General features: G+C 41.3%; 40 protein-coding genes. 11 read left to right on the plus strand and 29 right to left on the minus strand.

The features are described 5' to 3' along the window. Positions 1 to 408 precede the first annotated feature (408 nt). The 3 genes from Q0R88_RS11180 to Q0R88_RS11190 are packed head-to-tail and all read right to left on the minus strand — an operon-like array spanning position 409 to position 1,791. Positions 409 to 972 (minus strand): dihydrofolate reductase family protein, encoded by a 564-nt coding sequence (locus Q0R88_RS11180; RefSeq protein ID WP_295716083.1) that lies wholly within the window; start codon positions 970 to 972, stop codon positions 409 to 411. An 11-nt stretch (positions 973 to 983) separates the two neighbouring features. Continuing rightward, on the minus strand, positions 984 to 1,472 hold the full coding sequence (locus Q0R88_RS11185; RefSeq protein WP_295716085.1) for an SRPBCC domain-containing protein: 489 nt from the start codon (positions 1,470 to 1,472) through the stop codon (positions 984 to 986). A 13-nt stretch (positions 1,473 to 1,485) separates the two neighbouring features. Beyond that, positions 1,486 to 1,791, minus strand: coding sequence for a metalloregulator ArsR/SmtB family transcription factor (locus Q0R88_RS11190; protein ID WP_295716086.1), 306 nt, complete (start codon positions 1,789 to 1,791; stop codon positions 1,486 to 1,488). 346 nt (positions 1,792 to 2,137) lie between these two features. Here Q0R88_RS11190 and Q0R88_RS11195 point away from each other — a divergent pair, with 346 nt between their 5' ends. Further along, on the plus strand, positions 2,138 to 2,704 hold the full coding sequence (locus Q0R88_RS11195) for a sugar O-acetyltransferase (protein ID WP_295716088.1): 567 nt from the start codon (positions 2,138 to 2,140) through the stop codon (positions 2,702 to 2,704). Positions 2,705 to 2,734: 30 nt separating this feature from the next. Here Q0R88_RS11195 and Q0R88_RS11200 read toward each other — a convergent pair whose 3' ends face one another. Both Q0R88_RS11200 and Q0R88_RS11205 read right to left on the minus strand, forming a co-directional pair. Then, a complete protein-coding gene (locus Q0R88_RS11200; protein WP_295716090.1) occupies positions 2,735 to 2,938 on the minus strand; it encodes a hypothetical protein in 204 nt (67 codons plus the stop codon). Further along, positions 2,935 to 6,348, minus strand: coding sequence for an ABC transporter permease (locus tag Q0R88_RS11205; protein ID WP_295716092.1), 3,414 nt, complete (start codon positions 6,346 to 6,348; stop codon positions 2,935 to 2,937). The genes Q0R88_RS11200 and Q0R88_RS11205 overlap by 4 nt, the downstream gene beginning before the upstream one ends. Before the next feature lie 303 nt (positions 6,349 to 6,651). Here Q0R88_RS11205 and Q0R88_RS11210 point away from each other — a divergent pair, with 303 nt between their 5' ends. The 3 genes from Q0R88_RS11210 (at position 6,652) to Q0R88_RS11220 (ending at position 8,354) form a co-directional block, all read left to right on the plus strand. Then, positions 6,652 to 7,242: a TetR/AcrR family transcriptional regulator gene (locus Q0R88_RS11210; RefSeq protein WP_295716094.1), complete on the plus strand. Its 591-nt coding sequence runs from the start codon at positions 6,652 to 6,654 to the stop codon at positions 7,240 to 7,242. Between the two features lie 79 nt (positions 7,243 to 7,321). Continuing rightward, entirely contained in the window at positions 7,322 to 7,786 is a 465-nt protein-coding gene (locus Q0R88_RS11215) for a hypothetical protein (RefSeq protein ID WP_295716096.1), read from the plus strand. 13 nt (positions 7,787 to 7,799) lie between these two features. After that, a complete protein-coding gene (locus Q0R88_RS11220) occupies positions 7,800 to 8,354 on the plus strand; it encodes a DUF420 domain-containing protein (RefSeq protein ID WP_295716098.1) in 555 nt (184 codons plus the stop codon). A gap of 61 nt (positions 8,355 to 8,415) precedes the next feature. Here Q0R88_RS11220 and Q0R88_RS11225 read toward each other — a convergent pair whose 3' ends face one another. From Q0R88_RS11225 to Q0R88_RS11235, 3 genes are all read right to left on the minus strand, one after another. Further along, positions 8,416 to 9,306: a helix-turn-helix domain-containing protein gene (locus Q0R88_RS11225; RefSeq protein ID WP_295716100.1), complete on the minus strand. Its 891-nt coding sequence runs from the start codon at positions 9,304 to 9,306 to the stop codon at positions 8,416 to 8,418. A 75-nt stretch (positions 9,307 to 9,381) separates the two neighbouring features. Further along, complete coding sequence (locus Q0R88_RS11230) at positions 9,382 to 10,200, minus strand: SDR family NAD(P)-dependent oxidoreductase (protein WP_295716101.1); 819 nt, start codon at positions 10,198 to 10,200, stop codon at positions 9,382 to 9,384. A 268-nt stretch (positions 10,201 to 10,468) separates the two neighbouring features. Beyond that, positions 10,469 to 11,059: a hypothetical protein gene (locus Q0R88_RS11235; protein ID WP_295716102.1), complete on the minus strand. Its 591-nt coding sequence runs from the start codon at positions 11,057 to 11,059 to the stop codon at positions 10,469 to 10,471. 207 nt (positions 11,060 to 11,266) lie between these two features. Between Q0R88_RS11235 and Q0R88_RS11240 the strand changes: the two genes are divergently transcribed. Together Q0R88_RS11240 and Q0R88_RS11245 are read left to right on the plus strand one after the other, a co-directional pair. Then, entirely contained in the window at positions 11,267 to 11,452 is a 186-nt protein-coding gene (locus Q0R88_RS11240; RefSeq protein ID WP_295716104.1) for a hypothetical protein, read from the plus strand. A 117-nt stretch (positions 11,453 to 11,569) separates the two neighbouring features. After that, positions 11,570 to 11,866 carry a hypothetical protein gene (locus Q0R88_RS11245; protein WP_295716106.1) on the plus strand — a complete coding sequence of 99 codons (297 nt, stop codon included), beginning with the start codon at positions 11,570 to 11,572 and terminating at the stop codon, positions 11,864 to 11,866. Positions 11,867 to 11,909: 43 nt separating this feature from the next. On the opposite strand, the gene Q0R88_RS11250 is transcribed toward Q0R88_RS11245, so the two are convergent. Beyond that, the gene (locus Q0R88_RS11250; RefSeq protein WP_295716108.1) at positions 11,910 to 13,178 is read right to left on the minus strand and encodes an Hsp70 family protein; all 1,269 of its coding nucleotides are present in this window, start codon (positions 13,176 to 13,178) and stop codon (positions 11,910 to 11,912) included. A gap of 216 nt (positions 13,179 to 13,394) precedes the next feature. Here Q0R88_RS11250 and Q0R88_RS11255 point away from each other — a divergent pair, with 216 nt between their 5' ends. Then, positions 13,395 to 13,976 (plus strand): Crp/Fnr family transcriptional regulator, encoded by a 582-nt coding sequence (locus Q0R88_RS11255; protein ID WP_295716110.1) that lies wholly within the window; start codon positions 13,395 to 13,397, stop codon positions 13,974 to 13,976. Between the two features lie 55 nt (positions 13,977 to 14,031). Here the strand turns inward: Q0R88_RS11255 and Q0R88_RS11260 are convergent, their stop codons facing one another. The 15 genes from Q0R88_RS11260 to Q0R88_RS11330 all read right to left on the minus strand — a co-directional run bounded on the left by Q0R88_RS11260 (position 14,032) and on the right by Q0R88_RS11330 (position 36,671). Beyond that, the gene (locus Q0R88_RS11260; RefSeq protein WP_295716111.1) at positions 14,032 to 15,462 is read right to left on the minus strand and encodes an amidase; all 1,431 of its coding nucleotides are present in this window, start codon (positions 15,460 to 15,462) and stop codon (positions 14,032 to 14,034) included. 173 nt (positions 15,463 to 15,635) lie between these two features. Further along, positions 15,636 to 17,207: a Na+/H+ antiporter gene (locus Q0R88_RS11265; protein WP_295716113.1), complete on the minus strand. Its 1,572-nt coding sequence runs from the start codon at positions 17,205 to 17,207 to the stop codon at positions 15,636 to 15,638. 192 nt (positions 17,208 to 17,399) lie between these two features. Then, positions 17,400 to 20,255: a M16 family metallopeptidase gene (locus tag Q0R88_RS11270; RefSeq protein WP_295716115.1), complete on the minus strand. Its 2,856-nt coding sequence runs from the start codon at positions 20,253 to 20,255 to the stop codon at positions 17,400 to 17,402. A 194-nt stretch (positions 20,256 to 20,449) separates the two neighbouring features. Continuing rightward, positions 20,450 to 21,022, minus strand: coding sequence for a TlpA disulfide reductase family protein (locus Q0R88_RS11275; protein WP_295716117.1), 573 nt, complete (start codon positions 21,020 to 21,022; stop codon positions 20,450 to 20,452). Then, a complete protein-coding gene (locus tag Q0R88_RS11280; RefSeq protein WP_295716119.1) occupies positions 21,019 to 22,902 on the minus strand; it encodes a protein-disulfide reductase DsbD domain-containing protein in 1,884 nt (627 codons plus the stop codon). Before Q0R88_RS11280 ends, Q0R88_RS11275 begins: the two co-directional genes overlap by 4 nt. A gap of 11 nt (positions 22,903 to 22,913) precedes the next feature. Further along, positions 22,914 to 24,053, minus strand: coding sequence for a TlpA disulfide reductase family protein (locus tag Q0R88_RS11285; protein ID WP_295716122.1), 1,140 nt, complete (start codon positions 24,051 to 24,053; stop codon positions 22,914 to 22,916). 148 nt (positions 24,054 to 24,201) lie between these two features. Continuing rightward, a complete protein-coding gene (locus tag Q0R88_RS11290) occupies positions 24,202 to 25,143 on the minus strand; it encodes a hypothetical protein (RefSeq protein WP_295716125.1) in 942 nt (313 codons plus the stop codon). Between the two features lie 65 nt (positions 25,144 to 25,208). Further along, entirely contained in the window at positions 25,209 to 26,135 is a 927-nt protein-coding gene (locus Q0R88_RS11295) for a hypothetical protein (protein ID WP_295716127.1), read from the minus strand. Between the two features lie 20 nt (positions 26,136 to 26,155). Beyond that, a complete protein-coding gene (locus Q0R88_RS11300; protein WP_295716129.1) occupies positions 26,156 to 27,574 on the minus strand; it encodes a PKD-like family lipoprotein in 1,419 nt (472 codons plus the stop codon). 22 nt (positions 27,575 to 27,596) lie between these two features. After that, complete coding sequence (locus Q0R88_RS11305) at positions 27,597 to 28,445, minus strand: DUF4843 domain-containing protein (RefSeq protein ID WP_295716131.1); 849 nt, start codon at positions 28,443 to 28,445, stop codon at positions 27,597 to 27,599. 11 nt (positions 28,446 to 28,456) lie between these two features. Then, on the minus strand, positions 28,457 to 29,932 hold the full coding sequence (locus Q0R88_RS11310) for a RagB/SusD family nutrient uptake outer membrane protein (RefSeq protein ID WP_295716133.1): 1,476 nt from the start codon (positions 29,930 to 29,932) through the stop codon (positions 28,457 to 28,459). Between the two features lie 11 nt (positions 29,933 to 29,943). Next, positions 29,944 to 33,375, minus strand: a complete 3,432-nt coding sequence (locus tag Q0R88_RS11315) for a SusC/RagA family TonB-linked outer membrane protein (RefSeq protein WP_295716135.1) — start codon at positions 33,373 to 33,375, stop codon at positions 29,944 to 29,946. A gap of 213 nt (positions 33,376 to 33,588) precedes the next feature. Further along, positions 33,589 to 34,749, minus strand: a complete 1,161-nt coding sequence (locus Q0R88_RS11320; RefSeq protein WP_295716137.1) for a FecR family protein — start codon at positions 34,747 to 34,749, stop codon at positions 33,589 to 33,591. A 184-nt stretch (positions 34,750 to 34,933) separates the two neighbouring features. Then, entirely contained in the window at positions 34,934 to 35,515 is a 582-nt protein-coding gene (locus Q0R88_RS11325) for a sigma-70 family RNA polymerase sigma factor (protein WP_295716139.1), read from the minus strand. 298 nt (positions 35,516 to 35,813) lie between these two features. Then, positions 35,814 to 36,671, minus strand: coding sequence for a universal stress protein (locus tag Q0R88_RS11330; RefSeq protein WP_295716141.1), 858 nt, complete (start codon positions 36,669 to 36,671; stop codon positions 35,814 to 35,816). A 227-nt stretch (positions 36,672 to 36,898) separates the two neighbouring features. On the opposite strand from Q0R88_RS11330, the gene Q0R88_RS11335 reads away from it, so the two are divergent. Then, positions 36,899 to 37,357, plus strand: coding sequence for a hypothetical protein (locus tag Q0R88_RS11335; RefSeq protein WP_295716143.1), 459 nt, complete (start codon positions 36,899 to 36,901; stop codon positions 37,355 to 37,357). Positions 37,358 to 37,512: 155 nt separating this feature from the next. On the opposite strand, the gene Q0R88_RS11340 is transcribed toward Q0R88_RS11335, so the two are convergent. From Q0R88_RS11340 to Q0R88_RS11350, 3 genes are all read right to left on the minus strand, one after another. After that, positions 37,513 to 39,378 carry an alkaline phosphatase family protein gene (locus Q0R88_RS11340; protein WP_295716145.1) on the minus strand — a complete coding sequence of 622 codons (1,866 nt, stop codon included), beginning with the start codon at positions 39,376 to 39,378 and terminating at the stop codon, positions 37,513 to 37,515. A gap of 65 nt (positions 39,379 to 39,443) precedes the next feature. Further along, positions 39,444 to 40,649 (minus strand): aminotransferase class V-fold PLP-dependent enzyme, encoded by a 1,206-nt coding sequence (locus Q0R88_RS11345; protein ID WP_295716147.1) that lies wholly within the window; start codon positions 40,647 to 40,649, stop codon positions 39,444 to 39,446. Positions 40,650 to 40,848: 199 nt separating this feature from the next. Beyond that, a complete protein-coding gene (locus Q0R88_RS11350) occupies positions 40,849 to 41,307 on the minus strand; it encodes a GNAT family N-acetyltransferase (RefSeq protein ID WP_295716149.1) in 459 nt (152 codons plus the stop codon). Between the two features lie 94 nt (positions 41,308 to 41,401). On the opposite strand from Q0R88_RS11350, the gene Q0R88_RS11355 reads away from it, so the two are divergent. Then, entirely contained in the window at positions 41,402 to 42,844 is a 1,443-nt protein-coding gene (locus Q0R88_RS11355; RefSeq protein WP_295716151.1) for a PLP-dependent aminotransferase family protein, read from the plus strand. Between the two features lie 257 nt (positions 42,845 to 43,101). After that, positions 43,102 to 44,328, plus strand: coding sequence for an MFS transporter (locus Q0R88_RS11360; RefSeq protein ID WP_295716153.1), 1,227 nt, complete (start codon positions 43,102 to 43,104; stop codon positions 44,326 to 44,328). 89 nt (positions 44,329 to 44,417) lie between these two features. Here Q0R88_RS11360 and Q0R88_RS11365 read toward each other — a convergent pair whose 3' ends face one another. Both Q0R88_RS11365 and hmpA read right to left on the minus strand, forming a co-directional pair. After that, on the minus strand, positions 44,418 to 45,218 hold the full coding sequence (locus tag Q0R88_RS11365) for a hypothetical protein (RefSeq protein WP_295716155.1): 801 nt from the start codon (positions 45,216 to 45,218) through the stop codon (positions 44,418 to 44,420). Between the two features lie 276 nt (positions 45,219 to 45,494). Then, positions 45,495 to 46,706 carry an NO-inducible flavohemoprotein gene (gene hmpA, locus Q0R88_RS11370; protein ID WP_295716157.1) on the minus strand — a complete coding sequence of 404 codons (1,212 nt, stop codon included), beginning with the start codon at positions 46,704 to 46,706 and terminating at the stop codon, positions 45,495 to 45,497. Between the two features lie 136 nt (positions 46,707 to 46,842). On the opposite strand from hmpA, the gene Q0R88_RS11375 reads away from it, so the two are divergent. Next, a complete protein-coding gene (locus Q0R88_RS11375; protein WP_295716159.1) occupies positions 46,843 to 47,280 on the plus strand; it encodes an Rrf2 family transcriptional regulator in 438 nt (145 codons plus the stop codon). The last annotated feature ends 289 nt before the right edge of the window (positions 47,281 to 47,569 follow it).

The following is a 47,569-nucleotide window of genomic DNA, read 5'->3' on the forward strand; positions in this document are numbered from 1 at the left end:
GGAAAATAAAGCCTATTAAATTAAAGAACACAAATTATTGTAAAAGTTTAAAAGTCAACAATATCAGAGCAATAAGAATGGAGTTTAAATTGCCTATATTTGAGTATACTGCAAAGGTATTAATTGTTGCTGTGTTAGATGTTTCAAATATGTTACAACGCAAAAATAGATTGACATAAGTAGCTCATCCTTAGTTCGATATAGAGGTCGGCCATTTTTCTGTTAATCAGAGGGTCCCTGGTTCGAGTCCAGGCTCAGGAGCACAAACTTCAGTAATGTCAAAAATTACTGAAGTTTTTTATGGAAATTTAATAAAGCCCTTTACAAAGTTGTAGAGGGCTTTTCCTTTTAGCGGCCGTTTTAATTATTTCCTAACGAAATTCTTAGAATATAGTCGGGCTTTTCGGCCTATGCCGGCACGTATTTATTCACTATTTTTCCATTTTTGTAAGTGGTTGAACTTTCTAATTTCAGTATTTTTCTCTCCTTAAAAATAGACAGGCCGGCACCAATAGCCACTGGACTAATGATGATATAATATTCATCAATAAGATTAAGGCTGATAAGTGAGCTTACAAAATTGGCGCCGCCATAAACCAGGATATCCTTGCCCGGTTGTTCTTTCAGTGCCTGTACTGCCGTGGCAAGGTCGCCGTTTTCCACCTCCACATTTTTACAGGCGAGGGCTGTTTCTGTTTTGCTGAAAACGATCTTGCGCATATTTACGATCAGCTTTGCCAAAGGATATGCCGGGTGGTCGGGCATGTTATCAGCCATATTTTCCCAGTAAGGGACAAATTCCGGGGCCAGTTTGCGCCCCAGCAGAAGGGTATCGCTACTGTCGGCCAGGTCAATTATTTTCTGGAAACCTGCTTCATCCGGGCCGGCCAGAAACACCCAGTCATTTTCGCCATTTGGTCCGCCTACAAAGCCATCAATTGACATGTGTACCTGTAATTTTAATTTTCTCATGGCGATAGTTTTTAAATAGCCAACAATTCTTCCAACTGGTTAAGACCCATGGTAAAGCCACCTTGAAAGCCCATTTCTACCATCATTTTTATGGCTGATTCATCATCGAAGTTAATATCAATTACCACTTTGGTTTTATCGCCTGCTGCCACAAATTTGTTGTCCCAGTGCCCAATCGGTGCGCCGGGCGCTATGGTACCATTCTCATCACAGAAGGTAGTATCCGCCGCGAAACGGCTGCCATTTTCAATAGCGGTAAACTGTACATGGCTCCAGTGCTTCTGTCCATCCGGACCTACCATGGAATACAGCCAAACGCCGCCTACCGTAAAATCCATTGATTTGGTTATGGCTACCCAGGGTTTCGGCCCCCACCATTTTTGAAGCAGGTCTGGGTCTGTCCAGGCTTTCCATACTTTTTCAATCGGCGCGTTAAATTCGCGTACTACGTGAATCTTTTTAGCGGCAATGTCTTTTTCGAACACAAAATTGTTTGTCATGATTGTTTAGTTTTTATAAGTCTTTTAAAAGGTTATCTAACTGATCAAAGCTGTCTTCCCACATCTTGCGGAGGCGTTCCAGCCAAATATCAATCTCTTTCATTTTTTCGGGGTTAAAGTGATAATATATTTCTCTGCCGGTTTTTTTCTGTATCAGCACTTCGCATTCGGTTAGGATCTGGATATGCTTTGATATTGTCTGCCTGGCACTGTCAAAGTGCTCTGCGACAGCATTGGGCGTCATAGCCCCCATTGCCAGCAAACCTAAAATAGCCCTGCGCGTAGGGTCGGCAATGGCTTGGAAAACATCTCGTCTCATATTAACTTGCAGTTGATTGACTGCAAATATAAATGCAGTTAATCAACTGCGCAAATTTTTTTTTATTTTTTTGCTGCTGGCGGCGGAAGGTTCAGATTATTATGCTGTAGCCTGTGACTACTTCAAAAAACGACTCCATGTGTCATTGAAGGGTAGTATTAAGTGAATTGAACCCCTAAGTTAAGCAGGCAGTACGTAGAGAGCCATTTGCTTTACACCTCTGCGAGAGTGCCAGTAAAACTGGTAAATAAAACAGTAACCTGTATAACGAGGTTATGGCCATCTGTCCCGAACTTTGTATCTTAGAATTTTGCCACCAATTTCTTATTTGCTAAATAAATTATCAATGGAACAACCAACAATTTTTACAAGACTAAGATCAGGTGAGCTGATTCGGTTAAGTGATCCTGAATTTCCGAAGATCGATGAAATTGTAAACCGTACTATACGCCTTTCTGCTCAACTTAATTCCGCAGCGGATACCCAGCAAATACGCCAGTTACTTACCGAGATTACGGGTAACTATATAGACGAGACTACAACTGTATTTGCACCTTTCTATACCAATTTCGGCAAGTTCATTAGCATAGGCAAAAATGTTTTTATCAACCACGCCTGCTCATTCCTCGATATGGGAGGGATAACTATCGAAGACCATGTGCTCATTGGGCCAAGGGTTAACCTGGTTACCGAAAATCATCCTACTGACCCAACTGACAGGCGGGCATTAATTACTAAGCCAATCCTTATTAAAAGAAATGCCTGGCTGGGAGCAAATTGTACTATACTGCCCGGAGTTACTGTAGGTGAAAATTCCATCGTAGCCGCAGGTGCAGTGGTATCTAAAGACGTTCCTGACAATACTGTTGTTGGCGGAATCCCGGCAAGAGTAATTAAATCGATTAATAGCTAGTTAACTATACGCTTAGTCAAATGAAATCGATCACTCGCTCCTTAAGCTCTTTACCGGGTTTGCCAGCGCCGCTTTTATTGCCTGGAAACTGATGGTAAACAGGGTAATGATAATAGCCGCTATACCCGACGCGATAAATACTCCCGGACCGAGGAGGATGTGATATTCATATTTATTGAGCCAGTATGTTAAAAAATAGAGCGCAAGCGGCGAAGCGATGGCGCAGCTGATCATAACCAGCAGCACAAATCACGCGATAACAACATCCAAACCTGTGCTATGGATGCGCCTAATACTTTGCGAATGCCTATCTCTTTAGTGCGCTGTTCTGCAACGTAAGCGGCAAGCCCAAACAGGCCGAGGCAGGATATAAATATAGCCAGGCCGGCAAATACGCCTGCCAATTTGCCTATCAATACTTCCAGGTTAAATTTGTGCTCATATTCATCATTTACAAACTTGTACATGTAAGGAAAAGTAGGGTTATATTTTTCAAACAGCTTCCCGATTTTTTCTATCACAGTATGGGTATCAGCTTTTTTCGGCAAGCGGTAGGTGATCACAAACCCGCTTGGATTATGGCCGAAAATGGCAGGCGCCACAGGGCTATAGGGCGATTCCATTAAAGCATCCTTTACCACACCGATGATCCGTACTGGTTTGTTGCTTCCGTTCCATGATATCATTTGATTAACCGGGTTTTTTAAACCGATGCGCCTGACCGTGGCTTCATTAACAATCACATTCAGCGAATCACTTTTTACATCACCTGAAAAATTGCGCCCGGCTGCCATGGTCATCCCCAGGGTTTGAAAATATTCTTTTGACACCCATATGGCGCCAATATTTACCTCTTCGTCCCCGGCATTTTTACCCGGCCATTTCTGCAATGAAAAATGACTGTAAACTTGCGTTGCAGGCGACGTAGACGACGCCACGCTCTCTACAAGGCCTGATGACAGCAGGTCATTTCTTAAGGCATCATAATGCTGGTAAAGGTCGCCGTTCATATCTGTCATCATCAGCCTGTCGGCGCTGTAGCCCGTCGGTCGGCTTTTAACATATTGTATCTGCTGGTAAACAATTACGGTACTTATGATCAATGCGATAGAACAGGTAAACTGTATCACTACCAATACTTTTCGGGGCAGCGAGGCCCACTTGCCTACCTGGATGGTACCTTTCAGTACTTTAACGGGGCTTAATGAGGATAGGTAAAACGCCGGCCTGCTTCCGGCTATTAAACCAGTGGCCAGTATAAAAGCGATCATGATGCACCAAAAGCCGATACGGTCATACGGGATACTGATAAAGGAACCGGTTAATGTGTTGAACGATGGCACAGCCAGCTGAACAAAAAGTAAACACAGCAGGAATGATAAAAATGTGACCAGAACAGACTCTGTTAAGAACTGGAAAATGAGGTGGATGCGCGCTGAGCCAATAGCTTTGCGAACACCAACTTCCCGTGCCCGTTTCTCAGACCTTGCTGTTGTAAGGTTCATGAAATTGATACAAGCTATTGCTAATACCAGCATGCCTATGATACTGAACAAACGCACGTATTCCACAAAGCCGCCAACGGGCTTCCCGTTTTTGAAATCGGTAATTAAATGCCAATCTTTCACCGGATGCATAAATACCTCGGGCTTTAAAGACCGCATCTCCGGACTACTTTTATAAACAATGTCCCTTATTTTCGGGGCAATTTGCGCATAGGTCACACCGGGCTCCAGCGCCACATAGGCAGAAAATGAATTGTAGGTCCATTTGGTACGTGCAACCCGTATCCAGTCCTGGGTAGCTTCTGTGTAAGCAAAAGGAGTAAGGTAATTAAATTGCAGTGTTGCGTTTTTTGGGATATCCTTAATAACCCCGGTAACCCTGAGGTTCTGTACATTGTCGAACCGCACATATTTTCCCATCGGATCGACATCACCAAACAAAGCTTTTGCGGTCGATTCTGTTAAAACAATAGAATAGATATCCTTTAAAGCTGAATTGGCATTGCCTTTTATAAAGGGATATCGAAATATTTTAAAGAATTCCTGGGCTGCTGCACCACCGCTCAGGTATAGCTTTTTATCGCCGATCAACAGGTTGTGGTTCATCCGGCCTATGTTGTCAGCTTCAGCAACGTACTGTATGCCGGGAATCTCTTTCTTTAAAACATCAGTGAGTGGCAGAGCTATGGAAGTTTGGGTACTGGTGCCGTTGTGCTGCGAGGTCAGGTTCATCTCAACCTGGTATAACTGCGTATAGCCGGGCAGAAAACGATCATAGGAATATTGGTTTGTCACCCATAAACCGATCAGGAGCGCCACCGCCATACCGGCTGCCAGACCGACAATATTCAGTGTGCTGTAAACCTTGTTGTGTAGCGTGTTGCGCCAGGCGATTTTCAAATAGTTACGAAACATATAATTGCGGTTTAATTTCTCACAAGACCATGTTGGAATGACATTGTGACCCGAAGTTATCGCTACGTGTGCAGAATAAGGTCTCAAATTATAACCTGGGAACTCTTTTTTCAGACTTGTTTTATATTCCGCAGGGCTTTTACCGGTCAACTCCTTAAAAATGCGGTGAAAAGTGCTTTTGGAGTTGAACCCGGATTCAAAGGCAATGCCCAACAGCGTTATCCTGTCATATGCAGAGTCCTGCATTTTTCGTGCTGCCTCCACCACACGATATTCATTGATGAAATCACTAAAGCTTTTTTTGAGTGCTATATTGATGATTTTGGATAATTCATTAGGATGAACTTGAAGCTTTTCGGCCAGCGAACGTAAATTGAGTTCGGGATCAAGGTAATACAAACCTGAAGCTATGGCTTTCTTTAGCCAAATCCCTTTTTGTCTCAGTTCTGCGGGTGGCGATGGTTTTGGATACGACGGTGTTTCGACCGGCATAAAAGCTTGCGGCCTTAAAAACGCCACGACCGCCATTCGGATGATCAACGCCGCTAAAAGCAGATATAAAGGATAATAAACATGTATGTTCAATTGATGATAGTAAAGAAGATCTGTTGCTGCAAAGGGGATCCATAATAGCCAAAACATCGCGAAAACTGTCAATAGGTTATCCAGCCATCGCAATTCCATTCGGTGCCGGTCGCCTCCGATGAAATTTAGTCGCCGGTAAAAACTTTCTATCAACCGGTGGGATGCATACAGGTAGATAATAACCGAGCTAAACGCCAGTACTTCTAACACGGGGCTCAATTGCTGAAAGGTTTGTGTATGATAAGTTGCAGCACCTGTTCTTAAACTTTCCTCAACTTCCAGTGCGTGGGCACCGAGTTGCAGTAGCAACGGAATAAAATGCAGCAGGTCCTTGTGGTGGAATTTATAATCCGCCTGGGTTATTTTAAGTACATAAAAGAAAATCAGAGGGCCGAGTGCCAGCGAAAATTGCAGGGGTAGCCGATTCCAATTCAGAATGTAGTTTTCCAGCCGGATATCAATGCATATTATCCAAAGCATCTGTAAGGCAACATTTACCAGGATAAGACTAAGAAAGCGGTTTGCATTTCGGGACGGTCCTTTTACAAACCATAGCAACATCGCAAAAGTCAGTCCGATGAATATAAACCCTCCAAAGAAGATGTCGTAAATGTTAATATGGAACAGATAATTCTTCAAACCGCCTGATCAGGCTCAATACCCATTCCAATTTCGCAATTGATTGAAAGATAAGTTATTATATATTGTTGAAAAAGGTGACTGTAATAAAAACGAACACGGGTTGTGCGGTTTTAACTTAACCGCTGGGATAGTGACATTTACTGAACTATTATATCTGTTGTATTCCGTGATCCCCGCTCTCCCTTTTTTCTTGGATCATTTAAAAAATGGTTAAGTGCCTCTTTTCGACCAATACGGTTGATGTTGCTTTGCATACCTAAAATTTTACGTCCTTTGTAAAAATACTAACCAGTATCTTTTATGAAAAAAGCAGCGGCAACCCGGTTAAATATTCTACAAAAGGCTTTTGAACTAATCTACATCAACGGTTATCAGACTACCAGTATTGATCACATTATTGCCACTACACAGGTAACCAAAGGTGCCTTCTTTTACCATTTCAAAAACAAGGAGGAGATGGGGCTGGCCATTATCAACGAAATTTTGAAGCCTACGCTCGCCACCAGTTTTCTTGAACCATTGCAAAAAGAGCAGGATCCGATAGTAGTTATTTACAATCTCATGTATGATCTGCTCCTGAAAAATGAGTTTTTGAAAGCGGAATACGGTTGCCCGGTGGCCAATTTTACGCAGGAAATGACGCCCTGGAATATTGACTTTAGCAAAGCGCTGGCTGAGCTCACCCAGGAATGGACGAAAGCGATGATAGCCGCTATTGAAAAAGGACAGCAAAATGGCATTGTACGCAAGGATGTGAACGCGATGCAAGTCACATTGTTTGTTGTATCCGGCTATTGGGGCATCCGCAATTTTGGGAAATTGGAGAATAACAAAACGGTTTATTTGTCTTATTTAAAAGAGTTGAAAAATTATCTGAATACCCTGAAATAATTTTTTATCTAAAAAACATACTAAATGGTATGTTTTATTTTACCTTCACTGCGTGGATGAATCATAATCAATAATAGAAATGTACCCAACTTTATTAGCACTGCATTCTTTGGTTCGCTGGCTGGTGTTAACCAGTTTACTATCGGCAATTTTTTTTGCTTACTACGGCTGGCTTTCGAAAAAGCGTTTTACCCGTGTGGATAATGCTATAAGGCATTGGACGGCCACCATTGCCCATATCCAGCTTGTTTTGGGCCTTTGGCTTTATTTCATCAGTCCTATAGTGGCTTATTTCTTAAGTCACTTTAGCACAGCCATGCATGAACGGGCAATCCGTTTTTTTGGCATGGAACATATCACCATGATGCTCATAGGAATAACCATCGTCACTATCGGCTCTGCCAAAGCCAAACGAAAAACAACTGACCATGAAAAGTTCAAAACAATGGCTATATGGTTTACGGTAGCCCTGCTGGTTATTTTGAGCTCGGTGCCCTGGTCGTTTTCACCACTGATCAGCCGGCCAAATTTCAGACCTTTTTAAATTTCGACGGAATATGGAATCTATTTTGAATAAACACACAACATCCAGAGCCAAAAATTATAAACCCCTGATATGGGCTTTAACTTTAGGCATAAACGGGTTGATCATATTCGCCTTTTTTCTGCCCAATAAAGAAAATTTTAAAGGGCATGATTTTTCATTTTTACCCTTATTGAACGCGGTAATGAACGGAGCTACGTTCATCTTTCTTTTGCTGGCGCTTTTTGCTATCAGGCAAAGGAATATTCAAAGGCACCGCAATTTTATCCTCGCGGCGTTTTTGTGTACTTCGATATTTTTATTGTCTTATCTGCTCTATCATTTTACCACGCCATCCACTAAATTCGGGGGAGCTGGTATTGTAAAATACGTTTACTATCTAATATTGATCACCCATATTATATTGGCTGTAATTACAGTTCCTTTGGCGCTGATATCAATAGGGCGGGGTTTAAATATGGAGGTAGCTTTGCATAAAAAAATCACCCGCTGGGCCATGCCCATCTGGTTGTATGTGAGCTTAACCGGCGTAATCGTATATTTACTGATATCGCCCTATTACAAGTAAAAGAAAATGGGAGACATCGCTCAGCTTCAGGATTCTGAGGCCAATGCAAGGCCTGGATCGCTTAATTAAGTAATTGCTTTTTAAACAGATTTGGGCTGATGCCTACTTCCTTTTTAAATAAGCGGGAAAAATAGGAAAGGTTTTCAAAACCTAAGCCATAGGCTATCTCTGAAACGGACTTATCTTCACCCTTAAGCTTATTTTTAGCTTCAGATATTAAGTAGATGTGGATATGCTCCAGCGCGGTTTTGCCGCTTTCCTGTTTTAAAACATCAGTTAAATAGCCGGCGGATATATTAAGCCTTTCGGCCATATCTTGTACAGATGGCAAGCCTTTGGTTTCTAATAGGCCACTTGCCACATACCTGTCTATCTCCTCGTTAAATTTAGTTACCGTTTTGCCCGAAATCTCCGCGCGGTTGATGAACTGTCTTTTGTAAAAGCGCTGGCTGTATTTCAGCATCGTATCTACATTAGCCAAGATCAATTCGCGACTGTATTCATCCTGATTGTTTTGATATTCTGTTTCAATTTTACGATAAAGATCCCAGGTTGTTATTTCTTCACTGGGAGATAAGTGCAAGGCTTCGTTAGTTTCGTAATCAAAATAGTGATACTTTTTAATATCGTTGTGTAACGTATGCCCATTTAAAAAATCCTCGTGAATAAACATCAGAAATCCGTCTTCATCCATTTCAAGGTTTTTCATTTCGATAACCTGCCGTGGTTTAAAAAACATCATTGATCCAAATTGGTGGTCGTATTTGGTGCGGCCATACAGGATAACGCCCGAGATGATCTTTTTAAAGCCAATCATATAAAAGTCGCTGGTAAATTCCCGGTCGCCAATGGAGCAAGCATGGTTACATTGGTATATACTAAATAGCGGATGTTCCGGTGGCGGAAAGCCGTTATCTTTATGCAATTCAATTAAACTTTTATAGTGCTTCATCTTCGGTAATACTAATAAACCACAATCTACGCAATAACGCTGGGCAGATTGTGGTTTAAGATTTTAAATGATTTATTAATGACCGTGAGCCTCAGCAGATACGTCTTTCCATTCTTCAAATTCTGCCAGTCGTGCTGCATAAACCTGCTTAACCGCAGGATAGGCAACTTTACCCAATAGAAAATGCAGTGGTGGGTTTGCACTGTCAATTAATGCCAGCACAGCCTTAGCGGTTGTTTCTGGTTTACCCCAGCTATCTGGAGTGGCGGCATCAAAAAACGCTTTTTTAACCGGTGCATACGCTTCGTTGGCCTCTGTTTGGAAAGCGGAAGCACCTGCCCAATCCGTTGAGAAACCATTTGGTTCAATTAAACTCACGTTTATGCCGAAACTTTTTACTTCGGTAGCAAGCGTTTCGCTTAAACCATTAACCGCATATTTCGATGCATTATATAAACCCAATACCGGTAAACTTACCAGTCCCAAAAAGCTGGATACCTGAATAATGTGCCCACCTTTTTGTTCCCGCATGATTGGAACAATAGCCTGGGTTACCCAAAGCAACCCAAAAAAGTTGGTTTCCATTTGGGCGCGGGCTTGTTCTTGACTTGTTTCCTCAATAGCACCAAATAAGCCAAAACCTGCATTATTTATCAATACATCAATGCGGCCGAAGTGTTGCTTTACTTTGTTTACCGCAGCAAAACAAGCGTCGCGGTTATTTACATCTAGTTGAATAGGAAGCACTGCGTCGCCATAAGCCTGCACCAGGTCATTTAAATCTTCAGTATTCCTGGCAGTTGCAGCAACCTTATCGCCGCGTTCTAAAAGGGCTTTAGCCCAAATTTTACCAAAGCCACGTGAGGCGCCGGTTATTAAAATTATTTTTGACATCTTTTCTTTGTTAATTGTTGATAACAAAGGTATTGGCATCATCCTACTATGATTTATACAAAACAAGGAAGGATTAGCACATTTCCAAGATGGCTTGAATCATTTCAACAGAACGAAGTTCTTCAACATATTATGTGACGACACAGAATATAATGCAATAAAAAGCAAAAACCTTTCGATGCGATATGATTTCCATTTTAATATGGAGATTTCACTTTTTTGACTAATACGGGGCTATATCAATAACTTTCAGTTTCTTGATATTTACTTAGGCTGTTGCGGTACTGCGATTAACTGTCTTAGACAAACGAAATGCAGCAAGCAAGTAATAAAAGGCGCCAAATGCGGCATACCCACCCAGACTGGTAATTCCCTTTGTAGGGTCGTGTGCCAGTAGGATAAAAGAAGTGCCGCCGATTATGGACTGGCCACCGCTGATGATCATTGGCCATTGCCCGCCTAAAAATTTTCTGCGGCGCAATCCTAAGATCAGTTGGATCAATCCTGTTCCAATTGCCCAGGCACCGAAAACTATCAACGCTTCAGGAACGCCTTTCTGCAAAGCGATACCTACAGTTACAGTAGTGATGCCACTGATTACAGCATTTACATATTGTGGTGTTTTAGACGGGCTGGTGTGATTAGCGCGGATATCGAGGAATGTGCCCACTACATCCCAGGCCGGATAAATAATGAGTAAAACGCTGGCAATCCCCATAGATGTTTTTGCAAAAAGGGCGATAAGCACCACCCAGACTACCGAAAAGGCAGCACGGGTGAAATAAAGCTTGCGTAAAGATCTGGCAGTTTCAACGGCCTGCTCGCCAACTACTGCATTAGATTGAGAATTTGATGTCATAATTAAAATTTTAAATGTTTTGTTATTTCAAAGTTCTCCAGTATTACCTGACACATTTTTCACTTAAGTTAAAATGCTGATAAACATTACCGTACAATTACAGTTTTACTGTGGTGGTAAATTTTCACTTAAGTGAAAATGCTTATGTTATATTCAGATTATATTTGAGGGATTGTTTAGCGCCGCTAACTATTTATGTATGATCAAATGACCGATAGAAACGATATCGTCTTTCAGCATCTGAGGGATTTTGCCTCGTTGAACGATAAAGACATTAGCGATAGCCAGCCATTTTGGAAAGCGCGGAAAATAAATAAAGGGGACTTTTTCAACATGCAGAGTATGGTTTGCAATGACCTTGGATTGATAGTTAAAGGCATATTCCGGATTTAATACCGTGACCCTAATACAAAAGAAGATAAGAACATATTTTTTTTCTCGGAAAATCAATTTGTCGTTTCTTTCAGAAGCTTCGTATCACGCAACCCCTGTTGGTATTTTATTGAAGCGATGGAAGATTCGGAAATTTTTTTCATTTCCTATAAGGACCTTAACAGCCTTTATGAAACGCACCCTAACTGGGGGAAATTCGGCAGGTTGCTGGCCGAATTATTCTTTAATATTGCGCAAACGCGCACAGAAGAATTTATTTTTTTCTCTCATGAACAACGCTATATCAGGTTGTTGGAAGAACATCCGGATATTGTTGAGCGTATCCCGGCTTATCACATCTCGTCTTACCTCGGCATCACAAACCCTTCACTGAGTAGGATCAGGAAGCGTATTGAAAATAAAAAGGCTGAATAAGATATATTACGAATAATGTTAGCGCTCGTATTTAACAAATAAATCAATCCTCAAACAGGTAACCACTGTATGCTAAACCTTTGGCCACACTTTTGAAGTTATCTCCCGAATTTAGGTTAACATGAGGAAATCTGTTTTTAAAGAGCTTTTGAATGCTGCCCACCATGGAAGTACCGCCAGTTAAAAAAAGGCTATCTATATTTTGGGGCTCGATACCATTTTGAAGCATAAACTCGTCCAGGTAGTTTGCAATTCTATCCACATCTTTAGCAATAATCTCTTCATAATCCGGCAAGGGTATTTCCTCATTAATTTCGATGTCCATTTTCTGATAGCTAAACATCGCCGTATTTGCATTGGTAAGCGTGATCTTTGTTTTTTCGATGGATTGAAATACCGAATAGCCCAAATTATTGTCGATAAGCGTGATTAGATTTTTAAACTGCGGGTCATTGCCAGAAAAATAATAGTAATCTTCCATGTCTTTTTTAATGCGCAGACCATTAAAAAAATTCATTTGTTCCCAGGAACAAATGTTGGCGAAAAGTGATTTTGGCACAGTTAATACCTTACCAGGAGTGGCTTCATATTGGGTGTTTTTGCCGAAGTATGGCGTACCTTTCTCCCACATAAAAGCAGAATCGAAGCTATCTCCACCTATATAAATCCCACCATTGGCCATCATGTCTTTCTTCCTGTCTTTGCTTCCAACTTTTTCAGGGTCAAGCACTAAATAAGTAAAATCTGTGGTGCCTCCGCCCAGATCGGCCACCAATACATTTTCCTTTTTTACCAAACTTTTTTCATAAGCGAAGGCGGCTCCGATAGGCTCAAATTGAAAACGGACTTCCTCAAAACCGGCTATTTCTGCTGCTTTATTTAGTCGCTTCTGCGCTAACGTATCTTTTTGCACGTCGTGGTCGTCAAAAAAAACAGGCCTGCCAATTACTGCTTTTCGGCAGTCTTGCCCGGTCAATTGATCTGCACGTTCTTTCAGCTCCTTTAAAATGATAGCCACAAGATCTGAAGCACTATACCTCTTATTGTGAATACGGGTTTCTGTGAAACTGCTCCTTGATAATATTTGTTTAATAGACTTGATAAAGCGCCCTTTCATGCCATCATTAAGATAGGCTGTGATGGCCTCTTCGCCTACAACATAGTTTTTAGCATTTGCTGCACTGAACTGATGATAGAAATAAATGAGCGAAGGAATAATAATGGTGCTATGTATTTCTTTCGTTTCTTCATCGTAAATAGCCAACGCCGAGTTGGTTGTTCCAAAATCAATTCCGTATAAAAACTTCTTCATACCAAGGGGATAAAACAATAGAAATTTGAAGGGCGGCAAAAATATTAAAAAATAGCTTACCTAAGGAAATAGATATTTAATTTTTGAGGAAACTCAACTATGCAATTATTTGTGAACATTAACCTATTAAAATTTAATAAGCACTTCAGGGGGCAAAATGAAGCATGTCCCTGACTGCAGGAATAAATTGGCGCAATTTGTTAGATTTGTTATAATATGTTCAAGGTTTTTGAAGAATACCTACGTCAGAAAATTCAAATTTCAGATGAGGATCTGGAATTGATCCGTGCCGCCAGTATCGAGAGAAAACTGCGCAAATGGCAGTCAATTTTGCACGAAGGAGAAATATGGCGTATCAACTGTTTTATAGCGAGCGGATGTTTCCGGCTTTATCGGTTTGGAGAAGATGGAACAGACCATACCTTGAGGTTCGGGGTAGATAACTGGTGGATCAGCGACCAGGAAAGCTATAATAACGAAAAGCCATCTGAGTATAATATTGAAGCATTAGCAGGCAGTACCGTTATTATATGGGATAAAGAAAAATGGGAAGCCTTAATGTCGGCTATTCCGGCGCTGAAGTTATTTACCGAACAGCTTTTGGCAAGAGGATATGAAGCAAGTCAACGCAGGATTTTTTCATTGATCAGCTATTCTGCCGAAGAAAAATATACCGAGTTTCAAAAAACCTATCCCAGTGTATTTAACCGCGTTCCTTTGCATATGGTAGCCTCGTACCTTGGTATTTCCAGAGAAACGTTAAGCAGGATAAGGAAAGAGTTTACCAAGCATAAATAAAAAGAACCTTTTGGAGGCATCCAAAAGGTTCTTTGATACAAATCAATTTTTTATATTAAGCAATAGGGTGTGTGCCATAAGCATCACTACCTGTCTGTATCTTTTCGCCAAGTTCAAGAATCGTTGCTTCATCAAACCACCGGGCAACAAGCTGAATGTTGATTGGCAATTTTTCTGAACTTAAGGTTACGGGCACTGAAAGTGCAGGCAGCCCGGTAGCGTTGAAAGGCGCTGTTGCGGCCATCACATGGTATGCTGAAACAGTTTTTCCATCTACAACATATTCCTGCAAGCCATGCGGGGTAGCAGTCATGGGGTTAACGGGGCATAGTAATATATCATACTGCACAAAGTAATTTGCAAAATGGCTTTTTAGCTCTTCTATCTTCGCTTCGGCTTTAACATAGTCGGTTGCTGAAAGCAGGGGGTAATCCATGGTAGCCTTACCAATAAAATGCAGCTCAGATTCACGGCCTTTGGTGAACTGTTCCATATACGGTACCAGCTCGCCATAAATTAAATTAAAGTAGGGGGTAAGCCAGTCAGTGTTTTCCATAAAAGGCAGGCGTACTTCCTCTACATCGCAACCGGCATCTTTAAGCAGTTTTGCAGTTGCTTTAATGGCCGCTGTAATCTCGGGATCAACCGGTCCGAAAGCGGTATCCGATACCCATCCCACACGGATCTTTTGACCCGGGATCCTGAAACTGGCGGGTGCGGCATCTTTTGCAAAAATACTATACCCGTCAATTCCATCCGCTCCGTTAATGATTGAATAACCCAGGGCAACATCTTTAACGGTACGGGCCATTGCGCCAATATGCCAAAATCTGCTTAACGCCGTTGGGAAGTGACCGGTATAAGGTACCCGGCCGTGGGTTGCTTTTAATGCGGCAATACCTGTAAAAGCAGCCGGGCCGCGAACAGATATAGCCACATCGCTGCCCAATCCAATAGGGGAAAGGCCTGCTGCGATCACGGCAGATTCACCACCGCTTGATCCACCCGGCGTACGATCAGGGTTCCATGGGTTAAGAGAGCGGCCGGTAACCAGGTTATCAGATTCCCAGTGAGCCGAAAATTCAGGGAGATTGGTTTTCATTAAAGGAATCGCCCCGGCGTTTTTCATGCGGGTAACCACGGTAGCATCTTTTTCGGGAATAAAACCTTCAAATATCTTTGAGCCACGGCTGGTTGGTATACCGGCGGTATCAATAGCGTCTTTGATTGAAAATGGCACACCGTGAAGCGGGCCTAATTCGTCGCCGTTGCTTACTGCTTTATCTGCAATAGCGGCTGCTTTGAGTGCTTGTTCGCCCATTAGGGTAACAACACCGTTTATCCTGGGGTTAATTTCTGCAACACGGTCAAGGTGGGCCTGCACAACTTCTACCGAAGATATTTGCTTTGTGCGGATCAATTTGGCCAATGTGCCGGCCTCCTGGTAATAGATGGGGTCTGTTTTACTGTTCAATGAAGTTTTCATATACTTTGTTTTTTTTGTTCAAAATCTCAGCACTTATCTATCAAAGTGCCTGAACAAAAGTGGGTACTAATGGGTACCTAAAACGAAGCTATATGACACAATTTGACGTTGACATTTATCACGGTTTTTTGATTGACGCATATCTCAAAGTTTTCATTAAAGCAGCAGTTGGGCTAAATGAATTGTAGCTTTTCTTCTTCCAGATCAAGGAATAGCAAGTGTTTTCTTATAATTTCCTCATCAATATCACCATCGGCTTTATTTTTACTGATAAGCCATTTCCTTTGCAGGTTCAGCAAGTCAAGATATATCGCCCTTGATTCTTCAGTCATCAGTACACCATCAGTAGAGTGATCACTTACCTGCCATTTGCTGGCGATTTGCTGAAGCACAGGTTGCCTGTTTAACTGCTGGCTATAGTTGGTTGTTAAATGTTGCAGCGCATGCCGGGCCAGTTGCTTTTTTAAATCGTTGTAGACTTCTTCCTGTGGTGCAACATGATCAGGGTCGGCTAAATTCAGTTTTCTGATGATATAGGGCAATGTTAATCCCTGCAGCAGTAATGTTGCCAGTATCACTATAAAAGTAATGAAGAGGATGAGGTTGCGCTGTGGGAAAGCTGATCCATCGGCCAGGTATACCGGTATGGATAAAGCGGCGGCCAGGGAAACCACCCCGCGCATTCCCGACCAGCCCATAAGAAACGGGAGTTTAAAGCCAGGGTTGGCATCAGCAACCGTAATAAAGTTTCGGGCAATCAGGGTGACAAGAACTGCCGCGATGGAAGATAAAATTCTCGCCACTATTAAAACTACAGTAACTAAAATGCCATAGCCAATGGCAGTAGTGATGCTCACCCCATCAAGCCCGGCCGTAATTTGGGGCAGATCTAGCCCGATAAACATAAACACCAAACCATTCAGTACAAAACAGATGCTTTCCCAAACGTTGAGCCCATGCAGCCGCGAAGTACTGCTGAGGAAAAGCAGCCGGCGGTTGGATAAAAACAGACCGCCGCTCACTACTGCCAACACTCCAGAACTGTGAGCCTCCTCGGCAGCTATATACATGATGTAAGGCGTTACAAGGGTTAGCACAATATCAATATTGGCATCGGTTGGCAAATATTTATGGCATTTCATAAAAATATAGCCAATGATAAGGCCTATCCCTATGCCACCAATTAGCATCCACACTAGGGTTATTGCAGCTTCATGCCACACAAAACTACCGGTGCCTACAGCTATGAGTGCAAAACGGAAAATGATAAGGGATGATGCATCATTTAACAGACTTTCTCCTTCTAAGATAGACGATACACGCCTGGGTACTTTTACAAATTTTAAAATAGCCCCCGCGCTCACCGCATCAGGCGGAGAAACGATACCCCCAAGCAAAAAACCTAATGGCAGGGAAAAACCGGGAATAAAATAGTTAACCGTTAATGCCACCGCGAGTGCTGTGAAAAATACCACGAGGAAAGCGAAGCTGCCGATAACCCGTCGCCAGCGCCACAATTCTTTCCATGAAATATGCCATGCTGCATCATACAATAAGGGCGGAAGAAATATAATAAATATAAGTTCAGACTCGATATGCAAAGTTGGCAAGCCTGGAATAAAGCTGATAACTAAGCCAGCCAAAACCAGCATAACAGGATAGGCAACCTTTATTTTGTTACCCAGCATGATAAGTAATAATATAATGATGATTAAAATGAGATAGAAGGGGAAGTTGTTTAGCATACGCAGCTGTTTATATTACACCAATTTATAAAAGATTGGTTAAGTAATAGTTATCTATAGTAACATTTTGTTGATAGCACCAGGGTTTGCTGATTAGTACAGGTCGTTTTTGGTTATCCTTTATAAAAAAAGCCCTTTAAATATTTGTAAATAAATATTTAAAGGGCTTTAAGGCTTTGGCAGCTGACTATTTTAAGGCGCTGGAGTTTCTTCTGGCAGTAACACCAGGCGGATATAATTTTTACCGTTCAGATATTTCAATGCAGCATCTTTAATATCCTGGATGCTGACCTTATTTACCTCTTTGTTAAAGTTATCGTGTTGGTGAACATCTTCCTTATCCAATGTTTGGCCGTTGATATAGTTAAGCCACCAGTTATTGGTTCTGACAGCTATTTCCTGCGTACGCAAGCTTTCGGCACGCCATTTATCAATATTAACCTGTGGTGGGCCCGATGATTTTAGTTTGCTGATCTCATCTAATGTAGAAGCGATTAGTTTGTCAACATTTTTAGGGGCACAACCAAAATTCACGATCATGGAAAAACGGGAAGTAGGATATTTACCCATATTCATATAAACGCCGGGGGCATAAACGCCACTTTCATCTTCTCTTAACCTTTCCAGTAATCTTATCTCCAAAGCTTCCTTTAAAGCATCCATCGTTACTTTTGATGATGGATTGTAATCAAAGGTGCCTGTCCAAACTAAATCAACAGTAGCTTTAGGCTCAGATCCTTTATAAACTGTTTTGGTGATCAGCCCTTCGGGAGCATGGATGCCCAGGTCTTTAGCTTCTTCACCAAGATGTTTGGCAGGCAGAGAGCCTATATATTTTTCAAGCAGTGGTTTTATCTTATCCGCATCAAAATTGCCTACAAAGGTAAGCGTTAGTGCCGATGCATCTGCAAAACGCTCCTTGTATATGGCATACATGCGATCAAGATTAATCTGGTTTATCTTGGCGATGGTTGGTCCGGTGCGGCGAATGCTGTGGTTGCCCAATACATCGCTAACCGTATCCTGGAAAACGGCATTCGGGTCATTTGCACGGTTAGCTAAGCCCGCTTTTGAACGGGTGATGATACTGCTAAACAGGTCGGCATCTTTTCTTGGCTCGGTATAATAAGCGTATAACAATTCCAGGGCTGTTTCAAAATCCTTTGGTGTGGCGCTGCCGCTAATACCCTGGGTGCGCTCGCCTATAAAAGGACTTACGTTGATCTGTTTACCTGTTAAGTATTTTTCAAGCTGGGTAGGGTTATAGTTCCCTACACCAAATGACGAAATAATACCAGAAGCATTTGCTGCAGACTGAAAATCGGCATCGGTATAAAGAGAAGAGCCCCCCGGTGTAAATCCGGTGAACAGGATCTCGTTATCTTTAAAGTCGGTTGGTTTAAGTATAACTTTAACGCCGTTGCTTAATGTAAGCGTGGTTGTATTTAATGCCGCGTCTTTTGTTTCGGCTACAATTTTGCCACCAGCGGGTGCTGTTGCTAAAAGTGCTTGCTTGCTTACTTCATCATTATAAGGCACCAGGTTTTCGGTTTCAACTGCTTTAATCCATTGGGTTACGGTTGCCTGGGCAGGTAAAGTGTTTTTATCCTTTTCTGGAGCTAAAAGCATAATATCTCTGTTGGTGCTTTTGATAGCTGTTTTGCCCAACAGGTTAACTTCGGTAATGCTGATGCCCGGCAGGTCATTTTTCACCAATTGATATTCGTAGCTTATTCCCGGTGAAGCCGAACCCTTTAAAAAATACTGCAGGTATTCACCTACATAACTATCAGAGTTTGTTTTGTTTTTTTCTTTCAATGCCGATTCCATATCGCTCATATAGCTTGTTTTGGCACGGTCAAGCTCGGTTTGTGTAAAACCAAAACGCTTTATCCTTTCGGTTTCGCGCCATACGGCTTTAAATCCATTTTCCAGTTCGCCCGGTTTGGCAGCTACAAACATGGTGTAAGTATCAAGTCCACCTAAAAATGCACTTATATCGCTACCGCCCTGTAAAAATGGCGGATTGGCCTTGCGCTGTAATTCGCCATAGCGTGCACCTATCATTCTGTTAAACAATCCGCGGATAATGTTCTGGCGATAATCACCGGCTGTTTTTAAAACTAAGCCGGGCTGTTTCATCATTACCTGTGCAACGGTCACGGTCATTTCCTTATCTGTGATAGACATGAACTGGTTTTGCCCGGTAAGCGGAACGGTGTACTGGGTGCGTGGTTTTTCGTGGGCAGGGTTTTTAAGATCGCCAAATGTTGCTTTGATAGTTTTTTCCATCTGGTCAACATTGATATCTCCTACAACGATTAAAGCCTGCAGGTTGGGGCGGTACCAGTCATGATAAAAGCTGTTAATTGCCTCCGGCTTGAAGTTGTTCAGCACATCATCAGTACCGATTGGAAGCCTGACAGAATAGCGCGAATGGTTAAGCATCATCGGCAGGTATTGGCGTTGCATACGTTCCTGCGAGCCTTTACCCAGGCGTTTCTCTTCTAAAATAACACCACGCTCTTTATTGATCTCTGTGGTATCAAGGGTAGCTTCATGTGCCCAGTCGCGCATGATCTGGATGCCGTTCTTTAAAATTTCGGGATTGTCTGATGGTAATGGCAACTGGTAAACAGTTTCATCAAAAGAAGTATAAGCGTTAAGATCGGCACCGAAACGAACGCCTGATTTTTGCAGATAATTTACCAGTTCGCTTTTTGGAAAATGCTTTGTACCATTAAAGCTCATATGCTCCATAAAGTGAGCAAGACCGCGCTGCTCTTCATTTTCCAGTACAGAACCTATTTTATTGGCCAGGTAAAATGTCACCCGGTTCCTGGGCTCCTGGTTGTGGCGGATGTAATAGGTAAAGCCATTTGGCAGTTTCCCGGTTCTTACCTCGGCATCAAGCGGAAGAGGTTTTTCCGAAGCACGTTTGGCTGGTTTGGCTTTTACAGCCTGCGCAAGGACCTGTTGACCGGGTATTGAACAGGCTATGGCAAAGCCTGCGCATGTTAATAAAACCCTAACTTTTATCGTTTTCATATTATAATTCATCTATAACTTAAAAATGCATGGTTGCCCCGCACTATTCTTTTTCTTAAACAAAAGCCGGCACACCGTGCCGGCCTTGCAATTAACTAAACTAAAACTGACTAAATGCTTATGAAAGCTTCTTTATAGCAAGCGGGAATGCCGCTTGCTTTTAACTGCCTAAAACGGCAGCAATATTATTTTTTTTATGGCTTAAATGCCTCCAAAAGCTGCTGATCTATTTCTGCCGCAATTGGGTTAACCTGCATCACCTTGCCCTCTTTATCTAACATAATAGCAAATGGAACCGATGTTATGCCGAAGGCTATCATTACTGCCGACGCATCTTTTCCGGCATCGTATTTATCAATTGCATGAGGCCATGGCATGGCTTCCTTTTGCATGGCGTTATTCCATGCTTTACTGTTTTGATCAATAGAAACACTCAAAATCTCGAATCCTTTTTCATGATACTTTTTGTAAAGTTCTTTAAGGTGGGGGATAGCTGCCCGGCATGGCATACACCATGAAGCCCAAAAATCAATCAATACCACATGCCCTTTCAATGATGATAATTTAATACTTGTACCATCGGGCGTTTGCAGGTTAAAATCTGGCAGTGGTTTACCTTTTACCAAATTGGAATTTTGCATGATCGTATCTTTTATTACGGTAAACCCTGCTGCTGGTTTTACGGTAATAGCAAAGAAGCCTAAAAGTAAAAACCAGGCCCGAAGCTTAGTTTTTACGCCGGTTGGATATTTAACGGGATTGATCATAACACAGGCAGTTCAACAATTTTTCTTTTGGGCGGAAAACATTTGTTGTTATCACAAACCTGGTAGTACAATCCGCATTTTATTACTTCGCCGGTTTTAAAGGCCGATGTATTTATTTCGGTTTTAAAGCTGGCTTTATCTTCCCATACAAACATGCCTTCGCCACCGGTAAAAGGGATACCTGCAGAACTTTGCCACTCCGCAGTGTTTTTTACATCACCCGGCAATTCCAATATAGGTTCTGTTAATATAAAAGGACTTCCTTCTGGTACATAAGCGTAGATGTGCCATCCTTTTAAAATGCTGGCGTCAATTTCAACCTTCATTTTACCGGCCTGGTTTTCATTAGTCAGTTTGGCTGTTACAATAACAGGATCGGCGGGTGTTGGTACTTCGGCATTGGCCACATTATTGGATTTGGCTACTGCTGGCTTAATGGCCGCTGTTTTATTTTGATAGGTATTTACCATAAACTTAAAGCCGCCTGCCTCTGTATAAAATAAGTTAGCCTTATTTTTGGTAAGCCAGTTGCGCCATTCGGCAGCGGTGGTAAATTTTTCGGTAGTGTAGCGTTCCAATAGCCTTTGCGCCACTTCAGTATTGTCATTTTTCTCCAACAGTTGGATGCATTTTTCCAGTATTGCTACTTTGCGGTTTGATACGCCCAGCTTTTGCGCATCGGTATCAACCTGCAGCGAGTACCCATCTACCGGGTAGTAGTACTCATAATTGTCCTTGTAATACTTGTGATGAGCTTTGGTATCGGTACCAAATTTGGCAAACATATCCTTGCCTCCCCAAAATTGCAGATAACTCTCAAAGCTTTCCACCTCATTGGTAACAGGCATTTTTAAAAACATTTCATTACCGCGGCCAATATCTTCGCCCTTGGCTTTGCGGTCTTTTAAATCCTGTTGCATTTTTAGCAGGCGGGCATTCCCTTCACGCCTGGAAACGATGGCTTTTTCATAAAGCGCTTTATCGGTGCGATATATGGTTTCGTCAATCCAATCGCGGGTGGATATCTGTACCTTTTTCATGATGGGCAGCATGTGGTCGTATTTTTTGATGTAGCAAACAGTGTTTACAAATACATCCTTCGCTTCATCCGTCATATGATCCGGCGAAGCCGAAAAGCCCCACATAAAGTAGTTGCCCTGCCTGCCTAAAGCCACAGCCTCGGCATTTTTAAGGCATACCCCACCAGAAATAGCTTCAGCGTCTGGTGAGTCATTAAAACCTTCGCCGTGCGCTACCATCCCTATAATATATTGTTCTTTTGATGACGGATCGGCCTTAATCACCTTCCACATGGGCATTTGCCCGGGTGTTTTAGCCCCCTGGAAACCATTAAAAAATGAACCCGGCGTTGGTCTGTTAACCAGGGTAAGATTTACTTTTTTTGGCGAGTTAAATATTTCATGCTTCAAATTGATATTCAAGGCGTCATCTTCCAGGCATTGGCAATACCAATCAAACTTTAATCCAATAGGCAGACCCACATTTGGCGCCATAGCATGCATCAAAATCATCGGGCGACTAAAATCTGCAGGCAACTTTACCGGTCCGGCATCCATGATGGTTACGTCCACCTTGTCAGACATGGCCGGGTTGTAATCCCTTACGTCAATCAGTTCAACCTGTGTAAACCGGGCTTCCAGAAAGGCTTTAAAATCGGCCATACGGGTTTTATAGGCCCTTTCAATCGCGGGCACAGTTGTGCTGTAGTATACCACATTGGCAGGCATTGGTTTTTCTGGGTTGTACCCAACATACAATACCTTCAGCGGGATTTTATCCGCAGCAACCACACGCGCCTTACTAAAGGCGAACGTGTGGGTGGCAACGAACAGTAATAAAAGTGCGGTTATTTTTTTCATTACAGACGATTTTAGTTTTTCATCAATTCTTCCAGCTTTTTGTTAAGGGTTTCATCCCTTAAGGTATTACCGATGATCTTTCCATCACGGCCAACCAAAAAGCTCTGAGGTACAGCTCTTACGCCATATAGCCTGCCTACAGCGTTATTCCAACCTTTTAAGTCAGATACGTGAAGCCATGGCAAACCATCTTTTTCTATAGCCGCTACCCATTTATCTTTAACATTATCAAGCGATACAGAAAGTATTTCAAAGCCTTTGTCTTTGTAAAGCTGGTATTGTTTTACCAGGTTAGGGTTACCGGCGCGGCAAGGCGCACACCAGCTTGCCCAAAACTCAACCAATACAATTTTGCCTTTTAAATCGGCCAGCGAAACGGGTTTTCCGTTTACATCGTTCTGGGTAAATGCCGGCGCCGCTGTTCCAATTGCTGTCAGGCTTCCTGATGCAATGCGTTCGGCCAGTTCTTTACCCATATCGCTATTGCGCAGGCTGGCATTAAGGGCATTAAATACAGGCTCAATTTTAGCGGCATCAACCCTTGTACCGGCGGCTTCTGATAAGGCTATCAGGCCGAAATAAGAGTTAGGATTGTTTTTTGCAAACAGGAATTGCTTTTCGCTCCTGGCTGCTATGTTTTTACGGTAGCGGGTATCAACTGCTTTTATATAAGCGGTATCTTTTTGCTGTTCTGGCGTTCCTTTTGCAAAATCGATATTCACGGCTTTCGTAAGGTCCATGATAGTACCACCAATTTGTTTGTTATACGCCTGGAACTCATCATATACTTTGGAGCCGGTAATTTTGGCGTTGTTTAACGAATCGTTGGAAGTGATCTGAACTTTTTCTTTACCAAAGTAAATATAGATGGCATCATTGTTAGGTGCATAAATAGCGTGCGGTTTACCTTCGCCGGTATGATCAAGCGCTATGCGGGTAGTAACGTTACCAGAAATGGTTCCTGAGAACTTAAACGTGCCGTTGACAACCACTGCCGAATCTTCATGACTTACGCCATTATCCATATAATCAAAATAAACCTTGGCCGGTTTATTAAGGGTGCCTATTTTGCCCGTAAGGCTAAAGTTTGGCGTTTGTGCCGAGGCAATTGCCGGAGCAAGTATAGCTAATGCTAACAATTTAAGTTTCATATCTGATAGTTCGGTTTAATATAATGAGTAGGGGACTGTTGATTTAGCCCGGTTTAATTGTATTTTAATTTTAGGAAATATTTTGGGGCCTGCTTAAACTATGCAGGCCATCCAAAGGCGAGGGTTTCCTGGTTGTTAAGGTTAAAATTTAGTAGTTGTATTTTACGTTCGGGAAGTCTTCCTGGGCATTTTTCAACTCTTGCTCACGCTCCATCGACCAGCCAAAGGCAATGGTAGCCTGGGCTTTTAGGTTAACCCCGGCAGCACCGCTCCAAAAGTGGATGAATTCACCAAATTTTAAATCCCTGGTGTATTGATGGCCGAGTGCGTTTTTTGTTTGGGGGAAGTTTTTTGATAATAAAGCAAAATACCTGCTTAACACTTCGGCCTGCCCGTATTTGCTGTAGATAGGATAAAACCAGTTTTCAAACCAACGTACATTTGGATATATTTTGCCCGGAAAAGGAAGGTTAGGGTCCTGATTTTTCATTTCCTGGTAAACATTGGCTGCCACATCTGTATGGCCGGTATGCATCAGTACATCGTAGATAAAGATCTCCATGAACTTGCTATCGCCCCAAATGGCATCAGACGGAGAACCTTGTACTCCATTGTTTGCACCACATACAATGTGGCCAATTTCATGGATGGGTACACCCAGGTTGTCGTTAATGTTTGTCCAGTCTGCGGCTCCTACATCAAGTGTGTTCCGGTAGTCGTGGCTCACGTCAAAATAAGATGCGGGGTGCCCTTCGCCCGGATATAGGCCCTGGTGCAAAACCACATATAATCTCGATGAATCGCCAAAGCCACCATAGGTTTTCTTTACATATTGCCAAACATTAGTGAACTCTTTATTTGGCCAGGTAACTTTTGTATCTACCTTATCATCATAGTAAAGGGCAAGGTCATCATTATAAAAAACTCTTGTTAGTAAGGAGTTATGCTCAAACCAATGCTCCTGCCATGTTTTAGGGGGAGCGCCGCCACCTTTAATTGTGGGGGTAGTATCGGTAATTTTATGGCATGCGCTCAACAAGGCAATGCAGAATAAACATGATACTATAATTATGCTTTTTATTGATTTCATTTTCATTTTAGTTTATAAGGTAGGTTTAGCAATTGTTTGAGTATGAATTGCTAAACCTGATTTAATTATTTGTATTTCACATTCGGAAAATCAATCTGTGCTTGCTTAAACTGTTTATCCCAGTCATCGGGCCAGCCAAACGCAAGGGTGGCCTGGTCTTTAAGATTAACGCCGGCTGCACCACTCCAGAAGTGTACAAACTCGCCATAGTTTAAATCCCTGGTGTATTGATAGCCATGGGCGTTTTTTACCTTAGGAAAGTTTTGAGCCAGTAATTCAAAATATTTATTCAATACCGCAGCATGGCCGTATTGGGAATAGATAGGATAAAACCAGTTTTTAAACCATTTTGATCCCGGACGAGGGAAAATGTCAGTTTGTGACTGCAGCTGATCATAAATCCTTGCTGCTTCGTCCTCCCTGCCAATGTGCATCATCACATCATAATTATAAATTTCCATGAACTTACTGTCGCCCCAAAGTACATCTGATGGCGAACCTTGAACACCATGACTTGCGCCACATACAATATGCCCGGTTTCATGTATCGGCACGCCAATTTGTTCTCCGGTTGGGTATGTCCAGTTATCTAATCCACAGTCGATGGTATTGCGGTAATCATGGCTTTCATCAAAATAAGATGCCGGATGCCCGCCCCCTAATTTGCCCTGGTGAAAAATTACATACAGCCGTGATGAGTCACCGAAGGCTCCATATGTTTTTTTAACATAGCTCCACACATCCGACATTGTTTTTTGAGGCCAGATAACTGACTTATCCACATCCTCATCGTAATAGAGAGACAGGTTATCATCGTAAAAAACACGGGATACTACAAGGTCATGAGTAAACCAATGCTCTTTCCATGTTTTGGGCGGTGCCCCGGCCGCTTCTGCTTTGGGCCCTTCAACGGTTTTGGTTTTGCTGCAGGATATAGAGAATAGGGTTCCAATTACCCCTAAGGATATTATTGCAATTTTACTTAATTTCATGATTTTCTGTTGGTTGTAATTTATTTCCTTATAACAACACCTATTGGTGCGCCCGGAATACCCGTGATTGTTTTAGTTACCACCCCATTTTTGCCAACGCTTACATCAAGCGTAATCAGGCTTCCATCAATACCTGCCGTTAATGTATTACCATCTGCGCTTAATTGAATCATACTCACCTTTTTACCACCAAAGTTGGCATCAAGCGTTCTCAAATCCTCATTAACCGGGTTATAGCGATATATTTTATCATTAGATGTGAAATAGATAATATCAACCGCCGATTGCTGCCATTGGGTATCTGTTTGCACTAACGATGCTCCTTTAAATACCCGCTTGTAGATAGGTTTTATTGACCTGGTGTTATAATTCATCATATCAACATTGAACGAAAGCTCGAATACATCTCCTCCTCCTTCGGGTTTAAAAAACGCGTAGGAAATTCCGGGTACGGTTTGCATAAATACCAGGTTGCTTGTGCCTATGTTTTTTGGATCAAACGCGTTTCCTGTAACCGTATAATCGGCACCCATATAGTTACCGCCCGAATCAAATGTTATAAATGCCTTTTTTTGCGGATCGAACCCAAAAAAGTAGCTATAAGTACGGGTTATAAACTTTGATAAGGTATAATTGCCGGATTGAGGATTTGAAAATTTTCCAAAATCGGGGGCGAAAGGAGCCGTAGAAGTAATGCTGAGGTATAATTTGTTATTAATTACACCTGTAGGGATTCCTTGAGAAGCTTCAAAATACTGGGGCACAATTTTAGCGGGAGCATTAAAGAACTGGTCTTTAAAATCTCTTTTCTTGAGCATGGTATTTCCGTCGATAATAACGCTGTTTTTAATGGGATCCTGTGAAACAACCCAGTAATCTTCTACCGAACCGGCCTGGTAAGCCAGTGGCTTGGCAAATAGTTGCACCGCATTAGCAGGCAAATTCTCGCCCATTAAATTAAAGTACAGGTTGCTAAGCACTGTTTTATCATCAGGTTTAACAAATGATAGTTTAGTTACCCCATTATCAACACTCAATACCGTTGTTCCTATAGAAAATTGCGTTCCGCCCTGTATTTTAAATGGGTAAAAGTATTTTATGCCGTTCCTGTTATCGGTGATGGTTAGTTTTGCCGTACGCAGTTTGGGGCTAAGGTTATAAATAAATTTAAGCGGATAGCCGGTGTATGTATCGGTGCGGGCGTCTTCTTCAACACTGATATCCCATTGATAAGAAAGATCTTTAAGCGGGCTAGCACCGGCGATCTGAATATATGGTCTCAGAATCAATGAATCACCAACCAGCGCGTTAAAGGTATTATCTTTAAAGTTTACAACTACAGGCTCAGATGGCGGGTTGTAGTTGTAGTTACCCAGGTCCTTCTTACATCCATAAGAAGCAAGGATAAAAAGTATAAAAATGAATATTTTAAATTTCATGATCTTATTTTTTTAAGAATGACTATATGTTGATCTGATTTTTGTTTTCATCAATAAAAACATACTTATCTGCCGCCGGGAAATATTTGAGCAGGAATTTTTTAGTAGGGGCATTTACATTGTAAAAACCATAGTCGCCGCTATTATCAGTCCTTTTTACCAAAACATATCCTTTTTCGGGGTGACTTTTAACCCAATCAAACGGATAGGTAACAAACTCATGCATATTAGATATGTAGTAAAGCGTTCTCGGTATCTCCATATACCAATTAGGTGATGAGTTGGGTATTACCAGCGATGTGGATCCTGATGAGATCAGAAAAAGCTGGTGCTTTGTTCTGTTGTATGGACCTAATTGCCCCCAATATTTCCACCAATCCGGTTCTTCGAGCCTGTTTGAATAGATGATGCTTTTTGTGCGGATATTTTCTGGCAGGCTGCTGCCAAAATCCACCCCACCAGAAACACGAACAGTTAAAACAACTGATTTGCTGGTTAAACCTGTATCAATGTTTTTAATGATAACCGGTACTTTGGTGGTGCCGGAATCTGCCGGCATAATATAAAAGGGTTTCAACGGTTCAAAATGCAGTGTACGTACGGCGGTTGTGCCTCCGTCTACCACATTCATGGCAAATTTTCTATCGTGATTTACTTTTTTGCCCGAAATTGCTACAGGCAACCAAATGGTGTCTTTTTCAACACCCTGCGTAAAAGCAAAAGAAAAAACGATGGCATCGCCGTTTGGTTTATCGGGCCTACTATAATTCAGATAAATGTTATCTGTGGAGTTGTAGGTAAGTATGGCGTCTTTTTTGCATCCTAATATTGCTGTACAAACAATAAAAACGGAAAATATAATTCTTTTCATTTTCGTTACAGTTAATTGGTTCTATAAGCTAATTCGTCAACCGGTAGCGGAAATACGAATATTTGATTTGATGCCGGTTCGGATAAGGTTGAGGAAATGGTAACATCATGGTTTAACCGTTTGTACATATAAAACATCTGGCTTTCTCCATAAAACTCCTTTCGGGCCTCTTTTACCAATAAATCAATAAACGTCTTTTTATCCGGTACGGTGGTCACCATGTATGAACCTATCCCGCGGTTAGCCCTGATGGTATTGAAGTAGTCAAGCGCTTTTGTTGGATTGGTATCAAAAATTGATTCGGCAGCTATATAATACATTTCGCTGAGGCGCAATGCGGGTGCAACCAGTGGATGCAGGTTTTTTAAAGGCAATGCATTGTTGATGTATTTTTGCAACACAGCACGATCTCCTCCTCCTGTTGTTGATGCCGTGGATACAAACCATTGTTTTAACCGCAGATCTTCTGAACCAGCTTGTGCTTTTTCATAAATATCATTGATTTGATCAATGGTGCCACTATATTGGGGAGGGGTATTTGAGAACTGCCTTTGTAATTGTAAATTGATATCTTTGGTATCAATATACCAGCAAAATATCAGCTCCTTATAAAATATACGGTCCTTTTTGGTATTGTCATTTTCAATAAAGTTATCCGGATTTGTAAAAGGGAATTTTTGCGACTCAATTACTTCCTGTGCGTTTGCCAGGCTGTTTATCACGTCGTTCTTATACAAATAGGCGCGGGCCAGTTCTCCACAAACTGCATAGTAATTCATTCTTTGGCGCCTGTTTTGAAAAAAAAGATCGGCATTGCTTGTTTCGTTACTAACAAGATCACTTGGGTAACCCACTATATATGCCCCGTTAACAATTGGGTCTTTTTTAAGTAATGTTTTAGCCAGGTTAAGATCTGTAATGATTTTATCCAATGCGACGCTCACTGTAGAAAAAGCAGTGCTTTTGGTGCTAACAGAGGTTACATAAGGTATGCCTTTTGCTCCTGCTCCAGTTTTAAAAGAGGGGGCAAACATACGCAGCATATCAAAATGCAGGTATGCCCTTAAAGTTAAAGCCTCACCTTTTATAATGGCGTAGTTATCATCGGTAAAAATACTTTTCTTAGCGTCAATAGCATCAAGTATATAATTACAATTGGCTATGGCGCGGTATCCCGAGGCCCATATTTCGTTGTTTTTGTTGGTTACCCAGATCTGCGAATAATCAAAATTGGCTATATCCTGGTTAATGACATCATTAAACTGGTAGTTTTGAGCAAGGATATCCAGGTTGCTGAATGTAAGGTTACCGCCATACAGCGATTGTGATGAGCAATAGGTATAAACTCCGTTCAGTGCTTCTTTAAATCCTTGTTCGGTAGTAAACAACTGGTCCCTATCTATCTGCGACTCCGGCTTTACATCCAGAAATTTTTTGCATGATGAAAATGCCATCAATGCTGCAATTATGTATATATATTTCTTCATGTCGGTATTAATTAAAATGTGGCTTGTAAAGAGCATGTTAAACTGCGGGCATAAGGATAATCAATACCTCTTTCAACCTGAACACTGGCTGATCTGAATATGTCATTAGCTGTCACTGCTGCTCTTAAAGATTGCAGGCCTAATTTTTTAGCAAAACTCTTTTTCAAATCATAGGATAGGTAAATTGATTTCAGTTCAATCAGGTTATCCTTTTCCACAAACCGCGAGGTGGCATATGAAGTACCCAGATCAGTTATATTCTTATATAAAGCAATATCGCCGGGTTTTTGCCAACGTTGAGTAAGAGCGCGGCTATCCACATTAAAGCGTGGGTCAGCATTTTCAACCCTGTCAATCAGGGTTTGGTTATACATATCGCCGCCAAACTTGTAATGAAAGCTAAAGCTTACCAAAAATTGCTTATAGGTAACATTGCCTCCAAAATAACCTTCGGCCTTAGGCGTGGCATCGCCAACCGGCTGGGTGTCATTTACATCGTATACATAAGTAAGTGAGCCATCTTTTTTTACATAGATCTCTTTGCCGCTTTGCGGATCGATACCTAATGATTTTACGGCATAGATTGCGTTTAGTGATTGCCCTTCTTTAAAACGAAGCAGTGGTGTGCCTTGCAGGTTGTTTTTTACATTTGACTGTACTGTATCAACATTGTAGTTGTATGATTTTAACGAGTTTGAAATTTTAACTATTGTGTTTTTATTGTGTGCAAAATTTCCTGTTAAATTAACATTCCAGTCTTTTGATTTATAGGCATTAACAGTTAAGTAAAGTTCATAGCCTTTGTTTGACATATCGCCAAGGTTTTCTTTATAGGTAGCAAAACCGGTAGATGGCGCTATATTAACATCGGTAACCAAACCCTTGGTTAACTTATAGTAATACCGCGGCGTAATCATAACCCGATCATGAAACAAGCCTAATTCAAGGCCCATATCATAATTGGTGGTTTTTTGCCATTTTAAATTTTCGTTGCCGTAGTTATTAACAATAGCGCCAACTCCTGTTGAATACCAATTGGATGTTTGATAATTATAAGTTGTTTTTGCCAACGAGGGTGGGAAATCTACCGAACCTGTAAGACCTGCTGTAGCGGTTAGCTTAAATCTTGAAATTGCAGAGAAGTTTTCCATAAAGCTCTCTTTGTGCATATTCCATCCTATACCGCCGGCCCAAAAAGGTGCGAAACGGCTGTTTGAACCGAATGCCGATGAGCCATCCAAACGGAAGGAAGCATCCATGAGGTATTTGTTTTTATAGGCGTAACTCGCATTAAATAATGAACCTACCAACCTGTTTCGTGTTACTTCGCCGCCGGGTGCAGCATCGGGTGTATAGGTACGCGCAAAGCCAATGTTGGTAAATTTATCATTTGAAAAGCCCCTTGCTTCAAATGCTTTAAAATCATTTTTTGATGACGTTATATTGGTACCCAATACGGCGTTGATGGAATGCTCGCCAAGTTGTTTGTTGTATACAAACCTTACGTTACCATCAAAGGTGAGCGAATTGTTAACACTGTAAGCATAACTTCCCCTGTTTTGTATTTGGTCTGCAGGGCCGTTAAAAAATGAATTGCTGAAGGGAGAAACAAATCTATCGGCAGTGCTTTTACTATCGTTTACACTTATTAAACCAATCAGGCGTAAACCCGATGTGATTTTCCAATCCATTGAAAAAGCATCAATGATTTCCAGGTAAGAGTTACGATCGAAATTGCCTAAACTGGCTTCATATAATGGATTGTAAACCGGTTCGTTTCTGTATTGCCCGTATATCGGATCATTGATATGGGTATCAATTCTCCAGTTTGCAATTTCCCTTATTAAATTACCCGATGCATCTTTTATCGGGTAATAGGGCTCCATTTTTACATAATCGGTAAAGCTGCCATATTTTGAATTTTCGCCATCAACCTGGGTAATGGTAACTTCATTTTTAAACAACAGATTACGGGTGGGGTTATAAACAAAGTTCATACCGCCACTGTACCGGTTACGACCGGACGCTTTCATTACGCCGGGATTTGTTTGGTAACGAAGATCAATTCCATAACGGAAAGATGAGTCACCACCCTCGGCGTAAAGCGAATGCTTTTGGCCATAGGTATTTCTTAATGGCTGCGATAACCAATAGGTATTTACACCACCTACTATGTTTTTTAGTTTGCCGCTATATTGCTGGTCAAGGGCATCCTGGCTTTCAGCAGTATTGTTTGCTGCCGAATATAAACCAGCCAAACTTTCATATTGCAGTTTCTGCGCTGCATTTAAAACATGGTAATCAGAAAGATCAGGCGCGGTAATATTCAACTCATAGTTGTATGATAGTTGTAGTTTGCCCGGGATTGGAGCTTTGGTAGTAATTACAATTACACCGTTTGCTGCTCTTGAACCGTAAACCGCTGTAGCTGCAGCATCCTTTAAAATAGTTATACTCGCTATCCGGTTTATATCAAGATCGGTAACTTTTTGAAGTGAAACCTCAAAGCCATCTAAAATAAACGCAGGCAGGTTATAGGTACTGGAAAGATTATTACGATCAATAAGATTTTTGCTTAATGAAGGAAGTGTGGTAGAACCCCTTACGTTTATTTTAGGCAGGGCATTAGGGTCTGAACCTAAAAGGTTATTTTGATCTATCCTGAAAGAAGGATCAAACGATGCCAAACTTTCCATAATATTATTAGGGTTTAGCCGCTTCAGATCCTCTCCTTTAACTACTATGGCGCTACCGGTATAATTGTCCTTTTTAATAATTTGATAGCCAGTAACCACCACATCATTGATAGAACTAACTTTTTGACCCAGTTTTATTACAATTGGTTTTCCTTCGGCCGCTTTAATTTCTTTTGTATTATAGCCAATATAGCTAAGTATTAAAATGTCGCCTTCATCAGCGGTTACCTTAAATTCGCCGTTGCCGTTTGTTTGACCCAGGAACGCCCTGCTTTTTTTGAGTGCGATACTTACACCCGGTAAAGGTGCTTTATTTGCCGAGTCGAGAACGACGCCGCTTACTTCTATTTTTTTTGCTACAGGCTTTACCGGCTCCTCCTCGGGTATCTTGTTCCTGATTACAATTGTTTTATTAACAATGGTATAGGTGAGGTTGTAGTTTGTTAAACAAGTGTTTAATGCATCAGCAAGTGAAACATCTTTAAGGTCAACGTCTTTAGTTTTACCGGTGATATTTACTTGCCCGTTATAAAAAAACAAATAACCGGTTTGTTGTTTAATATCCTTAAAAAGGGTTTCGAGGGTTGCATTTTTTCTGGATATAGTTACATTTTGCGAGTAACTTGCTGCAGATAAGTGCATAGCGCCAACCAATAATAAAATAGTAGTGAGTTTCATCACTAAAAAGAGTTTGTACTTTACCGGCCCTATAGTGCATAAGGGATCGTAAAGAAAAGTTAATTTCATACTTTTGAATAGGAATGGGTTAATAAAATGCAGCGCGGAGTAACATCGATGCTGCCTGACCTTTTTTTGGTCGGAAGCGGTGAGAGGCTTCCGGCCTTTTTTGTCTTTAATGATGGGGAGCTTATTGTAGTTATCTAATCATGTAAATCGTTTTATCAGTTTAAAAATCAGTTAGTTAATCGTTAAAATTGTGTAAGGTTTAGGGAAATGTTTTTATTTATCGTAGGATACTTTTACTGTTTTGCCTTCAACGTTGAATTTTAAGTTGTTGAGCTCAAGTATTCTGAAGACTTCGGTAAGGCTGCTATTCCTTGATATTTCTCCAAAGTATTTTTCGGGGGGTAAATTGCCTTCATAAACAACATCAATATTATACCAGCGGCAAATTTGGCGCATTACGCTTTTCAGGTCGTCGTTTTCAAAAGAGAATATGCCGTTTTTCCACGCGGTTTCCTTATCAAGGTTAACCTTGAGTCTGGCAATGGAGCCGTTGCCGGCCCAGCTCACGATGGCTTGTTCGCCGGGAACAATTAAACTGGAATTTGATGCCGAACTAACTTTAACAGAACCTTCTAATAAGGTTGTTTTAATGGCGCTTTCATCGGCATAAGCATTAATGTTGAAGTGTGTGCCCAATACTTCAATAGTTTGGATGGCCGACTTTACCCTAAAAGGCATCTGTTTGTTTTTAGTTACCTCAAAATAGGCTTCGCCGTTAAGGGTAACTAATCGCTCGGTTCCTTTAAATGTGGTTGGGTATGTTAATGATGAAGCGGCGTTGAGCCATACATTGGTGCCATCGGGTAAGGTTATTTTGTACTGGCCTCCCCTGGGAGTAGCTACAGTATTTTGACCGGCATCGTTTGTGCTGGCTTCGGCCTTGTAAACTATTTGCCCATCAGCTGTTTTGGTGATGCTTGCGCCGGCTTGTTTGGCTATTTCGCCTTTGGTGGCATCATCAAGCGTAATTTTTGTTCCGTTGGCAAGTGTAAGCATGGCTTTATTACTGCCGGGAACTATACCCTTATAGGCGTTATTTATAAGGTTGGGCTTATGGTTGTTAGAAACAAAGATATAAGTAGTAATAGAGAGAAAGAAAAGAATAGAAGCCGCTATAGCGTATTTTATATAAATAGGCTTTAACCCAATAGAAAAGGTTTTTTTTTCGTGTTGCTTAATCCGGTCATCGATTGTTTTTTTAATAGCTCTTTTTAAAAAAACATACTCCAACTCATTTTCATCTGTAATAAGGTCATCACTAACCTCAAACAGATCATAATATGATTCCAGGAACTTAATTTCTTCCCTGGTTGCTTCACCAAGGCGGTATTTTGTTAAAATTTCAAAAAAGTATTGCTTATTTGCTTCGTCCATCTACATTCTTTATATAAACATGAGTCGGGAAATTTAAAATAGCCCACGTCATTTAAAAATATTTTATCTTTTTTAATAAAAATACATTTAATGAAAGTAAATAGTGTGAATTAAGCAATAAAAAAACGCTGTTATTGTAAATAAAGCATTTATGTGGAGTGCTTTTAGACTACATTAAGCCTGATTAGCCATTTTGATAGAAATAAAACAGTAGGTGGATCAGGAAAAGCGATTTTCTTAGTGTTACAAGTACCTTGCCCATCTGATTGCGTACCGTTTTTGGAGAAATTTGTAACTGATCGGCAATTTGCTGGCTGGTTAAGCCTTCATTAAAGCGTAAATTGAAGATAATGCGCTGCTGCGGGGGCAATGTGTTTATTAATTCGTTAAAGGCTTTTAAAAATTCGTTATGAAGCATGTTGGCATCGGCGCCATGAGGTGATCCTCTTAGTTCATCAGCGCCATCGGGCAGCGCGGTATATTTTGCTTCCTTCTCCAGAAACTTGAAAACACCGTTGCGGGCAGCAACCAATAAATAGGCAGGCAAATTTTCAATGGGTGCTTTGGTGCCTCTTATCCATAGTTGTACAAAAACATCCTGGGCTATATCCTGGGCGCGTTCAGCATCATTCAACCTTTTGTAAGCTGTATTGTAAACCTGTTTCCAGTATTTGTTATACAAAATATCAAAAGCAGGTTTACTGCCATTGCTAAGCTGCAATAAAAGTTTGGCATCATCTGCGATATATAAATCGTCCGGGATCATGATGCCTTAATTTTTTTTACAAACAGCGGGGGAGCCAAAAAATATAAAACACCAACTGGAAACTTAAAGGCCATAATAAAAAGTTACACAGTAAAGATAAATATTTTATGAACTTTTGAGGTGGTCAGATTAATTCATCATACCAAATATGATGTATAATGTTAATTTTTTTGCTAACATATAAAATTTATAGCTAATAGAAATGAACTTGTATTAGCTGGATATGGAATAAGCAGGATTCGCCAAACCGAAAAGATATTTGGCGTGTATTATTAAGATGCAATTTTTCTCATCCGGCTTATGCCATAACAGATGGAATGATCATTAAAGGGATATGATGATTTACAAGTGCTTTTTCGGTTGTGGATTTATTGAAGATATTTGAAAAGAAGCCATGCCGGTAATGAACCAGCACCAGCATATCTGATTCGTTGTCTTTACATAATCTGTTTAACCTGTTAATTACATCTTTACCTCTTATTTGCTGGTAAGTTACACTTGTTTGTTTGATGGCATCAACATGGTTGTAAATTGCTTTTTCTTTAGCTGGATTTTCACTTTCTTCTAAAAGCGATACATGTACAATTTCCAATTCAAAACAAAGGGTTTTGCCAAGCCCAACCAGGTAGGTAATAGCGTTGATGTCGGATAGTTCAAATGCCGTGGCCAAAGTAACTTTTTTGATTTTTTTCATCTCTGATTTTGGCGGTATTACCAAAACCGGGCAGGATGAATGTTCAATAACGCTTAAGGTATCGCTTCCGAAAAAAAAGTGGTTCAAAGTACTGTTGGTACTGGTACCCATTATAATGAGGGCTACATCTTTCTCCTGGATAATAGCAGGTATATTATTGCCGAGCGATCCGTCTTCTGATTGATAATCTATTTTTGGTTTATAGTCATCTGTACAAAAACTAGTAATGAGATGCTTTATTTGTATCGATAGCTGAGTTAGCCCGACTATGCTTTCATTTTTACGAAAAGAAAACTCATCAACTACCCAGGGGCCGCCGGTATAAGCAGGTATCATCGGCAGATCATCATAAGCGTTATACAGGAAAATATCGGCATGAAGCTTTTCTACAAGCATTAAAGAGGATTTGGCTGCATGGGTTGCGTTTGCAGAAAAATCGGTCAGCATCAAAACTGTTTTCATGGTAAAGCGTTGAGTTGTAAAATTGGAGTTTTTAAACGGGTGTAATAATGACGATGGTCATGATTACGTATGATATTTAATTAAATTTACTAATTATCAAACAATTAATTTAAAGGTTTATACTGCCCCCATATACTGGGTTACAGATATAGATCACGTTTACGAATGATCCCCCTCATTTTTATTAAGAGTTTTTCTGGCAATCTTTATTCAAAGAAAGAGGAATCATGAATCAAACTCACATCCATTTACTGATAACTCACCTGCCCATTATCGGCTCTATATTAGGTGGGTTGGTTTTAATCCATGGAATTTGGACTAAAAGCCACCAAGTTTTGATCGCTGCATACAACGTTTTAATTGTTTCTGCAATAGGTGCAGTAATTGCTTACGCTACAGGTGAAGGAGCAGAAGATGGTGTGGAAAACATTCCAGGGATAGCAAAAAGTATGATTGACCAGCATGAAGATTCTGCTGTTATATCTTTGATTGCATTGATCATATTAGGCGCAATCTCTGTGATTGGGCTTTTGATAACCCTGAAAAAATCATCGCTGATAAGGCCGGTTGCTCTGGTTGCATTATTTATTTCATTAGTAGGTTTTGGACTTATTGCCCGAACTGGTTATTTAGGCGGACAGATAAGGCATACGGAAATACAACCTAATGCCCAGACATCTTATTAAAAGCATGTAAAGGTATTTTGGCGTAAAATGAATAGTCTTCAGCATTGGATAGAAAAAATAATTTCTCAAATACCGACCTTGATTGGTGTGTGAACAAAACGAGGTTTAAGCCGAAACTTTTATATTAAGGTTATTAATAAACCTTGCCTTTTAGCTTAATATGCCAGGTATTGTGTAAATATCTGCTGCATAAAAGCTTTTCCATAAAGCAGGGTTTTATCCGTATAGCTTTGCGGCATGTTTTTATTTTGGATAAAGCTTACGGTGTTACCGGCATTATCAAAAGTAACCGCTTGCTGAGGCAGCATAAAGCCCATGCCATTATCCCAATCAAAAAATGCGAAATCCTGGGTATATGGATTCAATAAGTTTTTTGACCATTTAAATTGTTGATGTGGCAGGTTCATTTGCGCCAGCAGAGTGGCGGCTATATCTGTTTGGTTACCCAGTTTATTAATTTTCATGCCCCTGTATTCTGGTTTTATGGCATCACCGAAAAACAATAGGGGGATGTGGTATTTCCTGGGTTCATAAGGTTCGGATATGTTTAGGGGCAGCCTGTGCCCATGATCTGCCACCAAAATAAAAACAGTGTTTTTGTACCAGCTGTGTTTTTTAGCTTCGTCAATATATTGTTTCAGGCTGGCATCGGTGTAGTAAGCCGTACTCCTGAATTTATTGCTCATGTCATCGCCCGGAAAATGAGGCGGCACCGGCAACTCAAATGGTTCATGATTACTTAATGTTTGCACATAGCTAAAAAATGGCTGTTGCTGTTGACTTAGGTAATTGATATTTCTTTTGAATAAAATATCATCATGAGCACCCCATTTGGAATTCATTTCTTTATCCTCAAAGTTTTCCTTTTCAACCAGGTGGGCAATTTTATGACTTAATAAATAGGCCTTAAAATTCATGAACTCACTTTCGCCACCATAAAAATAGGAGGTATTATAGCCCTGGTCGGCAAAAATATTGCTTAGGGTGGGCAGGCGTTCCTGTTTCTCGTTATCAATAATGATGGTTCTTGTAGCCTGCGATGGAAATGCGCTTAGAATAGCGATGATCCCTTTATCGGTTCTATCGCTGGCGGCATAAATACTATCAAATAAAACCCCCTGCTTTATAAAATCCTCAAAATTTGGCGCATCTCCCTTTTCTCCGCCCAATGATGCTATCAAATCGGCTGTAAAGCTTTCTAACTGAAAGATCACCACATTAGGGCGGTTGGTGGTAAGGATATGTATAGTGCTATCCTTTTTTACAGAGTACATACTATCAACCAAAGCCGAGGCTTTTTGTGCAGGCATAAACAGGTATGGATTACCCGGCGACTGCACGTTCTCCACTACATTTTGAATCAGGTTCCATTCGGTATTCAGGGCACATTGGTTAAGGATGGGCCTTGCAGAAAAATAGGCATTGCTCTGGCTTATTGGCGCCAGCTGTAAGCCGCCGCGAATAACCAGCAGGTTTAAGCCCAGCAGTAATACTACGATAAAAGGTTTAATTACGAATAGGGCTTTGGGCTTGGTAAATTTAAAGTCGATGATATATTTTGATAGCAAAACGCCGGTAACAAACAGCACAACCATGACAATAAAACTCAGGAAAATGGGCGAAGAGCTGGCTGCCGCGAAAGCCTCGGATGGGGCATTTAGAAAAACATCAAACGCCCTGAAGTTTACTTTTGTACCCCACTCGCGGAATATGTTGAGGTTAACAACCGTAATGAATGAGATGATAAACACACACAGGTAAACATAAAACCTTAACCATGTAGTTTTGATGTTATATTTTGTGAACCAATTGGCGCTAAAAACGAGCAGGGGGATTACACAGATATAAGCCGCGACAGAAGCATCCATACGGATGCCATATAAAAACGTTTGCCAGATTTCGTAAAAACCGGTGCCGCTTAGCTTGTTATGGAAATATATTTCAAATACTACGCGGGTTAGTATGGATAATATCATCCAAAAGAAAAAGAACCGGCAAAAACTAAAAAGACTTCTTAACATCGGGTTTCAAAAATAGTTATTTAAACCTGATGTTAAGATGCCTTTAATGTAGTGTGATATAAATATTAAACTATGCTGACATGCAATGCCTTAAGTGTATTACACATCACCTTTATCTCTGCTTCGGTATTATAATAATGTACCGATGCGCGTACATTACTGGTGAGGTGGTTTTTATCCATATAAATAAGCGTTGATATGGCTTTACCTACAGATACGTTGATGTGGTTTTGGGCCAGTTTGTTTTTTACTGAGGGGCTATCCATGCCGTTTACAGAAAAGGTTACAATACCACATTGCTGTTCGCCAAAATCATGAACAGTTATCCCATCAATAGCTGCCAGTTGCTGCCGCATCAAGTTAGCCAGGTATTGTACCCGCTGCCAGATCCTGTCGACTCCGATATTTAAGGCATATTCAACGGCTTTACCAAGACCCAGGGTAATTGCGCGATTTTTTTCATACAGTTCAAACCGGCGGGCATCATTTCTCGGCCTAAAATTATCAAGGCTTACCGAAGGCGCGCTAAAGCCATCCATAAACAGGAGTTGCAGTTTATCCTGCACCTCTTTGCGCACAAACAAAAAGCCAGTTCCCCGTGGTGCCCGCAGGTATTTGCGCCCGGTTACCGATAACATATCGCAGCCAATCTCTTTTACATCTACCGGTATTTGCCCTGCACTTTGGCAGGCATCAACCAGGTATAAAATGTGGTGTTTGCGGGCAACTTTACCAATCTCAACAATGGGGATCATTCCGCCCGCGGTTGAAGAAATATGGGTCATGGCAATCAATTTTGTGTTGGGCGATATAGCGGCTTCCAACGCGGGTAAAGAAAAATTACCCAGATCATCATTCGGGATTATTTTAAGAGTTACACCCCTCGTTTTTTGCACATTTAAAAAACCGATGAGGTTGGTTACATATTCCATTTCGCAGGTAATAATCTCATCGCCGGGTTTAAAGTCTATCCCGTTAAAAGCAATTCCCCATGCCGTACTGGCATTTTCAACAAGGGCAATTTCGTCCTTGCCGGCATTAATCAACCGGGCTACCAACTCATAGGTATTATTTAATTGGTCATCGTATTTATATTCGGTTTCGTAGCCGCCATTAATTGCTTCCTCATGCAGGTAATTAACAACGGTTTCAACCACCACATCAGGAGGTAAGGACGCACCCGCATTGTTAAAATGGATTTTTTGGGCTGTTCCCTCGGTTTCGGTTCTTAGTTGCTGTATTTCCTGTTCGCTTAATGGGGTAATTTCCATGGTGTTTTAGTTTGTTGGTGAGTGATATTCTGTTTTTCAACACATATTTAATGTCCCCTCAGGGTCTCCTTGAAAAGGGATCCTGAAGCCGCGTGCTATGTATAATCTATATACATTCGACCTGTATGGTGCCTCAGGGTCCTCCGTTGGAGAGACCCTGAGGGGACGGAATATTAGTTTATTGTGAATGTTATTTTTGCTAAAAATTAATCTCCATCATAATGTCCGCTCGGCCATAGGTGCCTGGGGTTACCGGTATTTCTGTAAAGCCCAGTTTGTGATAAATGTGTATGGCGTTTTTTAATACCCGGTTTGAAAACAATATCAGCTTTTGCACCCCCATTTCCCGGGCTTTATCAATACCTGCCTGGCATAAAAACTGACCAGCGCCACCACCATGATAAGTTTTATCAACGGCCATTTTGGTAAGCTCATAAACACCATCCTCAATAAAGCGAAGACCTACTGTACCTACAATGGTAGTGCCCAACGCTGCAAAATAGATTTTGCCTCCTTGTTTTAGCATGGCCTCATCAGGGTTTTCTAAAACCCATTTGTCCAGCGGTTCTACTACAAAAAATTCTTCGAGCCAGGCTTTGTTGAATTTTTCAAAGTAGGGCTGGTACGATGGCTGATAATCAATTAATTGAAGTTCCATTTTTTAATATGTTTTGATCATTACAAAGTAAAAGCATCTGGCTATAGTAAAACAGATTCAGTTTTATTAATTTTGACCATAACAGATTTTTAAAATGGAGAAATTGCCTGCAGCCGTTAATGATGATTTTTTATATGCGCAGATAGCCGCACGTATTGAAAAACAGATTAAACAAAACCTGCTAAAAACCGGCGACAAGCTGCCATCCGTAAGGGCGTTAAGCCTGGAGCAGGGCATCAGCATCAGCACATCATACAAAGCTTATGTTGAGCTGGAAAACATGGGTATGATAGAGGCCAGGCCAAAATCTGGCTATTATGTAAAGTTTTCGCCGGCAAGATCAACCAACGCGCCAGAAGTTAGGCCCCCCTTAAAAAAGATAGAGCAGGCCAGCGTTACCCAGATGATAGCGATGGTTTATCAAAACATGAGCGAAGAAAGTGTTGTGCGTTTATCGCGTTCATCGCCGCCGTTTAGCCTCATTCCGATGGCTAAGCTCAATAAATCCATGATGGAATCTATCCGCAAAAGTCCTACGGGTAATATCAATTATGAAAATCTGCAGGGTAATATCGGCTTACGTAACCAGGTTGCCAAAAACGCTTTTAACTGGGGCGGTAATATTACCGGCAATGATGTGGTAACTACCCAGGGCTGCCTGGAAGCCCTGATATTTTGCCTGCGGGCACTTACCAAACCGGGGGATACCGTTGCTATTGAAAGCCCCACCTTTTTTGGGATCTTTAATATCATGCTCAGCCTTGATTTGAAGGTGCTGGAGATTCCGGTTAACCCCGATACAGGAATTGATATTGATTACCTGGCCGAGGCAATGGATAAAGTGGATATTAAAGCCTGCCTGTTTGTAACCAATTTTAGTAATCCGGTGGGTAGCTGCATGCCCGATGACAGTAAGCAACAATTAGTCAAACTGATAACAAAAAGGCGCATCCCGTTGATAGAGGATGACATTTATGGCGAGATATATTTTGGAAAAAGCAGGCCGCGTACATGCAAAAGCTACGATACCGAAGGTTGGGTATTGTTATGCTCATCAGTTTCTAAATCAATTGCGCCGGGTTATCGGGTAGGGTGGTGCATACCGGGCAGGTTTAAAGACCAGGTTATCAATATAAAAATGATGCATACCATCAGTTCGGCTACGCCAACGCAGGCAGCCATTGGCCATTTTTTTGAAACGGGACGCTATGACCTGCATATGCGCAACCTGCGTAAGGCCTTGTACACCCAAAGTTTGCGTTATACCCAAGCCATTGTTATCTATTTTCCGGCAAATACCAAAATAAGCAGTCCGCAGGGAGGTTATGCCCTATGGGTTGAGCTTGATAAAAACATTGATGCTTTTGAGCTTTACCAGCTTGCCATAGCCCAAAACATCAGCATTGCTCCAGGGCAAATTTTTAGTACCGATGCAAGGTTCACCAATTTTATCCGCATCAGTTTTGGTTTAACTTTTAATGACGTGGTGGAGCGGAGCTTTAAGGTTTTAGGGGAGCTGATAAGGCAATTGGGATAAAATTATTTTTTTGTGGAGACGCAGATCTTTTTTATTCTAAAAACCCGTTGTCATTTCTCACTCGTACCTCGTTTCGAAATGACAACGTTATATATATAGTTCACACGGGAAATTTTCAACTGTCTTCAAAAGATCATAATAACGGTAAGTTTATAATCGCTTCCCTAAACCGGGTATCTTTGCGACTTGTTTAATAATTGACCGGAAAAAGAGTAATAAAACAGCCCTTTTTAGCCCGGTCAGCAAATTTAACCGATATGTTCTCAACGCTTTCTGTGCCAAAGCCCATTAAGGAGCGGCACCAGGGCATTGCCAATTTGTTGGCTTTTGCACTAATACCCCTTTCAGGTTTCGCAACGGATATTTACATACCATCGTTACCAACTATGGCTGCCGAAATGCATGTAAGCAGTATACAGGTACAGCTCACGCTATCGTTATTTTTAATAAGCTATGGCGTTACCCAACTATTCATCGGCAGTGTGCTTGATAGCTTTGGTCGGTACAATATCAGCCTGATATGCCTGTCTGTTTTTGCTTTGGCAAGTATTGTTATCGCCAACTCAGCTAATATTTATGTGATATACCTCATGCGGATATTGCATGGCATTACGGTTGGTGGCATAGTGGTATCTAAACGCGCTTATTTTATTGATCTTTTTTCGGGCGAAAAGTTGAAGCATTACCTTAGCCTGTTTTCTATCATATGGTCTACCGGGCCAATTGTAGCGCCTTTTTTAGGTGGATACCTGCAAACCGGTTACGGGTGGAAATCAAACTTCTACTTCCTGGCCCTGTTTGCTATTGTGCTTGCGGTTTTGGAGCTGATTTTCAGTGGCGAAACATTAAAAAATTTCTCGGCATTCCATATTAAAAAGATAGGTGGCATTTATCTAAGCATGATAAAAACCACCAGTTTTACCCTGGGACTTATTATGTTGGGACTTGCATACTGTATGGTAATGATATACAACATGACGGGGCCTTTTATTATTGAGCATACCCTGCATTTAACCCCTGTTGTTGCCGGTTACAGTTCACTGGTGCTGGGCATAGCCTGGCTAATAGGCGGTCTGATTGGTAAAGCGACTATCAACAAACCGTTTTTTAACCGCATGGTAGCTAATCTTAGCCTGCAGGTTATATTTGTAATTGTGATGATCATTAGCATGAGGTATATAGCCAATTTATATTCCATGATATTTTTCGCTTTTATTATCCACGTAGCCGCGGGCTTCACCTTCAATAATTTTTTCACCTATTGCTTAAGCCGTTTTCCTCAAAATGCAGGTATAGCAAGCGGACTTTCCGGTGGTATCAATTATGTTATCGTATCGTTTTTTAGTTATGGCATTGTTTCTCTGCTGCCTGCTAAAGATGAACACAATTTGGGCTATAGTTACTTTGTGCTTATCGCACTATCGGTTATTGTAATGCTGATTTTAAAAATGAAGAAGGAGTTGTTGAGCGAGGGAGTTAAGTAAAAATGTTGAACCGGGTAAGCTAAAAGCTGAAAACATGCAACCCACGGGTTACGCTGCGCTAACCCCGCGGGAGATTGAGGCCTGTTATCCTACTCAAATATCCTCAGATACCGCTCTACCGAAAAGGCCATAGCCCGCATCGCATCATTTAAAATATAACGCCCGAAAGCGCCATACATGGCCTGGTACACTACGCCGCTTATAGATTTTTGAATCTGTAATATATCCTTTTTTGGCAGTGGGATAAGGTTAGGATAACTGTACATAAACGAAACTGTTTTTAGATCAGGGCTTACCTGTATCACATCACCAACTAATAATAAACCGTCATTTTGCGGACTATACAAAACGCTTCCGCCGGGGAAATGTCCGCCGCAGCAAATCAGTTGGATGTTATCCCATAAAGTAATTTCGTCCCCTTGCCAGAGGTGGATAGGAGCGTCCCTTCGGGCAAGCCATTCTTCATCCAGTGCGTTCACATATATCGCAGCGTCACCAAAAGCCTTGCTCCACTCTACAATGGTCGAAAAATAATGCGGGTGCGATAGGGCGATAGCTTTGATACCACCCAGTTTGTTAACCTCCGCTATGGTTTCCTCATCAATATTGCTGATGCAATCCCATAAAATATTGCCGCCGGGTGTTATCAGCAAATGAGCCCGTTGGCCGATGCCAAAAGCGGGTTCAGTATAAATAGTGTATAGGTTTGGAGCTACCTGCTCTATAATGTTTTTATGCTGATGATTTAAATCGGCGAGCGTGGTCCAGCTTTGGCCTTTAGGGTTTACATACTGGCGGTCATCTTCGCATATTTTGCATTGCAATGGCGGGGTCGCCGTAGGGGCATATTGCACGCCGCAGGTAGTACAGATATGCGGGGTTAGTGGCATAGTAAACTTGTGAGTTGTTTAAAAATAGGTATTAGATGGTACCTCCCAATGACGTATTAAAAAACTTTTTGTCATCCTGAACGCAGTGAAGGATCTAATCGCAGACTGTACAGGGCGAAGAAGTATGGCGAATAACAGATCCTTCACTGCGTTCAGGATGACAAACTTATCTTAGGCATCAATAAATAAAGTTAAAACAGTTTAATATAAGCACCAAAAATAAAAACCGCCTCAGATTTAATTTGTGGCGGTTTTTACAGAGCAATAAAATGAAGCTTAATTTAGCTGTAAAATATTCGGGCCAAATTCTTCAAAAAAGATATTATCCGTATTTATCCCTGATTCTTTTAGGTCATTAAATTGTTTCTGAATAAAAAATGATGGGCCGCATATATAGTAACGGGTTTTGGGATGGTGTTGCAAATCGTCGATCTTGCTTATGTTTAAATGCCCGTCGTATATGTTTTCGGCAGTGTTTTCCGGCGATGTTACATCGTAAAAAACATGCTGATTGAAGTTGGCATGGTTTGTTGCCAGCTCATTAATATTTTGTTTAAAGGCATGTACAGATTCATTGCGACAACCATGAAGCCAGGTAATGGGTTGTTTGGTCCCCTTTTGAGCTAAGTGATCTACCATGCTCATAAAAGGAGTTATGCCAACACCGCCGCTAATAAACATGAGTGGTACATCTAAGTTATCGGGTAGGGTAAAATTGCCTGCCGGCGAAGTAAGCTCTACCTGTTTGCCTTCGGTAATGGCGTCATGCAGCTGGTTACTTATCATGCCGTTAATATCAATGCTTGCGCCTGTTTCCCGCTTAACAGAGATCCGGTAATAATCGTCATTGGGTGCGCTGGAGATGCTATATTGGCGTATTTGGGCCATGTTTAATTGCGGAAGAAAGAGTTTGATACTGATGTACTGCCCCGGTTTGTGATGAGGCACTTTTCCACCATCGGCGGGATATAAATAAAAAGAACATATTTCGGCCGATTCCATGGTCTTCTGCCCCACGTTGAATAAGCGCCAGCCTGTCCACCCATTTGGTTTTAAAACCTGGTCCATATATAAAGTTGCTTCATGGCCACTCATCAGCGCGGCCAGCTGGTTATAAGCTGTTTTCCAGGCGTCTAAAATTTCAGTTGTAGCGGCATCGCCTAAAACTTCGCCTATGGATGCCAGCAGGTGGTTGCCAACTATGGCATAATGCTCTGGGCGAATATCTAAACTGATATGTTTTTGGCCAATCCGGTCAACCACGGGTAATAGTACAGATGGATCGGCAATGTTTTCTGCATAAGCCAGTACTGCCATGGCCAGGGCGGTTTGTTGCTTACCTGTTTGCTGGTTTGCCATGTTAAACATGTTTTTTAATTCGGGATTGTGTTTAAACATCCTGCTATAAAAATGTGTGGTTAACAATACGCCATGTTCTTTCAAAATAGGGACTGTGGCAAGAATGAGTGCTTTTTGATCGTTTGTCATAATAATATATTAATATCCTTTTATCTTAATATGGATTACACGTTTAAGACATCCGGCTGTTCAACGGAACAAATCTACGGTTTAATTAATAAAAGACAAAAATATCTTTTATTAATTTGTTATCTTTGTTTTACAGATGGCAATTTTTTCAAAAACATGCGAGTATGCAATAAGAGCTGTGTTCTATATAGCTCTTAAAACAGTTGCCGGCGGCAGGGTAGGCATTAAGGATATTGCCACCGGTATCGATTCGCCCGAATTATACCTGGCTAAAATATTGCAGGATTTAAGCAGAAAAGGGCTCATTAGTTCAGTTAAAGGTCCTCATGGTGGGTTTTTTATTGAACCGCCCTCGTTAAGCAGGCCCTTAAGTGATATTGTAGAAGCGGTTGATGGCGACAGTTTATTTTATGGCTGTGGTTTGGGCCTTAAACAATGCTCTGAAGTGAACCCTTGCCCTTTACACAATGAGTTTAAAGATATCAGGGACAGGATACACAAATTACTAAATACAACCACCATAGGCGAGTTTAACAGCGAACTGATTGATGGCTTATTATCGTTGAAAAAATAGGGGGAATACTAGACCGTAGCTACTAAATCTATGCTTTAACGTCCCCTCAGGGTCTCCTTGTAAAGGGCCCCAGAGGGCGCTTGCTAAGTACAAAACTATGCAAATTTGATCTGCATGGTGCCTCAGGGTCCTCCTTTGGAGAGACCCTCAATGCTATTAAGTTAATGAGTTTCTCCCCCAGCGGGGGAATAGCTTTGTAGCAAAAAAGCAAAAATGAAGCTCCGTGCCAGAGGTACGGAACCTTAGGTAGCGTACCTCTGGCACGCAAAAGACAATTTATTTATGTTTT

This window comes from Mucilaginibacter sp., from assembly GCF_025362475.1.
Taxonomy (GTDB): Bacteria; Bacteroidota; Bacteroidia; order Sphingobacteriales; family Sphingobacteriaceae; genus Mucilaginibacter.

What these genes read in the sequence shown, in the direction of transcription:
- Q0R88_RS11185 (WP_295716085.1), bottom strand. Translation starts at nt 1,472, where the DNA reads ATGACAAACAATTTTGTGTTCGAAAAAGACATTGCCGCTAAAAAGATT.
- Q0R88_RS11310 (WP_295716133.1), bottom strand. Translation starts at nt 29,932, where the DNA reads ATGAAGAAATATATATACATAATTGCAGCATTGATGGCATTTTCATCA.
- Q0R88_RS11365 (WP_295716155.1), bottom strand. Translation starts at nt 45,218, where the DNA reads ATGCCACTAACCCCGCATATCTGTACTACCTGCGGCGTGCAATATGCC.
- Q0R88_RS11350 (WP_295716149.1), bottom strand. Translation starts at nt 41,307, where the DNA reads ATGGAACTTCAATTAATTGATTATCAGCCATCGTACCAGCCCTACTTT.
- Q0R88_RS11335 (WP_295716143.1), top strand. Translation starts at nt 36,899, where the DNA reads ATGAATCAAACTCACATCCATTTACTGATAACTCACCTGCCCATTATC.
- Q0R88_RS11180 (WP_295716083.1), bottom strand. Translation starts at nt 972, where the DNA reads ATGAGAAAATTAAAATTACAGGTACACATGTCAATTGATGGCTTTGTA.
- hmpA (WP_295716157.1), bottom strand. Translation starts at nt 46,706, where the DNA reads ATGACAAACGATCAAAAAGCACTCATTCTTGCCACAGTCCCTATTTTG.
- Q0R88_RS11355 (WP_295716151.1), top strand. Translation starts at nt 41,402, where the DNA reads ATGGAGAAATTGCCTGCAGCCGTTAATGATGATTTTTTATATGCGCAG.
- Q0R88_RS11250 (WP_295716108.1), bottom strand. Translation starts at nt 13,178, where the DNA reads ATGAAGAAGTTTTTATACGGAATTGATTTTGGAACAACCAACTCGGCG.
- Q0R88_RS11360 (WP_295716153.1), top strand. Translation starts at nt 43,102, where the DNA reads ATGTTCTCAACGCTTTCTGTGCCAAAGCCCATTAAGGAGCGGCACCAG.
- Q0R88_RS11190 (WP_295716086.1), bottom strand. Translation starts at nt 1,791, where the DNA reads ATGAGACGAGATGTTTTCCAAGCCATTGCCGACCCTACGCGCAGGGCT.
- Q0R88_RS11230 (WP_295716101.1), bottom strand. Translation starts at nt 10,200, where the DNA reads ATGTCAAAAATAATTTTAATAACCGGCGCCTCACGTGGCTTTGGTAAA.
- Q0R88_RS11265 (WP_295716113.1), bottom strand. Translation starts at nt 17,207, where the DNA reads ATGCTAAACAACTTCCCCTTCTATCTCATTTTAATCATCATTATATTA.
- Q0R88_RS11320 (WP_295716137.1), bottom strand. Translation starts at nt 34,749, where the DNA reads ATGGACGAAGCAAATAAGCAATACTTTTTTGAAATTTTAACAAAATAC.
- Q0R88_RS11300 (WP_295716129.1), bottom strand. Translation starts at nt 27,574, where the DNA reads ATGAAATTTAAAATATTCATTTTTATACTTTTTATCCTTGCTTCTTAT.
- Q0R88_RS11280 (WP_295716119.1), bottom strand. Translation starts at nt 22,902, where the DNA reads ATGAAAAAAATAACCGCACTTTTATTACTGTTCGTTGCCACCCACACG.
- Q0R88_RS11270 (WP_295716115.1), bottom strand. Translation starts at nt 20,255, where the DNA reads ATGAAAACGATAAAAGTTAGGGTTTTATTAACATGCGCAGGCTTTGCC.
- Q0R88_RS11195 (WP_295716088.1), top strand. Translation starts at nt 2,138, where the DNA reads ATGGAACAACCAACAATTTTTACAAGACTAAGATCAGGTGAGCTGATT.
- Q0R88_RS11275 (WP_295716117.1), bottom strand. Translation starts at nt 21,022, where the DNA reads ATGATCAATCCCGTTAAATATCCAACCGGCGTAAAAACTAAGCTTCGG.
- Q0R88_RS11200 (WP_295716090.1), bottom strand. Translation starts at nt 2,938, where the DNA reads ATGATCAGCTGCGCCATCGCTTCGCCGCTTGCGCTCTATTTTTTAACA.
- Q0R88_RS11215 (WP_295716096.1), top strand. Translation starts at nt 7,322, where the DNA reads ATGTACCCAACTTTATTAGCACTGCATTCTTTGGTTCGCTGGCTGGTG.
- Q0R88_RS11260 (WP_295716111.1), bottom strand. Translation starts at nt 15,462, where the DNA reads ATGAAAACTTCATTGAACAGTAAAACAGACCCCATCTATTACCAGGAG.
- Q0R88_RS11225 (WP_295716100.1), bottom strand. Translation starts at nt 9,306, where the DNA reads ATGAAGCACTATAAAAGTTTAATTGAATTGCATAAAGATAACGGCTTT.
- Q0R88_RS11305 (WP_295716131.1), bottom strand. Translation starts at nt 28,445, where the DNA reads ATGAAAAGAATTATATTTTCCGTTTTTATTGTTTGTACAGCAATATTA.
- Q0R88_RS11375 (WP_295716159.1), top strand. Translation starts at nt 46,843, where the DNA reads ATGGCAATTTTTTCAAAAACATGCGAGTATGCAATAAGAGCTGTGTTC.
- Q0R88_RS11245 (WP_295716106.1), top strand. Translation starts at nt 11,570, where the DNA reads ATGGAAGATTCGGAAATTTTTTTCATTTCCTATAAGGACCTTAACAGC.
- Q0R88_RS11330 (WP_295716141.1), bottom strand. Translation starts at nt 36,671, where the DNA reads ATGAAAACAGTTTTGATGCTGACCGATTTTTCTGCAAACGCAACCCAT.
- Q0R88_RS11345 (WP_295716147.1), bottom strand. Translation starts at nt 40,649, where the DNA reads ATGGAAATTACCCCATTAAGCGAACAGGAAATACAGCAACTAAGAACC.
- Q0R88_RS11315 (WP_295716135.1), bottom strand. Translation starts at nt 33,375, where the DNA reads ATGAAATTAACTTTTCTTTACGATCCCTTATGCACTATAGGGCCGGTA.
- Q0R88_RS11240 (WP_295716104.1), top strand. Translation starts at nt 11,267, where the DNA reads ATGACCGATAGAAACGATATCGTCTTTCAGCATCTGAGGGATTTTGCC.
- Q0R88_RS11325 (WP_295716139.1), bottom strand. Translation starts at nt 35,515, where the DNA reads ATGATCCCGGACGATTTATATATCGCAGATGATGCCAAACTTTTATTG.
- Q0R88_RS11220 (WP_295716098.1), top strand. Translation starts at nt 7,800, where the DNA reads ATGGAATCTATTTTGAATAAACACACAACATCCAGAGCCAAAAATTAT.
- Q0R88_RS11285 (WP_295716122.1), bottom strand. Translation starts at nt 24,053, where the DNA reads ATGAAACTTAAATTGTTAGCATTAGCTATACTTGCTCCGGCAATTGCC.
- Q0R88_RS11295 (WP_295716127.1), bottom strand. Translation starts at nt 26,135, where the DNA reads ATGAAATTAAGTAAAATTGCAATAATATCCTTAGGGGTAATTGGAACC.
- Q0R88_RS11340 (WP_295716145.1), bottom strand. Translation starts at nt 39,378, where the DNA reads ATGTTAAGAAGTCTTTTTAGTTTTTGCCGGTTCTTTTTCTTTTGGATG.
- Q0R88_RS11255 (WP_295716110.1), top strand. Translation starts at nt 13,395, where the DNA reads ATGTTCAAGGTTTTTGAAGAATACCTACGTCAGAAAATTCAAATTTCA.
- Q0R88_RS11210 (WP_295716094.1), top strand. Translation starts at nt 6,652, where the DNA reads ATGAAAAAAGCAGCGGCAACCCGGTTAAATATTCTACAAAAGGCTTTT.
- Q0R88_RS11235 (WP_295716102.1), bottom strand. Translation starts at nt 11,059, where the DNA reads ATGACATCAAATTCTCAATCTAATGCAGTAGTTGGCGAGCAGGCCGTT.
- Q0R88_RS11290 (WP_295716125.1), bottom strand. Translation starts at nt 25,143, where the DNA reads ATGAAATCAATAAAAAGCATAATTATAGTATCATGTTTATTCTGCATT.